The sequence below is a fragment of the Caballeronia sp. EK genome, from assembly GCF_014384845.1.
In the GTDB taxonomy this organism is placed as follows: Bacteria; Pseudomonadota; Gammaproteobacteria; order Burkholderiales; family Burkholderiaceae; genus Caballeronia; species Caballeronia jiangsuensis.
Window position 1 is genome coordinate 1 of the sequence record NZ_JACSUE010000008.1, and the last position, 54,891, is coordinate 54,891.

The window sequence follows — 54,891 nt, forward strand, 5'->3', positions numbered from 1 at the left end:
TGCGCGATGGCACAGCCTGGAATCCCCCAAAACCTTGATTCTTTGCTCCCCACCGCTTGACTCTCAATACAGTTGCTTTCTTTGCAGCAGCAAAGAAAGTGACTGCCGCCCCGCACAGGGGCAACGCTAATAAACCAAAAAGAACACAGGCCACCCATAGAAGCCCAGGCAAACAAAACCGCAACCACACCCTAGGCGCTGCGCCGCGCCGCCTTCTCCAGATAGTTCGAAAGCAACCCGGGCAGCGCCGGATCCCCACAATTGGCGACGTTGAATCGCATCCACGTAGTCGGCGACTGATGCGGCGAAAACAGGCTGCCAGGCGTCAGCAGAAACCCCGCCTCGTGACCCGCCGCCGCGAGACCATCAGAATCGACACCCGCGTCGGCCCACAGAAACATCCCCGCCGCCGGCGTCGCGAACAGCCGCAAACCGGTTTTTTCGAGCATGCGCGCGGTCTTGTCGCGCACCCCGTCGAGCCGCGCGCGCAGCCGTTCGACGTGCCGCCGATAGTGCCCTTCAGTCAGCACCTTATAAACCACGCGTTCGTTGATTTCCGGACTCGTCATGCCGACGAGCATCTTCTGATCAGCGAGCGCCTTTGCCACGTCCGGCGCCGCCGCGATATAGCCGACGCGCAGATTGGCCGCGAGCGTCTTCGAAAAGCTGCCGAGGAAGATCACGCGCTTCAACTGATCGAGCGATGCGAGGCGCGTCGCGGGAAAGCCCGCCGGACACAGATCGCCGTACACATCGTCCTCGACGACGATGAAATCGTATTCCTGCGCGAGCTGAAGAATCCGGAACGCCTGCGCCGCCGTGAGCGACGTGCCGGTCGGATTCTGCAGCACCGAATTGATGATCAGCATCTTCGGCCGCCATGTCGCGACGAGCGTTTCGAGCGCATCGAGATCGGGACCATCGGGCGTATACGGCATGCCGACGAGCCGCGCGCCCTGCGACGCGAAGCGCCCGAACATCTGGAACCACGCCGGATCGCCGACGATCACCGCATCGCCCGGCTTCACGTACAGACGCGAGATCAGGTCGATCGCCTGCGTGATGCCCGACACGAGCACGATCTGCCGCGCCGCCGACGCGCCGATCTCCAGTTCTTCCAGCCGCGTCTGCAACTGCTGGCGCAGCGGCAGGAAACCCTGCGGCGTGCCGAAGCCGAGCATTTGCGCCCCGCTCTGGCGCGACAGCGATCGCAGCGCGTTGGTGATCAGTTCGCCGTCGAGCCAGCGACCCGGCAGATAGCCGAGACCCGGCCCCTTCTCCGGACTCGACGTATGCAGCATGTTGCGCAGCAGCCAGACCACGTCGATGGTGTTCTGCACCGGCTCGCGCTCCGCCGCGACCGCGGGCGCCTCGCCTTTCGCGACGAGCGCCGGCGCGACACGCTCGCGCACGTAGAAGCCCGAGCCGCGTCGCGAGTCGAGATAGCCGTGCGCGACGAGCCGCTCGTACGCCTCGACGACTGTGAAGCGCGACACGCCCTTGTCGAGCGCGAGCTTGCGGATCGACGGCATGCGCATGCCGGGCCGAAACACGCGCTCGTCGATGCGGCGGCGGCCCCATTGCACCAGTTGATCGACGAGCGTGAGTTGCGCGGCGTCGTGCGGCGCGGGAATCTGATCGAGCGGAACGGACATGCGGGCCTCCGGTGTACCGTAAGCGCGGCTGTGCGCCAGGAAAACTGTACCGAATAGTATTGGGCCGATTGTACCGTTACTGTTATGGTGATAGCGGCTACATTTTGCTTTCGGGCGCTCCGGTGCGCGAAACGGAAGCGTTATGCTATCGGCCCCTGTTTATCGCATCGCCCCGTCATGACCGATCATCGACTCAAACTCGATCACCTCGTGATCGCCGCCCGCACGCTGGAAGAAGGCGCGCAGTTCGTCGCCGCGAAATTCGGCGTCGGGACAGTGGCCGGCGGCGCGCATCCGCTAATGCGCACGCACAACCGGCTGCTGAATCTGTGGGGCGGCGCGTATCTGGAAGTGATCGCGATTGATCCGTCGGCGGCGGGCGTCGAGTCGCCCCGGCCGCGCCTTTTCGCGCTCGACGACCCGGCGATGCAGCGTCGTCTCGCAGACGACGGCCCGCAGCTCGTGCACTGGGTCGCGCGCGTCGAGCGTCCGAAGTCGCTCGCGCGTTGGCGTGAGCAGTATCCGGCGCGCATCGCGCCTGTCGCGGCTATGTCGCGCGCTGGCAATACGTGGGGCCTCACCGTGCCCGACGACGGCGCGTTTCCGGCGTGGCAAGGCGCCGGCGACGGCGTGCTGCCGTCGCTGATCCAGTGGGACACGCCGCGTCATCCGAGCGACGCGCTCCCGGAAACGGGCATCGCGCTGCGCACGCTGACCGGATTCCATCCGGCCGCGGATGCGGTGTCGGAGCAGCTCGCGTGGCTCGGCGCGGAACATCTGATGCGCGTCGAGCGGACGGCGGGCGCGCCAGTGCTCGTCGCGCAATTCGATCTGCCGGACGGATCGACGCTGACGCTCGGTGAATCGGCGGAAGAGGCAGTGGCGCGCGAGGAAGACGCGCGGCAGGCGTCCAAACGCCGTCGCGTGAAGAAAACGGATACGCAAGACGACCCGAAAACACCGCCGCAGCCCGACTGAGCCTGCGCATCGAACAAACAAGGAGACATCGCACGATGAAAACCCGCGAAACCGAAGGCATGTTGCTCGGCCTGATCGGCGTCGTCATTTTCAGCCTGACGCTGCCGATGACGCGCATCGTGGTCGCGGAGGTGCATCCGCTGCTGAACGGCCTCGGGCGCGCGCTCGTCGCGGCGATTCCGGCCGCCGCCCTGCTCGTGTGGCGTCGCGAAAAGCTGCCGACGTGGCCGCAGGTCAAGAGTCTCGCGGTGGTCGCGCTCGGCGTGATCATCGCGTTTCCGGTGTTTTCGGCCTGGGCGATGAAAACCGTGCCCGCGTCGCACGGCGCGGTCGTGAACGGCCTGCAACCGCTGTGCGTCGCCATCTATGCCGCGTGGCTCTCGCACGAACGACCGTCGAAGGCGTTCTGGGCGAGCGCGGTGGCGGGCAGCGCGATCGTCGTCGCGTTCGCGTTGCAGGCGGGCGGCGGCGGCTTGCAGGCCGGCGATCTGCTGATGCTCGTCGCGGTTGGCATCGGCGCGCTCGGTTACGCGGAAGGCGCGCGGCTCGCGCGTCAGATGGGCGGCTGGCAGGTGATCTGCTGGGCGCTCGTGCTCTCCGCGCCGTTCCTTTTGCTGCCGGTCGGCTGGCTCGCGTGGGCGCAGTTGTTCGGAAGTCACGCGACGCATCCCGAACCGCTCGCGCTCAAGACCTGGCTCGCGTTCGGCTATGTCACGCTGTTTTCGCAATTCATCGGTTTCTTCGCGTGGTATGCCGGTCTCGCGATGGGCGGCATCGCGCGCGTCGGGCAGGTGCAACTGCTGCAGATCTTCTTCACGATGGCGTTTTCCGCGCTCTTCTTCGGCGAACACGTGAGCGCATCGACGTGGCTGTATGCGGCCGCCGTCATCGCGACCGTCGTGCTCGGCCGCAAGACCGCCGTGCGTCCCGCGCCGCAAGCCGCGGTCGTCGCAGCGGGCACGACGCACGCAAGATGACGCACTCGCGCGATAATTGAGGTTTGCCGTTCCTCGTCAGCCCAGACTCAAAAACTCGCGGCCCGCGCCGCGAGAGACATCATCCCCGAGACAACCGAGGCATTTCATGAATCAAGCCGATCTCCGCGCCACGCCGTGGCAACTCTCCGAACGCGCACGCAAGCTCACCAGTTCGGCGATTCGCGAAATCCTGAAGGTCACGGAGCGGCCCGAGGTCATTTCCTTCGCGGGCGGCCTGCCCTCGCCCGCGACGTTTCCCGTCGAGGAAATGCGCCACGCGTCGGAACGCATCCTGCGCGATCAGCCCGCGGCCGCGCTCCAGTACAGCGCGACCGAAGGTTACATGCCGCTGCGCGAATGGGTCGCGGCGCGTTACTCGGTGAACGGCGCACATATCCGTCCGACGCAGGTGCTCATCACGACCGGTTCGCAACAGGCGCTCGATCTGCTCGGCAAGACGCTCGTCGATCCGGGCAGCCGCGTGCTTGTCGAAACGCCGACGTATCTCGGCGCGCTGCAGTCGTTCTCGCTCTTCGAGCCGCACTACGTGCAGGTGCCGACCGATGAATCCGGCCTGATCCCCGAAGCGCTCGACGCCGCGCTCACCGCCAACGCGCGCCTGCTCTACGCGCAGCCGAACTTCCAGAACCCGACGGGCCGCCGCCTGCCGCTCGAGCGCCGCCGCGCGCTCGCCGCGTTCGCGCAGAAGGCGCCGTTCCCGGTGATCGAAGACGATCCCTACGGCGCGCTCGACTACGCCGGCGCGCCGCTGCCGACCCTGCTCTCGATGGCGCCCGAGCACATCGTGCATCTCGGCTCGTTCTCGAAGGTGCTGGCGCCGGGCCTGCGCGTGGGCTACATCATCGCGCCCGAGGAATTGCACTTCAAACTGGTGCAGGCGAAGCAGGCAACCGACCTGCACACGCCGAGCCTCACGCAGCGCATCGTCTACGAAGTGGTCAAGGACGGCTTCCTCGACCGGCACGTGCCGACCATCCGCGCGCTCTATCGCGATCAGTGCGAGGCGATGCTCCACGCGTTGGAACGTCACATGCCCGCGGGCGTCGAATGGAACCGGCCGGAAGGCGGCATGTTCGTGTGGGTGAAGCTGCCGCAGCACATCAACTCGATGAAGCTGCTCGAGCAGGCGATCGCGCAAAATGTGGCCTTCGTGCCGGGCGGCCCGTTCTTCGCGAACGAAGCCGAGCACAATACGATGCGTCTTTCGTTCGTGACGGTTCCGCCCGCGACGATCGACGAAGGCGTGGCGAAACTCGGCGCGCTGATTCGCGCGAGCATCTGATTTCAACGTTTAGAGGAGCAACCGATGGCATCGAACGTGTATGACAAGCTGAAGGAACTCGGCATCGAACTGCCCGTCGCGGGCGCGCCCGCCGCCGCTTATGTGATGAGCGCGCAGAGCGGCAACACCGTGTATCTCTCCGGGCACATCGCGAAGAAGGCTGGCCAGGTGCATGTCGGCAAGCTCGGCGACAACATCACGACCGAAGAAGGCAAGGCCGCGGCGCGCAGCGTCGCCATCGATTTGATCGCGACGCTGCATGCGCACGTCGGCGATCTGAACAAGGTGAAGCGCATCGTCAAGGTGATGAGCCTCGTGAACTCGACGTTCGACTTCACCGAGCAGCACATCGTCACGAACGGCGCATCGGAGCTGATCGCGGAAGTGTTTGGCGATGCGGGCAAGCATGCGCGCTCGGCGTTCGGCGTCGCGCAGATTCCGCTCGGCGCGTGTGTCGAGATCGAGTTGATCGCGGAAGTCGCATAAGGCGCGTCTCCCGTCGCTCGTCAGCGAAACCCGACGCGCTCAGGCCGTCGGGTTTTTTTGTGTCCTGATCCAACCGATGACATTCATGCCTACACGCACTGTCCAGTTCAAGCAGGTCGACGTCTTCACGCCGGTTCCGTTCAAGGGCAACCCGCTCGCGGTGATCTTCGACGCCGAAGGCCTTTCGACGCAACGCATGCAGGAAATCGCGCGCTGGACCAATCTGTCCGAGACGGCGTTCCTGATGCCGCCGACCGATCCGCGCGCCGACTATCGCGTGCGCATTTTCACGACTGCGGTCGAACTGCCTTTCGCCGGACATCCGACGCTCGGCAGCGCGCACGCGCTCATCGATAGCGGCTATACGCCGAAGACGCCTGGCCGGCTCGTGCAGGAATGCGGCGTCGGGCTCGTCACGCTCGCCGAGCGCGACAACGGCGAGTGGGCGTTCGCCGCGCCGCCCGCCACCATCGCGCCGCTGAGCGCCGCGCAGAACCAGCGCCTCGCCGATGCGCTCTCCCCCGCGGTAATCGATTTCAGCGCGCCGCCCGCTGCCGTCAACAATGGTGCGCCGTGGCTCGTCGTGCGCGTGAACGACGCGGCGCAGTGTCTCGCGCTGTCGCTGCGCGGCCAGGCGCGCGAGACGCTGCAGGCGCTCGTCGCGGAAGTGGATACGCACGGCATCGCCGTGTACGGACCGCATGACGCCGATGGACCCGCGACCTTCGAGCTGCGCGTGATCCTGCTCGGCGCGGAGAACATCGAAGATCCGGTGACGGGCAGCGCGAACGCGGCGCTCGCGACGCTCCTCACGCAACAGGGCAGACGGCCCGGCGCTTCGTACACCGTGCGCCAGGGCACCGCGCTCGACCGCGACGGCCGCGTGAGCATCGAGTACGACGATGAGGCCCACGGTGCACCGATCTGGATCGGCGGCTCGTCGGTAACTGTGATCGACGGGACATTTTGCATCTGAAACAATGACCTACGCGCGTTCGCGAGGGCGCGCGTATACCCCCAAGCGCCGCCCCTTTCTTAATCTTCGAGGCTTCGCTAATATCTGAACAATCGGGGATCAGAACGCAAACGCGGTTTCACATCGGCGGACAATGGGCGTCGCGAGATTGAGCCGCTTGCGCCGCAGCGCAAACGTATGCTCTTGACGACATCGAATACTGGCCGTCTCACTCATGCCGGGCTTCGGGCGCTGCCGCAAAAAATCGCTCGCCGAACGGCCGTTGTGCTGCTTCATGACGTGAATCCGGACGTGGATCGGGTCTCGGAGAAACAAGCCGCCGATCATCCGCTGCGCGCCGCGCACGGTATATTCACCCGTTTCGGCTGAACGCCTCAAAACATGCATCGCTTCATCCACCTCGCGCAGTTCGCAACACGCCACGCGCTACGCGACACAGCGCCCACGGATGCGCCATGAAGCGCACGCGCTCCCACGCCTCATCCGACACCCTCTTCGGCGCGCCGTCGGCGCGGCGTCGGCGCGCGCTCCTCGCGATTCCCGTGCTCGGCACCTTCGTGCTAGTGCTGCTGTGGGCGGTGATATTCGCCCGCCTCTCAGTCGAGCGTGAAGCGACGACACATGAATCGATGGCCTCCGCCGCGATCCTCTCGTCTGCACTCGAACAGCACACCATCAAGGCGATCCATCAGGTCGACCAGATCACCCGCTTCGTCAAATACGAGTATGAGAAGTCGCCCGACAATTTCGATCTGATCGCCACGGTCGAGAAAGGCGTCGTGCAAAGCGACACCCTCGTGCAGGTTTCGCTGATCGACGAATACGGCACGCTGATCGGCAATACGTCCGATCCGCATCCGAAGCCGATCGACCTGTCCGATCGCGAGCACTACAAGGTGCACGCCCATTCGAACGACGACCTGCTCTACATCAGCCGCCCGGTGCGCGGCCGCGTGTCGGGCCTGTGGACCTTGCAGATCACGCGGCGCCTCAATCATGCGGACGGCTCGTTTGCGGGCGTCGTGGTCGTGTCGGAAGATCCGGCCTATTTCACGAGCGATTTCTACAACGTCGCGTCGATCGGGCGCGAAGGCGTGATCGCGGTCGTATCGGACAACGGCTCAGTGCTCGCGCGCAGCACGGGCGGCAGCCTCGCCGAGAGCGCGGCGGCCAGCTCCGCCACGAAGGGCGCCACGCACAGCGGTCCGGCCGACCGCGCGCATGCGGCCTTCAGCGCGAGCGGCGTCTATCCGACGACGGACCACGCGTCGGGCATCTATGTCGATCCGATCGATCACGTGAAGCGCATCGTCTCGTACCGGCATATCGACGGCTATCCACTCGGCGTGCTCGTCGGTCTCTCCGAGCGCGAGGAGATGATCGACTACAACCACACGCGCAATGTCTATCTCCTGATGGCGAGCTTCATCTCGCTCGCGATGCTCGGCTTCTTCGCGGTGGCGACGGGGCTCATCGGCAAGCTGCTCGGGCGCGAGCGCGAGATGACGCATCTCGTCGAATTCGACCTGCTGACCGGTCTGCGCAACCGCTACTCGACGCTGCGCGCGCTGAGGCACGACGTGGCGCAGCCGGAGAACATCGGGCGGCTCGCGCTGCTCTTCATCGACCTCGACAACTTCAAGACGGTCAACGACACGCTCGGCCACAACGCCGGCGATATCGTCTTGCAGATGACCGCGTCGCGGCTCGCGGAGACGGTGGGGCAAAGCGGCACGCTCTCGCGCATCGGCGGCGACGAGTTCGTGGTCGTCGTGAAGGGCGACGACGTCGAACAGCGCGCCGTCACGCTCGCCGACGACATCGCGACGATGTTCGCCACGCCGTTCGACGTGCGCGGCAGCGCGTTCGTGCTGCATGCGAGCATCGGCATCGCGCTCTTTTCGGTATCGAACGAAAGCGAGATCGATCTGCTGAAGAAGGCCGATCTCGCGATGTACAGCGCGAAGGACGCGGGCCGGAACTGCTATCAGTTCTATTCGCCGCAGTTGTCGCATCGCGCGGACCATCTGATGAAGTGGGAGCAGCAACTGCGCGTCGCGCTGACGGAGCAGCAGCTCTTCCTCGTCTATCAGCCGAAGATCGATCTCACGCGCCGCTGCATCACCGGCTTCGAGGCGCTGGTGCGCTGGAATCATCCGCAGCACGGGCTCATTCCGGCGAACGAGTTCATTCCGGTGGCGGAATCGACGGGGCTCATCGTCGCGGTCGGCGATTTCGTGATTTACACGGCGTGCATGCAGCTCGCGCAATGGCAGCGCGATGGTTATAACGGGCTGTCGCTTGCCGTGAACATTTCGGCCGTGCAGTTCTGGCGCGGCGACTTGCTCGAGACGGTCGCGCGCGCGATCGAGGCGAGCGGCATTCCGCCCGACAAGCTCGAACTCGAAATCACCGAGACGGTGATGGTTGAATATCCGGAGCTCGTGCAGGAGAAGATCGTCGCGTTGAAGCGTTTGGGCGTGCGCATCGCGCTCGACGACTTCGGCACGGGCTATTCGTCGCTGTCGTATCTGAACCGCTTCTCGGTCGATACGCTCAAGGTGGATCGCTCGTTCGTCCAGGCGATTCCCGAGGACCGCAGCGTGTGCGTGATGGTGTCGGCGATCATTAATCTGGCGCGTTCGCTGGGGCTGACGGTGGTCGTCGAAGGCACCGAGCGGGAAGAGCAGATTACGTGGCTTGCGGCGCTCGGGCCGGTGGAAGCGCAAGGCTTCCTGTTTTCACGTCCCGTGCCGGCGGATGGCGTGCAGGCGCTGCTCGATCGCTTCGGCGTGTGCGGATGGCCGCGCGGACAGTCGCCGCGCTCGCGCAACGATGCGGGCCGCGAATCGAACACCGCGCTCAGTGACGAGCGCGGCGGCTGACGGCTGACTCAGAACCCGCGCGACAGCACCGCCGTGCCGATCGTCACGACGCCCAGCACGAGATTGATCACGACGAGCCGTCTCACGGTCCCAACCGCCCTCGCCCCATCGGGCCAGTTCTGCGCCTGCACCGCGCGACGGATGCGCGGGAACACCGCGAAGCGGATATGACCGAAGATCAGCATCATCACGATGCCGAGACCGGCCATCGCATGTAACGGCCATGCCGCGTGACCGCCGCCGAACTCCACGAGCAGGAAGCCGCCGGTGAGCAGAATCACGATCACCGCGACGCCCACCCAGTTGAAGAACCGTGCGAAGACCGACTCCCAGAGCGGCAGACGCAGTTGCGGCGTGAGATCGCCGAGCGCGGGACGCAGGCAGAAATGCGCGAAGATCATGCCGCCGATCCAAACGGCTACGCCGAGCAGATGCAGAAAGAGCGCCGCTTCGATGGCTTTGTTCATTGGGGATTCCGGATGCAGTTCAAGACTTGATAGACGGGTTGCCGTGTGAAAGCCGTGGGCAGACACCGCCGGACTTACGCCGAAGATTGGATGTTGCGGCAGCAAAATGACGAGACGAGCCGGTCGAACCCAGAACACTAAGAATGCGAGTCGCGTAGGGAGTTCCCGCGATTTCGGATATTCATGATGGGACGTGTAATCACCGCCATGACGCTCACCACCGTCACCGTATCGCTCGCAAACCTGAATTCCCGGTCACGCGGCGAAAACAACTTCGACTCGCCCTGCCTTCGCCGAGCGCCGCGGCGGACCGACGACGATCTGTACGTTGCGGCCAAGACGGGCCAGCAACTCCAGCATCTTCGCCTCGCTGATGCCCCGGAACTGGCCGCGCAGCAGTTGCGATAGTTTGGGCTGACTGATGCCCAGCACCTCCGACGCCCGCTGTTGTGTCCAGCGACGTGCCTTGATGATCTCGCCTATCTTGCTGGCGAGTTGCGCCTTGACTCGCATTTCGTCGGCATCGGCCGTTCCCAGATCGGCATAGACGTTGCCGCTGCCCTTTTCAATCTCGATCATTGCGTTCTCCTGCGGCATGGTCCTGCGCGGCTTTCAACCTCGCCCGAACGATGTCGATGTCCGGCTTCGGCGTCGCGATGCTGTCTGTCGACTTTTTCTGGAAACAGTGCAATACATAGACTGCGTGCACGAACTTCACCGTGTAGACGGCGCGGTAGGTGCCATCCCGCGACGACTCCACCACCTCCAGCACTGCAGCGGACCCGAAGCCCTTCAGCGGCTTGGCCTGTCCGTGCTTCCTGCCAGCTTGCGCCTGATGCAGCGCGAAGCCGAACGTGTCCTGCACGTCCGTCGGCATTGCCTTGAGATCGCGCCTCGCGGACGCAACCCAGTAGAGCGGCTTGACTTCTCGTTCTTCCATCACACAACGGCAGATTATACCAATATGGGAATATCGTCTCTGCGTCTCTTTCCAGCCTCGCCTGAGACCTCGCGACTCCAAAGGCAAAGTCTGTTCGTTTGGATCGAGCGTGGGAATGGTGAATATCTGAATGTCGCGGGCTGATTGTCGGATGCAAAAAAAAAGCCCGCACGAAGCGGGCTTCTCAGCTAACAGGCGGACGTCAGCAACGCCCCCTTCACACGTCACCCCTCGAACACCGGCCTCAACTCCGTCACCTTCAACGACGAATCCGGCGCGCGCCCCTTCCTCGCCCGCTTGCCGAGATGCAATTGCAACTGCGACCCGCTGAGCTTCTCGTCCTTCGCCTTCCCGCCGCGCCCGGTGCCGATCATCATCACGCCACGCGCATCGAACGCGAGCGCCTGCCGCAGCGTTTCCTTCGCGTCGAGGCCCATCAGAATGACGCCGCGACCGCCGCCCGACAGCGTCTTCATCTCGTCCATGCCGAAGACGAGCAGCTTGCCCACACTCGACAGGCACGCGACGTATGTCGCGCCGTGAACGACAGGCATAGGCGCAAGCGGAGCCGCGCCTTCGTCGATCGTCATGAACGCCTTGCCCGCCTTCTGACGGCTCACCATGTCGCCGAGCTTCGCGAGGAAGCCGAAACCATTGCTCGATGCCAGCAGCAACTGCTGCTCCGCATTCGCCGCGAAATAGTGCAGCAGATGCGTGCCCGATTCGAGCTCGATCAATGAGGTAACGGGCACGCCGTCACCCCGCCCGCCCGGCAACGCCGATACCGGCACCGAATACACACGCCCCTTGCTGCCCCACGCGACCAGCGAATCCGGCGTGCGCGCCAGGAACGCCGCATAGAGTCCATCGCCCTGCTTGAACGTGAAGCCCGCCGGATCGAGTCCATGACCCTTTAGCGCGCGCACCCAGCCCTTTTGCGACACGACGACCGTCACCGGCTCATCGACGACACGCGCCTCGAATGTCGCGCGCTTTTCCTGCTGAATGAGCGTGCGACGATCGTCGCCGTATTGCTTCGCGTCGGCTTCGATCTCCCTGATGAGCACGCGCTTCATCGCGGCATCGCTGTTGAGCAGTTCTTCGAGCTTGGTCTTCTCGTCGCGCAAGTCGGACAGCTCCTGTTCGATCTTGATCGCTTCCAGCCGCGCCAGTTGCCGCAGCCGGATTTCGAGGATGTCTTCGGCCTGCCGGTCGGTGAGATTGAAGCGTGCGATCAGCGCCTGCTTCGGCTCCTCCGATTCGCGGATGATGCGAATGACTTCATCGATATTCAGGAAGACGATCATCCGCCCTTCGAGAATATGGATGCGGTCGTTGACCTTGCCGAGGCGATGCTGCGTGCGCCGCGTCACGGTCACGAAACGGAAGCCGATCCACTCGTGCAGAATTTCGACGATGCCCTTCTGACGCGGCCGGCCATCCGCGCCGATCATCACGAGGTTGATCGTCGCGTTCGATTCGAGGCTCGTATGCGCGAGCAGCGAATTGACGAACTCGGTCTGATCGATGCGGCTCGACTTCGGCTCGAACACGAGACGCACGGGCGCGTCCTTGCCGGACTCGTCGCGCACGGCGTCGAGCAGGCCGAGCAAGGTCTGCTTGGTTTGAACCTGCTCGGGCGTGAGCGTCTTTTTGCCGAGCTTGATCTTCGGGTTGGTCAGTTCCTCGATTTCCTCGAGCACCTTCTGGCTCGATACGCCCGGCGGCAATTCCGTGATGACGACCTGCCACTGGCCGCGCGCGAGTTCTTCGATCTTCCAGCGCGCGCGCACCTTGAGGCTGCCGCGGCCGGTCTCGTAAGCCGCCGAGATTTCCGCGGGCGACGAGATGATCTGCCCGCCGCCGGGGAAATCGGGTCCGGGCACTTTCTCCATCAAACCCGCGTGGCCGAGCTTCGGATCGCGGATCATCGCGACGGCGGCCTGCGCGACTTCGCGCAGATTGTGCGACGGGATTTCCGTCGCGAGACCCACGGCGATGCCCGATGCGCCGTTCAGCAACAGGAACGGCAGGCGCGCGGGCAAAAGCTTCGGCTCTTCGAACGAGCCGTCGTAGTTCGGCATGAAATCGACCGTGCCCTGATCGATTTCATCGAGCAGCAAACGCGCGATGGGCGTGAGGCGCGCTTCCGTGTACCGCATGGCCGCCGCGCCGTCGCCGTCGCGCGAGCCGAAGTTGCCCTGACCGTCGATGAGCGGATAGCGCATCGAAAAATCCTGCGCGAGACGCACGAGCGCGTCGTACGCCGATTGATCGCCGTGCGGGTGATACTTGCCCAGCACGTCGCCGACCACGCGCGCCGACTTCACGGGCTTCGCGCCGGACGCGAGGCCCATCTCGCTCATCGCATAGAGAATGCGGCGCTGCACGGGCTTTTGTCCGTCGCAGACATCGGGCAGCGCGCGGCCCTTCACCACGCTCACCGCGTAGTCGAGATAAGCGCGCTCGGCGTAATCGCCGAGCGTCAGTTGTTCGCCGTCCGGTGCGGTCTGTTCGGCGAAGAGATCGTCTGTGATTCCCATCGAATATCAATATCCGTTGTGTGTTGCCTGAGTCGAGCTCAGATGTCCGCTTCGACTTCGTTGCCCTTCTCTTCGAGCCAGCTACGGCGCGAGGCCGCTTCGCCCTTGCCCATCAGCATCGTCATGCGCGAGACGGTGAGATCGAAGCCGAGATCGCCGAGGCCAACGGGCAGAAGACGGCGCGTGTCGGGATTCATCGTCGTGTCCCAGAGCTGCTCCGCGCTCATTTCGCCGAGACCCTTGAAGCGGCTGATGGTCCACGCGGTTTCCCGCACGCCGTCCTTGCGCAGCTTGTCGAGGATGGCTTCGAGCTCGCCTTCGTCGAGCGCGTAGAGCTTCTGCGCGGGCTTCTTGCCGCGCGCGGGCGCATCGACGCGAAAGAGCGGCGGACGCGCGACGCATACATGGCCGCGTTCGATCAGTTGCGGGAAGTGCTTGAAGAAGAGCGTGAGCAGCAGCACCTGAATGTGCGCGCCGTCGACGTCCGCGTCCGACAGGATGCAGATCTTGCCGTAGCGCAGATTCGTGAGATCGATCTGATCGTCGGGACCGTGAGGATCCACGCCGATCGCCACCGCGATGTCATGCACTTCGTTGTTCGCGAAGAGGCGGTCGCGCTCCGTTTCCCACGTGTTCAGCACCTTGCCGCGCAACGGCAGAATCGCCTGAAACTCCTTGTCGCGGCCCATCTTCGCGGAGCCGCCCGCCGAATCGCCCTCGACGAGGAAAAGCTCGTTGCGCGCGATGTCCGTCGATTCGCAATCGGTCAGCTTGCCCGGCAACACGGCGACGCCCGAGCTCTTCTTCTTCTCGATCTTCTGGCCGGCGCGCGTGCGGGCCTGCGCCTGACGGATCACGAGTTCCGCGAGCTTCTTGCCGTACTCGACGTGCTGATTCAGCCACAACTCAAGCGCGGGCCGCGAGAACGACGACACGAGCTTCACCGCATCGCGGCTATTGAGACGTTCCTTGATCTGCCCTTGGAATTGCGGATCGAGCACCTTCGCCGACAGCACGAACGACACGCGCGCGAACACGTCTTCCGCGAGCAGCTTCACGCCCTTGGGCTGCAGGTTATGAATCTCGACGAAGTTCTTCACCGCCTGAAAAAGACCGTCGCGCAGGCCGGATTCGTGCGTGCCGCCCGCCGGCGTCGGAATCAGGTTCACATACGACTCGCGCAAGAGCGGCCCTTCCTCGCTCCACGCGACGACCCACGACGCACCCTCGCCTTCCGCGAAGGTTTCCTCGGTGTTCTTCGAGCTTTCCGCATAGCGCTCGCCTTCGAACAGCGGAATCAGCAGATCGCTGCCGCCCATGCCTTCGAGCAGATAGCCGCGCAGGCCGTCTTCATACTTCCACGTCTGACGCTCGCCCGTCTTCTCGATGACGAGCGCCACTTCGACGCCCGGCAGCAGCACGGCCTTCGAGCGCAGGAGACGCTGCAATTCGCCGAGCGGCAGATTGGCGGAATCGAAGTATTTCGGATTCGGCCATGCACGCACGCGCGTGCCGCTTTTCTTGGCGCCGCGCTCGGCTGCGCGCGTCGTGAGTGCTTCGATGACGTCGCCGTTGGAAAACGCGAGTTGCGCGACCTTGTTGTCGCGCCAGACCGTTACTTCGAGGCGCGTCGCGAGCGCGTTCGTCACCGAGACGCCGACGCCGTGCAGACCGCCGGAGAACGTATAGGCGCCGCCCGCCGCTTTATCGAATTTGCCGCCCGCATGCAGCCGCGTGAACACGATTTCGACGACCGGCACGCCTTCTTCCGGATGCAGGCCGAACGGAATGCCGCGGCCATCGTCTTCGACGGACACGGAGTTGTCGTTGTGCAGCGTGACGATGATCTGCTTGCCGAAGCCGCCGAGCGCTTCGTCGGAGGCGTTGTCGATCACTTCCTGAATGATGTGCAGCGGATTCTCGGTCCGCGTGTACATGCCGGGCCGCTGCTTGACCGGCTCCAGGCCTTTGAGCACCTTGATCGATGCTTCGCTGTAGCCGGCTGCCTTGGCGTTCATGACGAGGCGTTTGCCTCGTTCAGTGCCTGTCGCCATTGCGCTGGATTTTTTCGTGGACATAGTTGAACGTTGATCCGGCTCTCGGGCGTTCTCGCGGAAAATGCCACAACGTGACGCCCGATCTGCCGGCGAATGCGTGATGAAAATGCCTGGCCGGATGCCGGTGCGGGAGACGGAAAACCGCCCGCCGATCCGAGCCGCGCTAGGAGAATAGCGGTTTTCGCCCGCCGCGCCCACCTCGGACCGATAAAACGCGCCTACTTGCGTTTCGCTTCCAGCTCTTCCCAGCGTTCGAGCGCGACGAGCAATTCTTCTTCAATCGCCGCGTGGCGCTCCGACAGACGCGCACCTTCCTTCGCGTCCTTCGCGAAGATCGAACCGTCTTCGAGTTGCGCGCCGATCGCCTTCTGCTCTTCCTCCAGCTCGGCGATACGCCCCGGCAGCGCTTCCAGTTCGCGCTGTTCCTTGAACGACAGCTTGACCGTGCGCTGTGCGTTGCGGCCCGCGGCGCTTTCTTTCGGTGTGTCGTCCTTCGGCGCTTCCTTCGCGGTCTGACGCGCCGCGTCTTCCGCGATGCGCTCCGAACGTTCGCGCTGAATCTGCCAGTCGGAGAAGCCGCCGACATACTCGCGCCACATGCCGCCGCCCTCCGCGGCGAACACGGACGTCACCACGTTGTCGAGAAACGCGCGGTCGTGGCTCACGAGCAACACGGTGCCGTCGTAATCCGCGAGCAGTTCTTCGAGCAGTTCGAGCGTGGGAATGTCGAGGTCGTTGGTCGGCTCGTCGAGCACGAGCACGTTCGCGGGACGCGCGAACAGTCGCGCGAGCAACAGGCGATTGCGCTCACCGCCCGAGAGCGAGCGCACCGGCGAACGCGCGCGTTCCGGTGCGAACAGGAAGTCGCCGAGATAACTCATCACGTGCTTCTTCACGCCGTTCACTTCGACCCATTCGCTGCCAGGGCTGATGGTGTCAGCGAGCGATTTGTCGAGATCGAGTTGCGCGCGCATCTGATCGAAGTACGCGACCTGAATGTTGGTGCCGATACGCACGCGGCCTTCGTCGGGCTGCAGTTCGCCGAGAATGAGTTTCAGCAAGGTCGTCTTGCCCGCGCCGTTCGGGCCGACGAGACCGATCTTGTCGCCGCGCATCACGGTGGCCGTGAAGCGATCGACGATCGTGCGCTCGCCGTAGCGCTTCGTCACATCGGTCAGTTCCGCGACGATCTTGCCCGACTTCTCGCCCTGCCCGACATCGAGCTTCACGTTGCCCTGCACATTGCGGCGTTCGGCGCGCTCGTTGCGCATTTCCACGAGCCGCGCGATGCGCCCGACGCTGCGCGTGCGCCGCGCCTCGACGCCCTTGCGAATCCACACTTCCTCTTGCGCGAGCAGCTTGTCGAACTTGTCCTGCTCGATCTTTTCGACTTCGAGCTGCTGCGCCTTTCTCGTCTGATACGCGCTGAAGTTGCCCGGATACGAGAGCAGACGTCCGCGATCCAGTTCGACGATGCGCGTCGCCACGCGATCGAGAAACGCGCGATCGTGCGTGATGAAGAGCAAACCGGTGCGCAACGTGACGAGCAGGTCTTCGAGCCAGCGAATGCCGTCGAAGTCGAGATGGTTGGTCGGCTCGTCGAGCAGCAGCACGTCGGGCTGCACGACGAGCGCGCGCGCCAGCGCCACGCGCTTTTTCATGCCGCCGGACAGGTCGCCCGCGCGCGCGTCGCCGTCGAGGCCGATTTGCGCGAGCGTCGTTGCGACACGCGTGCGCCAGTTCCACGCATCGCGCAAATCGAGCGCCGATTGCAACGCGTTCATGCGCGCGAGCAACGCGTCATGCTGCGCGCCTTCGGGCGTATCGGCGAGGGCGTGCGCAACGGCGTCGTACTCGTCGAGCAGTGCGCGCGCATCGGTCAGCCCGGACGCGACGACATCGAATACGGAGGCGTCGAGATCGAACTCGGGCTCCTGCGGCACATAGACGGTCGTGAGCTCGCTCTGGCGCGTGACGAGGCCGTCATCGGGCGCGGCGAGCCCCGCGACGATCTTGAGGAGCGACGACTTGCCCGCGCCGTTGCGGCCGATCAGCCCGACACGCTCGCCCGCTTCGAGCGAGAAGTCGGCGTGGTCGAGCAATGCGACGTGGCCGAACGCGAGCTGCGCGTCCGAAATGGAATAAAGCGACATGGGAAAACCGGATGAATGGCGAAGAATCGGCGACGAACACGACGACCGATGGAAGCGGCCATTGTACCGGGCGCCGCGCCCGACAACGCACGACGCACGCGGCTTAGGCCGATCGGATGAGGCTTTGCAGCCCAAAAAACAGCAAGGCCGCCCGGATTCGATCCGTGGCGGCCTTCCCTTGTCTCGTGCCGGAAAAACGCGTTACTTCACATGCACCTTGATGGTCTGGCTCATTTCCGGCCCGTATGAGCGATGCGCGCCGTCGCCAAACTGCATCGTCAGCGTGTGATCGCCGGGCGGGAGCTTCACATCGGCTTCGGTCTGGCCCTTGCCGAAGTGCAGCGACGTGTCGTTCGCCGGAATCACGGTGCCCTTCGGCAGCGCCTTGCCATCGATCAGCAGATGGTGATGGCCGGTGCCATCGGTCATCGTCCCCGCCGGCGCGATCGACATGCCGTCGACGCCGAACTTCACGTGCACGGGGCTCGTGACGGTTGCGCCATCCTTCGGCTCGATGAAATAGACGCGCGCCTGCGCATGCGCCGCACCGGCGTATTGCGCGAGCAGGATCGCGCCCGTCAGCATCGCACCCAAGACCTTTTTGTTCATCGTTTTCTCCATGTTGTGAAACCGGTCGCTGGCGCGAATGCGGCGCCGGAGACCCAAAAAGCATACACCGGGCTTACGGTTCGGCGGAATCGGGACCATCCTGCGGACGGTGCTACCGGGGACGATCGCGCCGATTCCTGTAAGATGCCGGGTCGCCGCGCCGCGCATCGTCTTCGAGCGCACGCGGTCCGTTTATTTCTTTCGAATCAAGAGTCTGTCGTGAGCGAAGTCATCGAATTCAAGAGCTGGGTCTGCCTGATTTGCGGCTGGATCTATAACGAGGAAGAAGGTCTGCCGGACGAAGGCATTCCCGCCGGCACCCGTTTCGGCGACATCCCCGGCGACTGGCGCTGCCCGCTGTGCGACGTGGGCAAGGCGGATTTCGTCGTCGTCGAGTTCTGATACTCACTGCTGTTTCACCGCGCCACCGCGATCAGCTCACGGCTCGTTTCGTCCACCGGCGCGCGATCCCAGTCTCCATACCAGTCGATACGCGCGAAACCCGCATCGGTCAGCAGGCTCGCGAGCGCGTCGAGCGGGCGGAAGCGTAGTTCGCTCGTGGCGCTCAGCGTATCTTCGGGCGCCGACGTGAAGCGATAGTACGTCGTGAACGCGGCGTGGCCTGTCGTCGAAGGATCGGGTTGCGCGTGCAGTTCCTGCCACACTTCCACCGTTCGTCCGTCCTGCGCTTCGACGCATCTCGATGAGCGCTCGCGCGTCCAGTTTTCCCACGCCCGCGCCGCCGGATTGCGGCTTTCGAACGCGATCGCGCCGCCCGGCCGGATCGCGCGACGCGCAGCCTTAAGCGTCGCGAGCAACGCCGCGTCGTCGAGAAATATCTGTGCGACGTGGCCCGTCATCACGAGCAGATCCGCCATGCCGACGAACGGCAGCGCGCTCGCATCGCCTTCGATCCACGTCACCTTGTCGCCTTCGGGACGCGCCCGCGCGACACGCAGCATCTGCGGCGACGGATCGATGCCCGTCACGCGATGCCCGCGCTTCGCCAGTTCGCAGGCGAGCAGGCCTGTGCCGCAGCCCAGATCGACGACATGTTCCGCCGACTCGGCCAGCGCGAGATAGAACGTCGTATCGGACGCGAACGGATTGAGGACGTCGTATAGCGCGACGAGGCGCGGATCGTCGTAGAGCATCAGCGGCTCTGGTACGCGAGGGCGTCGCGCATCGGCTGGCTGCCGACCATGATCGGGCCGGTGAATGGCGTATCGAGATCGAGGATCACGAGCACCGCCGATGCGATCGACAGCGCGCCGAGCATGATCGTCACCAGCGAGAGCGCGTTGCGCGGCGCGATCAGCCCGAAGCACAGGAAGATGATGAGCAGCCAGCAGACGAGTATCCGGTCGAACGGATACGAAATCGATCCGTGCGCCTCCTCCACCAGCTTCCAGCGCAGCGCGATGAGCTGCTCGAAGCGCGCGGCGGCTTCGGCGGCAAGCTGGCGATGATAGTCATCGTGCGGACGGAGCAGGCGCACTTCGCGCTGAGCCTTGCTCAAGATTGCGCCGAGCGTGTTGTTCGCGAGGCTGTCGGTGTTCTTTGACGGCTCGACGTTCGGATATTCGCCAAGCGGGCGCGGCTCGTTCGGCCACGTGCTCGCGAGCGCGCCCGCCGTGTACGAGCGCAGGAGTTCGCGTGCGTGATCGAGATCGGCGCCGTAATCGCGCATGGCGCGATCGAGTTCGATGATCGAGGTTGCGTAGCTGCGCATGTCGTTGTTCGTGGTGTCGAAGATGGTTTTCGCCGACGCCGTCAAAAGGCCGAGCACGAGCGCCGCGAACGTCACCAGCATGCCGACGAGCAATTGCACGAGTTGCACCGTCTCCTGCGCCTTGTGCTCTTCGGGCAGCAGCGGCCGCACGATCGCGCCCAGGCCCGTGCTGGCCAGCAGAAGAATGAAGACGAGCACCGCGGACTGGATTTCCGTCATGAGCGCGCGAGCCGAGATGGCATGAGCCGGAGTGGTCGCATTATCGGCGGGAAAGCGCTCGCGGTCCAATGTGAACCGGATGAAGAAGAAGCGCGGCGGCAGCGGCAAGAAGGCCGCGAGGGCGGCATGTGGGATCGTGGTCCCCCCGGCAGGAATCGAACCTGCATCTAGCGCTTAGGAGGCACTCGTTCTATCCATTGAACTACGGGGAGTGGACCGCGCGTCGCCGACAGCGTCGGCAAGCGAGCGCAGAGTATAGCAAACGCTATCGGCGGCATCGGGGTCGGTGCGAAGAAATTCGAAAGCGGCGGCGCGCGTCGGAAAAAACCGTCCGGCTAGGGTTTGCACCTATCAAGTTTCGCTGAGCCGCGCCGCCATCGGAGTAATGGACCCATTCCCCGATACCAAGCCGCAGGGCGCGTTCTCGGCGTTGCTGGCCGACCAGGACCTGACGCACCTCGAAATGGTGCTGCGTCGTTCATTGTCGTGCGATCTAGGCGGGCCGTTGCTGCCGCCTTCGTACTGGCGCGAGCGGCTCGCATCCATCACGCGTCAGTCACATCTCTCTCACACGCAGATTCAGACCGTGCATCGGCTGTATCTGCATATCGACGCATTCGAGGCAACGGAGCGCGAACACGAGCAGCCGCCCGCCGTCGCGGCCGGCGGCGGAAAAGCTCAAAGCGCCTGAACGCGCTTCAATGCCGATGCCTCAGCCACCACTCGCGCAACGGATGCCGTTGCGCGTGGTCTCGCGCCGCCGCGCGCCTGCGATGTTCATCGCGCCAGTCCTGCGCGAGCAGCACGATGACGATCGTCGCCAGGCACGCGAGCCCGACGAAAATGCTCGAAAAATCCCACATGACGTCCTCCTGCTTTTCCCTGGCGCCATGTATCGATTTTAGGTCACGCTTAGCCCCGCTTCACGCCGCCTGACGCGCGCGCTGCTGCTGTTGCGCGTGCGCCGCGAGCCGCACCGCCGCGTTGGCCGCGCCGTAGCCGTCGTAGCCGCCGCGCCGCTCGATCACTTCGAGGAAGAAGCGCTGATCGAGCTGCTCCGTATAGGCGTGGAAGAACTCGCCGCCGCGCTCGTCGCGGTCGTAGAGGATGTTGTGCTCGCGCATCTGGTCGATCTGATCGTCGGGCAGACCGAAGCGCGCGACGAGATCGTCGTAATAGTTGCCCGGAATGCGCAGGAATTTGACGCCGTCGGCTTCGAGGCGCGGGATCGCATCGAAGATATCCGGCGTGCTGAACGCGACATGGTTCAGGCCCGAGCCGCGATACGTCGATAACGACTCCGACACCGCCGTATACCGATCGACCGACGCATTCAGCGCGATGCGCACCGAGCCGTCGCGGCTTCGCACCGCGCGGCTGCGCACGAGGCCGTACGGATCGGGCACGAGCACGGCGGCCTCGGTCTCGAAGCCGAACGCGCTTCTGAAGAACAGCACCCATGTGTCGAGCGCGTCGGCGGGCAGCGACAGGCACACGTGATCGATGCGCGAAAGCGGTCCCACTTCGTACGGTCCGTCGATGTCCGTCAGGATGAAGTCGGACTCCCACAGCGTCGGGCCGCCGGGCGATTCGTCGACGAAATAGTCGAGGCTGCCGTCGGGCGACTGCACGCCCGGCACCACGCGCTCGTTCGGGCCGACTTGCCCCGAGAACGGCGCCGAGCCGTACGCGGCGGCGCGCTCGAACGCCTGCTTCGCGTCGTCGACGTGAAAGGCCGACGCGCACAGCGACAAGCCGTGCTTCTGAAAGAACGCGCTCGCGAACGAATCGGCTTCGGCGTTGAGCACGATCGACCCCGCGCCGTGCCGATACAACGCGACATCCTTCGAACGATGCTTGCCCGCGAGCCTGAAGCCGAGCCGGCCGAGCCATTGCGAAAGCTGCTCGCGCGTGGAGTCGTCGACGGCGAATTCGAGGAACTGAAAGCCGATGTGCTCGGGCGGCGCGGGCGGATTGAAGAGTTCGGGCGGCACGTCCTTGCCCGTCGAGACCATCAGTTCGCGCGTCTGCTCTTCCAGGAAACGCAGCGATCGATAGCCATCCGCCGCGGTGATCGCGGTCGGCGCGGCGCGAAAGCCATCGTTGAAGATTTCGAGCGACAGCGGACCCTTGTAGCCCGCTTCGAGCACGCGCGCCGTGAAGCCGGCGACATCGAACGCGCCCTGCCCCGGAAAGCAGCGATAGTGACGGCTCCATTCGAGCACGTCCATCGCGAGCACGGGCGCGTCGGCGATCTGCACGAACGCGATGCGATCGCCCGGAATCGATGCGATCTCTTCCACCGAATCGCGGATCGACAGCGTGTGGAACGTATCGAGCGCGAGGCCCAGATTCGGATGATTCACCGCGTCGACGAGCTTCCACGCGTGCTTGTACGAGTTCACATAGCGGCCCCACGCGAGCGCTTCGTACGCGACGATCACGCCGGCGTCCGCCGCGATCTTCGCGAGCACGCCGAGCTGATCGACGAGCAACGCGTCGTCGCGGATCGTATCGGGCGACACGTTGCTGCACACGAGAATGCGGTCCGTGCCGAGTTCGTGCATCAGTTCGAACTTGCGCTTCGCGCGCTCGACGTTTTTCGCGAGCCGCTCGGGGCTCACGCCGTCGAAATCGCGGAACGGCTGAAACAGGTAGATCTCGAGGCCGAGATCGGCGCACATGCGGCGCACATCGGCGGGCGTGCCGTCGAAATACAGCAGATCGTTCTCGAAGATCTCGACGCCATCGAAACCGGCCGCCTTGATGGCCCGCAACTTCTCGGGAAGCGTGCCGCTGATGGATACCGTTGCGATGGAAGTCCGGATTGAACGCAGCATCGCTGCCTCCTCGTTGCAATTCATTGAACGCGGGATGGATCGAAAGCGGTGCCTTCCAGTGTAGGCCGTCCGCATGACGGACGCGCGCAATCCATGTCATTCTGCGAGATAATAACAAACTAACTAGACCGTACAAATTAGTGAAAACACGAACCGACAAGCCTCGCGCGTGCGTTCACACTGCGGCCTATTCAATCTCGCACTGCAGCATGCAGTGCTCATCCATGCCGGAGCGCGCTCGCATGACCAACAAGACTTCGTATCTCATCGGCCTGATCGGTTCCGGCATCGCCGGCTCGCTCACGCCCGCCATGCACGAAAAGGAAGGCGGCAACCTCGGGCTCAGCTATGTGTATCGGCGCATCGACCTTCAGGCGCTCGCGCTGGAGCCGTCCGCCCTGCCCGATCTGCTCGTCGCCGCCGAGCGCATGGGCTACGACGGCCTGAACATCACGTATCCCTGCAAGCAAAGCGTGATCCCGTTGCTCGATGAGCTCGACCCCGACGCCCGCGCGCTCGGCGCCGTGAACACGGTGGTGCTGAAGGACGGCAAGCGCATCGGCTACAACACCGACGGCTCGGGCTTCGCCCGCGCGTTCCAGCGCGGCCTTCCCGGCGCGCCGCTCGAACGCGTGGTGCAGCTCGGTGCGGGCGGCGCGGGCGCGGCCGTTGCGCATGCCGCCCTGTCGATGGGCGCGCGCGAGCTCACGCTGTTCGATTCCGACGCGGCACGCGCCGCCTCGCTCGCCGCCGAACTCGCGGCGCGTTTCCCGGATCGCGTCGTGAAAAGCGGCGGCGACCTGCGCGAAACGCTCGCCAGCGCCAGCGGCCTCATCCACGCGACGCCGACGGGCATGGCGAAGCTGCCCGGCCTGCCGCTGCCGGCGGAGTATCTGCACAAGGAATTGTGGGTCGCGGAGATCGTCTATTTCCCGCTCGAAACCGAGCTGCTGAAAGCGGCGAAGACGCTCGGCTGCCGCACGGTGAGCGGCGGCGGCATGGCGGTGTGCCAGGCGGTCGATGCGCTGCGCATCTTCACCGGCCGCGAGCCGGATGCCGAGCGCATGTTCGCGCATTTCCAGACCTTGCTGGAAAGCTGAAACGCCGATAGCCACGAAAAAACGGCGGCCTCGCGAGAGTGCCGCCGTTTTGCCATGCGCGCAAGGAAAAGCTCAGCCGTCGCGCCGCATGTAGCGCGACACCGCATCGACGATCATCTCGCGATGACGCGCCCGCGAACGCGTGCCCGACGGGTCGCGCCCGAACGCGGCGCCCCACGTATGACGGTTCGCCACGCGGTGAAAGCAGAACGAGCTGATCATCAGATGCAGGTCGATCGGATCGACGTCGTCGCGAAACTTGCCCGCCTCGACGCCGCGTGCGATGAGATCCTCGATGGTCTTAACAACCGTCGAATTGCGCGCCTTGAAGGTCTTCGATTGTTCGATGTACTTCGCGCCGTGAATGTTTTCGATCGTCACGAGGCGCACGAAATCGCGATGCTTGTCGTGATAGTCGAACGTGAAACCGACGAATTCGCGCAGCGCTTCTTCCGGCTCCATTTCCGCGAGCTGCAATTCCTGTTCGAGCGCGCGGATATCGCCGTAGACCTGCTCCAATACCGCTTCGTACAAGCCTTCCTTGCTGCCGAAGTAGTAGTACAGCATGCGCTTCGTGGTGTTGGTGCGCTCCGCGATGGCGTCGACGCGCGCGCCCGCGAGGCCCATCGCCGAAAACTCCTGTGTGGCGATGTCGAGAATGTTCCGCTTGGTCTCCTCAGGGTCGTACTTGCGCCGCCCTTGCTCCGTAGTCGACGAGGGCGCAGCAGTCGCGGCCTTGCTTCCTTTTTTCATTTTTCTGTCTGAGAACGGCATTGAAAATCGATTCTAGCACGCGCTTTCGACGCATCCTCGCCATAACAGGCGCTCAATACGGAGGGCTTCACCTATAATTTTTTCACCCCGCAGACAAACCGAAAATCATATGCGCATCAAGCGTTCGCTCTTTCTGGCCCCCGCCATTCTGGCCACCTGGTGTCTCTGCGCGACGGCGCAGACCGCGATGCCGCCGGGCCATCCGTCGTCGAAACAACTGATGGCCGCGGAAGGCGTGATGACGAGCGCGAACATCGCGCGCGGCGCGGCGGATGTCTGTCATATCGATGCCGCGAAGGTCGCGCGCTTTAAAGACGTCGTCCATACGAGCTACCCCGACGCACCCGATTTCGACGGCGAATGGAAGCTCGGTCTCGCGCAGGCGCAACCGACCGTCGATCGCTTCGAGAAGCTCAAGACGAGCAATCCGTCGGAGTATCAGAAGCAGATCGGCGAGGCGTGCCCGGCGCTCAATCGCGGCATCGACGAAGTCACGCAGCAGTAATCACGCGCTCTTGCCGTCGTAGTGCGCGCGTTTTTCCGCGTACATCGCGGCGTCGGCGCGTTGCAGCATCGGTTCGAGCCGCTCGCCCTCGTGCGCGGTGGCCGCGCCCATCGCGAAAGAAAGCGGATTGCCCGAATAGAACTGGTTGTTCACTTCGAGCAACTGGCGAATGCTCTCGATCACCGCGTCGCCGCCGCGTTCGTCGGTGCCCGGCAGAAGAATCATGAATTCGTCGCCGCCGATGCGCGCCGCCTGGAACGGCTTCTCCACCGCCTTGGCGAGCACTTCGCCCGCGCGGCGCAACAGCGCGTCGCCGGCGGCGTGGCCGAGCTGGTCGTTGACGCCCTTGAGCCCGTTCACATCGACGGCGATCGCCGTCACCGGGAACGGACCCTTGCGTTCGAGCCGATTGATCTCGTCGATATAGAACGAGCGGTTCTTGAGCTTCGTGAGCACGTCATGCTTGCCGAGGAATTCCAGATACGCTTCGGCCTTCTTGCGCGCGGTGATGTCCGTCAGCGCGACGAGCACGAGATCCCAGCGCGCCTCATGTCCCGGAAACACCGAGAACTGCAGATGCACGTGCACCTCGTTGCCTTCGAGCGAATAGTTGAGCACCTCGCGCTGATGGAAGAGCTTGCCGTCCCACAGATCGATCAACTGTTCCTGGAAGTGCTGCTGCATGTCGTCGCGAAACACGTCGGACAGGCGCGTGAGCAGCGTCGCCTTGGTCGGCGCGGCGAACATGCGCAGCGTGTGCTGATTCACGTCGAGCACGTGAATCTCCTGCATGCAGCGCTCGACGAACTCCGGATGTACGTTGGTGAACGTGCGAAAGTCGACGATGCCGCGCTCGCGCACATCGTCCAGCAGCGACTTCACGGAACTGAAGTCTTCCACCCACAGCGACACCGGCGAATGCTCGAAGAGCCCGCGCGCATAGAGCTCGCTCGCGGCGGCCGTGCGGCGCATCGCTTCGAGTTCGGTGATGTCCTCGATGGTGACGAGCACGCGCGTCCACGTGTCCTCGTGGCCCGGCAGAACAACCGCCTTGAGCAGCACGTCGAGGCGCTTGCCGTCGAGCGTGTAGTTGACCGTCTGGCTCACGAAGCGCGACTTGCCGGACCATAACTGCTCCAGTTCGTCGATGTGCGTGGTGAGCATGTCGTCGCGGAACACGCGATCGAGGTTCTGCACGAGATCATCGACATCGCTCGCCTTGAAGAGCGAGAGCGTGCGCTGATTGACCTTCACGACGCGAATGCGCGACGAGCATTCGGCGATGCGTTCGGGATTCTCGGCGAGAAACGCGCGCAGGTCCGCGACGCCCGCCGCGCGCCAGCGCTCGAACTGCTCGCGTACGGCGCTGAAATCCTCGAGCCAGAGCGACACGGGCGCGAGGTCGAACATGTCGGCATCGTCCTCCGGCACGCTCGCCGGCGTGAATTGACCGGCAGCGCGGCGCGGGTCGTTTGGCATGGTCATCCTTTCGGCTCGCGCCGGCTCAAAATGGTCCCTGGTTGATGCCTGAATTCATCTCATTATTGTAGCGCGCGCCGTATTTCCGGGGCCGAATCGCCCGTTTTGCGCATGCGCGCCGTGGCGTTCGCGCTCATGCCGGATATCAGGGGCGGATGCTACACTCGATTGGCCATGCCCTTGCCGCGCGCGCGTTCCACGCGTGTTCCATGCCGCGCAGTCTCGGGCACGTTTGCTGCACCGCTCGGATGTGCGCGCGACATCGCGCGGTCCGATGCGCTGTGCCGCATCCATCCACATCGCTATAAGAAGGAGGCACGACTCTCATGGCTGATTTCCGCATCTGGTCCGACGAATTTCCGGCGAACGGTTTCATGACGCACGCGCAGGAATTCGACCAGCAAGCCTTCGGCGGTTCGGGCGAGAACATTTCCCCGGCGCTGCAATGGGAAGATCCGCCCGCCGATACGCGCAGTCTCGCACTCACCGTCTTCGATCCCGACGCGCCCACCGGCAGCGGCTTCTGGCACTGGATCGTCGTCAACATTCCGGCCGATGCGCGCTCGCTGCCGCGCAATGCCGGCAAGGCCGACGGCAGTCTGCTGCCGCAAGGCGCGCTACAGCTTCGCAACGACTACGGCACGGTCGGTTTCGGCGGCGCGGCGCCGCCGCGTGGCGACAAGCCGCATCGCTACATCTTCCGCATCCATGCGCTGTCCGCTGAAAGCCTGCCGCTCGACGGGAACGTGACTAACGCGGTGGCGCGCTTCATGACTCACCTCAACGAGATCGATTCGGCGACCTACACCGGCCTTTACGAGCTGAAGTAAGCATCAGGACGTGGCGCGGACCCGTGCGGCCGCGCCGGCGTACAAGCCATTTGAAAACGGCGCGTCTTACAATGCGCCGCTCGCCACTGCCCGCCCATCGATGGATTCCGACCAAGGTCTGCCGCTGCCCCAGCGATACTGGGCCATTGCCGTCGTCGCGCTCGGCATCACGCTCGCGGTGCTCGACGGCGCCATCGCCAATGTCGCGCTGCCGACCATCGCGCGCAATCTGAACGCCTCTCCCGCCGACTCCATCTGGGTCGTCAACGCCTATCAGCTCACGATTACCATCTCGCTCCTGCCGCTCGCCTCGCTCGGCGACCGCATCGGCTACCGGCGCGTGTATATGGCGGGGCTCGCGCTCTTCACGGTGTCGTCGTTCGCGTGCGCGCTGTCGGGCTCGCTCGTCGCGCTCACCATCGCGCGCGTCGTGCAGGGCTTCGGCGCGGCGGGGATCATGAGCGTGAACACGGCGCTCGTGCGCATCATCTATCCGCACGATCAGCTGGGGCGCGGCGTGTCCATCAATGCGACGGTCGTCGCGATCTCGTCGGTGATCGGGCCGACGGTCGCCTCGGGCGTGCTCTCCGTTGCGACCTGGCCGTGGCTCTTCGCGATCAACGTGCCGATCGGCGTCGTGGCGTTCGCGATCGGCTGGAAGTCGATGCCGCGCACGCCCGGACATCGGCAGCCGTACGACTACATCAGCGCGATCATGAACGCGCTGTTCTTCGGCCTCGCGATCGTAGCGGTCGATGGCTTCGGGCACGGCGAGCATCGTCCCTATGTGATCGGCGAGATCATCGTGACGGCGGTCATCGGCTATTTCTTCGTCAAGCGGCAACTGACCCAAAGCGCGCCGCTTCTGCCCGTCGATCTGATGCGCATTCCGGTGTTTGCATTGTCGGTCGGCGCGTCGGTGTGTTCGTTCTGCGCGCAGATGCTCGCGTTCGTTTCGTTGCCGTTCCTGCTGCAGAACAATTTCGGCATGAGTCAGGTCGAGACGGGCTTTCTGATGACGCCGTGGCCGCTCGTCATCGTGTTCGTCGCGCCGCTCGCGGGCGTACTCGCGGATCGTTATCCGGCGGGGCTGCTTGGCGGCATCGGGCTCGCGATCCTGACCGTCGGGCTGGTGCTGCTCGCGAGCGTCGGCGCGCATCCGGTCGCGTTCGATATCGCGTGGCGCATGGCCGTCTGCGGGCTGGGCTTCGGCCTCTTCCAGTCGCCCAACAATCGACAGATGCTCGCCGCCGCGCCGCGTCATCGCAGCGGTGGCGCAAGCGGGATGCTCGGCACCGCGCGCCTCACCGGGCAGACGCTGGGCGCGGCGCTCGTCGCGCTGATCTTCGGCGTCGCGCCGAAGCAGGGTCCGGTGATCGCGATTGCGGTCGCGGCGGCGTTCGCGGCCGCCGCCGCCGTGGTCAGCGTGCTGCGCCTCACCGGCAAGCGCAGCATCGAGCCCGCCTGATTCGCCCTTTCTCTCGCGGCATCGACAGCTCGCTGGGCACAGCCTTTGCTGAATCTTCGAAAATGGATTTCGCCCACGCGGAATCTTCGAAAACAGCAACTAAGGAGTGTGTTCATGGGCAATTCCCTCAACGGTTGCAAGGTCGCGATTCTTGCCGTCGACGGCTTCGAGCAGGCCGAACTCGTCGAGCCGCAACGCGCGCTCAAGGAAGCCGGCGCGCAGGTGGATGTCGTGTCGCAGAAGCCCGGCCAGATCCAGGGTTTCAAACATGTCGACAAGGGCGACAAAGTGAATGTCGATGTCACTTTCGACGCCGCCAACGCCGCCGACTACGACGCGCTCGTGCTGCCCGGCGGCGTCGTCAACAGCGACGCGATCCGTCTCGATGCGAAAGCGCAAAGCTTCGTGAAGGAAGCCGATCAGGCGAAGAAACCGATCGCCGTGATCTGTCACGGCGGCTGGCTGCCGATTTCGGCGGGCATCATCGCGGGCCGCACGATGACGAGCTGGCCGAGCCTTCAGGACGATGTTCGCAACGCGGGCGGTACGTGGGTCGATCAGGAAGTGCAGATCGACGGCAATCTCATCACGAGCCGCAAGCCCGACGATCTGCCCGCATTCAACAAGGCGCTGATCGAAGCGCTGGGAAAGGCGCGCGCCTGAACCATCGCACCGGAGCCAAGCCGATGTCGAGACTATTGATCTCACTAACTTTGTCACTGGCCGCAATTTCGATGTCTGCGCCGGTTGCGCAGGCGCAAAGCGAAAAGCTCTCGCCGATTGATCAGCAGTTTCTTCAGGACGCGGGTCAGGCGGGCGCGACCGAGCTTGCCGCGAGCAAGCTCGCGCTCACGCACGCGAGCGACCGGCAGGTACGGGAATTCGCACAGCGAATGATCGTCGATCACACGAAACTCGCGCGCAATCTGGACGTACTCGCGAAACGTCACGGGATCACCGCGCCGGCCGCGGCGGATTCATCGCTGATCGGCAGTCTGCAAAATCTTCAGGGCGCGGAGTTCGACAAGGCCTATATTGAAAAGGTAGCCATGGACGGACATCAGAAGGCCGTCGCGCTCTTCAGGAAGGAGAGCGAAAGCGGCAACGACACCGCGCTGAAGGCGGCGGCAGCCAAGGCGTTGCCAGTCATCAGCCATCACTACGAGATGGCGCAGCATCTCGCGACAGCGAAGGCGGCGTCATGAGCGTCGCGTATGTCGCCCAACGCGCGGCCGCTCTCCGTTCCGCTTCCCGTCCCGCCTATGAGGACTCGACCATGCACATCACGTTTGCAGACGAAGCCCCCGTTTTCGACGGCGACGATCTCGCCATTCATTTTGCCGCGCTCATCGACGGCGAGCCGGTCGTATGTTCGATCACCGCCGAAGCGCTCGAAGATCATTTCGGCGCGAAGTCGGCTCGCGAGGAAGATCTGCTCGATGCATACGCGCGCGGCACGGCGCGCATTCGCGCGGTGTGCGCCGAAGTGCTCGACGACAACGGCGGCCAGCCCGCCGTGCTGAGAAGCGGTTTGTTCCGCGTCGCCGGCATGGAGCCGGACTGAGCCGCTCACGCAGCGCAACGCATTCAATCACCCAAGCCAACAAGGAGGGAACATGTCACTGATCATTGCGGGCCGATTTCAGACCTTTCGCGCGGCCGAATCGGCAGCCCAGAAGCTCTTCGCGAAAGGCTTCGTGGAAGAAGACGTGACGCTCTTCTTCGTCAATCCGAGCGGCCAGCACGCGCGCTATCCCGTCGGCGGCGATGTCGGCACCGATGCGGGCGCGAGCGCGGCGCCCAAAGGCGCCGGCAAGGGCGTGACGATCGGTGCGGTCGCCGGTGCGGTGGTGGGTGCGGCGATCTTCGCGGTATTTCATGCGCCGCTGCTCGTCTCGGTGATCGCGGCGGGCGTCGGTGCTTATGTGGGATCGCTCGTCGGCGCGATGTCGCATACGAAGAAGCCGAAGGACGCCGCGCACGCCGAGGAGCCCGCGCGACATGCGGGTGTGCTCGTCGCGGTGCATGTATCGCCGGAATCGCAGGATCAGGCGGCCGCGGCGCTGCGTGAGGCGGGCGGTATCGATATCGAGCGTGCGTCGGGACGATGGAAACAAGGTCGCTGGAGCGATTTCGATCCGCTGCAGCCGCCGCATCCGGTGGGTGAGTTCGCGCACACGCGCGCGTGATTTCTCGCTGTGCCCAATGACGACGCCCGCTTCTCGCGGGCGTTTGTTTGTCGGCGTGTTAGACCCAGGGCGTGTGCGTTCGATTCGCCGGCAGATTCGCGCGCAGACGGCATTCGGCGGGCAGCACACGCGCCTTGCTTTCGCTTGCGGCGGGCGCTTCGCAGATACGCCCATAATCCGCGTGCGATGCCTGCACGGGTTGCTCTTCGATGACGTGTTGACGCACATGCAAGGTCAGCGCGGACGCCGCCATCGCCACAAGGATCAGAAACTCGCGATGCGCGAGCCGGTTCAAGAATTTCACTGCGTTCTCCTGTCGCCGTGTTCTGCGCGCGTCTCGAATCGGATGCGCGCTGTAATGCCGTGTCGGCAGCAAATCACATGCCCCGCCGCGAATGATGCGGGCACGCCGCGTGCGTACTGAATCGGCGAGCCGCATCCCGCAGGGAGGCTGCGCAGCGGCAATGTCGAAACCAATGGGAGGTGTTATATGAGCACGAACGTCGTATCGGTACTCAACGATCTCGTCGAAACCTCGAAGGACGGGGAAAAGGGTTTTCTCAAGGCCGCCGAGGATACGCGTGATCCAAGCCTCAAGCTGCTATTCCAGAATCGCGCGCAGAAGTGCGCGGAAGGCGCGCGCGAGCTACAGGACGTGGTCGCGCGGCTGGGCGGAAAGCCCGAAACCGGCGGATCGGTGGCCGGCGCGCTGCATCGCGGCTGGGTCGACGTGAAGTCGGCCGTGAGCGGCCACAGCGATCACGCGATTCTCGCCGAGTGCGAGCGTGGCGAGGATGCCGCGAAGAAGAACTATCGTCAGGCGCTGGACAAGGATCTGCCTGCCGATGTCCGCGCGATCGTCGAACGCCAGTATCAGGGCGTGCTGGAAAATCACGATCGTATCCGCGATCTGCGCGATCAGTACGCGGCCGCGAAGTCCTGAAGCGGTTGATGCAAAAGCGGCCCGATGACGATCGGGCCGCATGAACGCAAACGGCCGCGCGATGCGGCCGTTTGTTTGTCGAGCGTCAGGTTACTGCGGCTGACCCTTGTCGTTCGTGCCGAGCGCCGAAGCCGCCGCCGCTGCCGACGCGCCCTTCAGCTTGTGCGCCTTGTCCTGCTGATGCAGATAGGTGCCCTTCTGCTTCTTCGCATGCGCGCCAGCATCCGCGCCTGCCGTGGCCGCATCGGACGCTGCCTGCGCAAACGCCGCCGTCGAGAATGCCAGCGCGAGCGCGCCGATCAATGCCATCTTTTTCGTCTTCATGAAGAGCTCCTGTTTTGCCGGGGCCTCTGAACGCCGGGCTACTGCGCATTCGTGAGCCACCTGTGTGAGTGCCGTCCTAAACGGTCGTACTCGTTTTTAAGTTTCGAAGTGCTGCGAGGTGATGCGCACTGCGTGAAGCGTCATGCGTGAATGTGCGACTGAAGCATCGGGCCATGCGACGCGAACCCTGGCCTCCATGCGAGAACCCGCGCTTCGTCCGATTCATCGCCGCTGATGGCGAATCGTCGAACCCCGCGCGGGTTCCGTACTGCTGGCACTCAACCGCGGCCCGCCGTGGCGAAGCCGGGCATACGAACTATGCCATTACTTGGCGGCAATTTTAAGATGGTTCTTCACGGAAGCAACACCCGACACGTTCGAGACGACTTCTTCGGCGGCGGTCTTGTCCTCTGCCGAAGGCACCGTGCCCGTCAGCGATACCACGCCCGAATGCGTCTTCACGTGGATGTGCGTGGACTTGACGTTCTTGGCGCCGAGCAACTCGGCCTTGACCTTCGTGGTGACGGCGCTGTCGTCGACCTTCTGGCCCATCGACGTGCCGGAACCGCTCGTCGACGACGCCGCAGTGGTTTGCGCGCCGACGTTGAGCGCGAACACGACACACGCGATACCACCGGCTGCCTTCAGGAATTGAGTCGTCTTCATGGCAATACTCCCATTTTTTCGATTTTGGTCTGGCGCCCCGTTCGCCTTTTTCGTGCGCGAGGCGGCTCTGCGATCACGTCCGCGCCGTAGCACGCGGATCGTGAACTCCGTACCGCAACTTGCGTGCCGGATCGACCTCACACGCTAAGCAGGCGCCGCGAGAACACGTGGAAAACGCCGCGCGGCAAGGCATTCGTGCGTCTGCGAACAAATCTTCGACGGTTGCAAAATCGTCCGCCGCAGCGCGCGCGACGCCGCCCGAAACGCGCGTCGCTTTTGTCTGAGCGCGTGTAAAAACTGCGTGAAAGCCGCGCGGAGAACCGTCCGGAAACGCCGGGCAGACTGCAAAAAACGTAGACGCGGCGCGAGCTTATCGAACGATGGCACGGCTGTTGCTTTACTGATCCGCAAACCAGCCCACTACGTCTAGAACAATCGAGGATTAGCAAGCAATGCCGCCTACACTCGAACTCCGCGCGAAACAAACCCTCGCGCTTACGCCGCGTCTGCAGCAGTCCGTGCGTCTCCTGCAACTCTCGTCCCTGGAGTTCCAGCAAGAACTGCGCAACGCGCTCGACACGAATCCCTTTCTCGAATACGACGAGTCGCAGACCGACGACAACGCCCTCGGCGCCGATAACGGCAGCTCGATGGGCGAATCGGCCTCGTCGACCACGGACAGCAACACCGCCGAAGCCCCGCTCGCGTCCGAATCGAACATGGAAAGCGAGCAAAGGGCCGATTCGGAATCGCGCGACGACTCCATGAACGAGTTCTCGTCCGATCCGTTCGGACGCGGTTCGTCGCGCAACAACGGCGACGGGGAAGGCTCCGATCCGGCGGACTGGGTGCGCATCGAGCCGTCGCTGCACGAAACGCTCCACGATGCATTGCGGCTCTATCAGTTGAACGAGCGCGACCGCGCGATTGCGCAGCTCATCATCGAAGCGCTCGATGACGACGGCTATCTGCGCCAGGAATTGAGCGAGCTCGCGAATGTCGTCGAGATCGAACCCGCGCTGCATGAGGACGAACTCAACATCGCGCTCAAGCTCGTGCAGTCGCTCGACAAGCCGGGCGTCGGCGCGCGCAATCTCTCCGAATGTCTGACATTGCAGCTCGAAGCGCTCGAAGAGGACACGCCGGGCCGCGCGGTTGCGCTCGAGATCGTCGGGCATCATCTGGAGCGTCTTGCTCGACGCGAACAGGCCGAATTGCAGAAGAAGATCGGCTGCAGCGCGGATGAACTGCGCGTCGCGTGCGCGCTCGTGCGTCGCCTCGATCCGAAGCCGGGCGAGAACTACGGTCAGAGCGAGGACAACTACGTGGTGCCCGACGTCATCGTGCGTCCGGTGAAGAAGCAATGGGTCGTGACGATCAACCCGGCCGTGCTGCCGCGTGCGCGTATCCATCGCATGTACGCGGAGCTTTTCGCGCAATCGGCCGGCGCGAGCCGCTCGCCGCTCGCGCAGCAGTTGCAGGAAGCGCGCTGGCTGATCCGCAACGCGCAGCAGCGCTTCACGACGATCCAGCGCGTTGCCGAATGCATCGTCTCGCATCAGAAGGCGTTCTTCGATTACGGCGAGATCGCGCTGAAGCCGCTCGTCCTGCGTGATGTCGCCGATGAGCTCGGCCTGCACGAATCGACCATCTCGCGCGCCACGGGCAACAAGTACATGTCCACGCCGCGCGGCATCTTCGAGTTCAAGCACTTCTTCCCGCGCGAACTGAGCACGGAAAGCGGTGGCACATGTTCGGCCGCGGCGGTGCGCGCGCTGCTCAAGGAAATGATCTCGAAGGAGAACACGCGCGATCCGCTGTCCGATGTGAGTCTCGCGAAGATGCTCGCGGATCAGGGCGTGATCGTCGCCAGGCGCACGGTGGCGAAGTATCGGCATCTCATGAAAGTGCCGCCCGCGGAACTGCGCCGTCAGGCATGATGGTTTCACGCTCTCAAGCGCTCGGCGACGACCCGGTCAAGCGAGGCGCCTGAGCGACAGGAGCGTAATCGACAGGCCGTCCGTTCGCGGACGGCCTTTTTTTGTCCGTGATCAGCGCCAGCCCGACGCCCGATGCGTGCGCTTTCTCGCGGCCGTCGCCGAAAGCTCCGCGCCGAGCAGAAACACCGCCGCCGAGTAATAAAGCCACATGAGGATGATCGCAAGCGACCCCGCTGCGCCGAACATGTTCGCCGTGCCCGCGTGCGCGAGATAGAACGCGAAGAGCCGCTTGCCGCCTTCGAAAAGCAGCGCGGCGGCGGTCGCGCCGAGCGCGGCATCGCCCCAGCGCATGCGCGTCGTCGGCAGAAACTTGAGCAGCACGGTGAACGCGACCATCAGCACGCCGATCGATATCGCGCGCCGCGTGAGGCCCGACAGCACGATGAACGGACTGCCGTCGCCGAGCACCCAATGGCCGAGTATTTCGACGAGCGCATCGAGCACGAGCAGCATCGCGACGAGCAAACCGGAGCCGACCACGAGCCCGAACGACATCAGCCTCACGCGCAGCAGCGTGACGATGCTCTCGCGCGTGCTCACGGCGGGCGTCGGCCAGATGACATTGAGCGCGCTATGCAAAGACGAAAACGTCGCCGACGCGCCGATCAGCACGCCCGCGAGCGACAGAATCGCCGTGCTGCGCGCGATGTCCGCATGCCACGCGTTCGCGACGATCGCCTCGAGCGTGTGAGCCGCGTCCACGCCCACGACACCGCTGATCTCGTCGAAGAGCCGCCCTTGTACGGCGTCGGCGCCGAAGAACACGCTCGCCACCGCGATCACGATGACGAGCGTCGGCGCGAGCGAAAACGCGGCGAAAAACGCGATCGACGCCGAGAACATCAGGCAATGATCCTGCGACCATTGCATGATCGGATCGACGATCCACGAAAACCAGCCGAACCGCGACGTGCGGCCCGAAGCGACAGGCGCGGATTGAGTGGCGGAAACGTCCTGATCCATCGGCGGAAAGCGTGAGCGCGGCTTGAAGTGTCAATCGACGATGTTAGCCCCGCGCTGCGAATCGTGTGTAAAAAACGGCGCGCTTCCGCTGGAAGCGCGCCGCGTTCATGTTGCGTTGTCCGGCTGCGTATCAGGGTCTCTGGGTCTCAGGGTCGATCGTCGGCCGGGTCGGCGTCCTCGTCGGCGAGGCCGCGGGCTTCGTCCTCGATCTCGTCGGGCAGGATATCGGCGTCGGCTTCCAGATTGTTGTCGCCGTCCGCCGACGCGGTCTCGCCGGTGCCGAAGCGGTCCGTATCGCTGTTCAGTTCGGCTTTGGACTGGCCGAGCGCGTGCGCGTCGAGTTCATCTTCGATGTCGCCCGGATAGCGCTTTTCGCCCTGCACGTCCGAGCCGCTGTCCGACGAGTCGCTCGGGCCGAGCGCCCCGGTGCCGTGCCCCTTGCCGTACTCCGCGCCGTCGTCTTCGGGCGGGTTCAATGTACTTCCGCTCATCATGACCTCCTGGGATCGTGTCGATGATGAATCCGCAAGTCCCGTTCCGCGATCTCCCGGCTTGGCGCATGAAAAAACCCCGCGCCTCTGTCGAGGCGCGGGGCTGTACGTGCAAGACGAGATTTGGCGCGGGCTCAGGCCTTCGCCGCCGGGCGCTTGGCGCCGGTCGCGCCCTGCCTCACCGTATTGACGGTTTTTTCGGTCACCGATGTCGCGGTCGCGACGCTGCGCAGGTCCGACAGGAACGAATCGCGCCACACCGAAAGATTATTCTCGCGCAACGGCGCCATCATGTCCGCGTGACGCGCCTGACGCTCGGCGAGCGGCATCGACAGCGCGCGCTCCAGTGCTTCGGACATCTGCGACAGATCGAACGGATTGACGACGAGCGCGCCCGGCAATTGATCCGCCGCGCCCGCGAACTGCGACAGCACGAGCGCGCCCGGATCGGCCGGATCCTGTGACGCGACATACTCCTTCGCGACGAGATTCATGCCGTCACGCAGCGGCGTCACATAGCCGACCTGCGAGAGACGGAACAGCGCCATCAGCAGATTGCGTTCGTATTTGCGGTTCAGATACTGGATCGGCGTCCAGTCGAGCTGGGCGAAACGCCCGTTGATGCGGCCCGCCTCGCCTTCCAGATTCTGGCGGATGCGTTGATAGGTCTGCACGTCCGAGCGCGTAGGCGGCGCGATCTGCACAAGCGACACGCGGCCATGCCAGCCCGGCGCGTTCAGCAAAAGCCGCTCGAACGCCTGAAAGCGCTCGACGAGACCCTTCGAATAGTCGAGCCGGTCGACGCTCATGATGAGCTTGCGCCCGTGCATGCTGTCGCGCAGGCTTTTCACCTGCTTGCGGTTCGCGAACTGGTCGGCGGCCTTCGCGATGGCGTCCGGATAGATGCCGATCGGATATGCGCCCACTTTCAGCATGCGGCCGAACGCCTGCAGCATGCCGTCGTCTTCGTTGAAGTGGCCGCGGCTCGTACGCTCCACGTAATCGATGAACGACTGCTTGTCGTTGTCGGTCTGGAAGCCGACGACGTCGTACTGGCACATCGCCGCGATGAGTTCCTCGTGCGGCGGCACCGTGCGCATGATTTCCGGCACCGGAAACGGAATGTGCAGAAAGAAGCCGATCGGATTCGCGACGCCGAGCTTTCGCAGCTCCTGCGCGAACGGGAGCATGTGATAGTCGTGCACCCAGATGATGTCGTCGGGCTTGAGCATCGTCTTCAGCTTCGCGGCGAGGCTCGCGTTGACGCGCATATAACCCGCGTATTCCTCGCGATCGAAGCGCGAGAGATCGTTGCGATAGTGAAAAGTCGGCCACAGCGTGGCGTTCGAGAAACCTCGGTAGTACTGGTCGTAATCGCGGCGCGTGAGTCCGACCGTCGCGTAGGTCACTTTGCCGCCTTTCTCAACGACCGGAGCGCCCGCCTCGCCGACGATCTCGCCGCTCCATCCGAACCACACGCCCCCAGTCTCCTTGAGCGCATCGAGAACGCCGATCGCGAGGCCGCCCGCGCTGGGCTTGCCTTCCTGGATCGGTGCGACGCGATTCGATACCACGATCAATCTGCTCATTACAGCATCACCTCATCAGTTGTCGTTGCATGCTCGAATTGGCGATCAAGGGTATGCAAAAGCTGTGCCTTTTTGTCGGTTTTTGTAAATGAAAGTTTGTATGAAGATGTTACGGACGAACGAAAATACGCGGCGAACGCACGCCGCGTAGAAATTTTTATTCTTGTGCCGGGTGCGTCCGCCGGCGGAATTCACGAATCCTGCTCGGAGCCCAGGTCGCGTTGATAGTCGATCCCTTCGCGGCGCACGCCGCCCTGATTGTGCTCGCCATCGGGCGGCACGCCAGGCGCGGGGCGGTTCTGGCCGGCAGGATCGTGATCGGCGGGCGGCGCCGATGCGCCCTGGGCGCCGGCTGCCTTGGCGGCTTCGGCGCGCGCTTCGCGCTTGGAAGAATGACGCGCGGAGCGTCGGAGTGCGGGATGCCTCATGATGCCTCCAGAGAAGAAGGCCGTCGCGATAGTGACGTCGGCGGCGTCGGACCGTTGCGCTTGGGCAAGCGCGGCTTCAGAAAAAGCGACCGGCGACAGGACGTGTCGCCGGTCATTGTTTCACCATCCGTTGTAATCTCTACGCTGCGGATGGAAACTTATTCAAACTTTGCACGAATTCTGGGCATTGTCCAATGTCTGCAGTCCTGCGTCCTTCTGCGTTGCTAATACACGTGCGGCGTTTCGCCCGGTCCCGGCGGCGGATCGCCGATCGGCTGCGACGGCGGCTCGGGCGGCTCGCGCGTCGGATCCGGATTCGTGTCGGGCGGAATCGGCGTGGGCGGCGGCTGATCGGGCGGCGTTACCGGCGGGTCCGGCGGCTGCGGCGTCTGTGCTTCGATACGGTGAACATCGGAAGCGCGACTGGACGGGCTGTGTGGCATGGCGGGCTCCTTGCGGTCTTGTGATCGTACTTTCGCCATCCGTCGGCGCCTGCGCGCCACGCGCGGATGTCATTCGATCGGCAGCAAGGGGCATGCCCCTCATCAGTCTCCGTTGCGCATCTCCTGTCACATTATCGGCGTAGAAAACGCGCCTGCCAATGAAAAACGCCTGCGCACTTTAAAAGCCGCAGGCGTTGTTTTCGTCTAAAGATAAGCGACGTTCAGGTATTTTCGCTATCTGCCTCGTTCATGTCGCCGCCTTCTCCGACAGCAGCCTTGTTCGCGTCCTCGCCGTACTCGACGAGCCGGTTATAAAGCGTTTTCAGGCTGATGCCGAGGATTTCGGCGGCGCGCGTCTTCACGCCGCCGCACTGGTCGAGCGTGGCGAGGATGAGCTGACGGTCGGCCTGTGCGAGCGAGGTGCCGAACGGTATGGTCACGGCCGTGCCCGCCGATGGTTTCGACAGCGAAATCTGCAGCGGCACCGTGGCCGTGCTGTCCGAATCCGTCGCCGACATGATGTACGCGCGCTGCACGTAGTTCTTCAGCTCGCGCACGTTGCCCGGCCAGTTATACGACGCCAGCATCTCGCGCACGGCCGGCGGGAAGCCTTTTTTCGTGTTGTAGCGGGAGTTCAGCTCGTCGAGGAATGCTTGTCCGAGCAGCTCGACGTCCTTGCCCCGCTCGCGCAACGGCGGCAGGTTGATCGGGAATACGTTCAGCCGGTGATAGAGGTCGAGGCGCAGCTTGCCTTCGAGCACGGCCTGCTCGGGATCGCGATTGGTCGCGGCGATGAGGCGCACGTCCGTCTCGAGTTCCTTGGTCGTGCCGACGCGCATGAACATGCCCGTCTCCAGCACGCGCAGCAACTTCACCTGAAGCTCGATCGGCATTTCGGTGATTTCGTCGAGGAACAACGTGCCGCCGTTCGCGCGCTCGAAATAGCCCTTGTGCTGCCGATCCGCGCCCGTGAACGAGCCGCGCTCGTGGCCGAACATCTCCGATTCGATCAGGTTCGGCGAGATCGCCCCGCAGTTCACCGCGATGAACGAATGCTTGCGGCGCAGGCTAAGCTCGTGCAGCGTCTGAGCGGCGACTTCCTTGCCGGTTCCCGATTCGCCGATCAGCAACACGGACGCGGCCGTCGGCGCGACCCGGCCGATCTGGTCGTACACTGTTTGCATCGCGGGCGAATTGCCGAGCATCAGACCGAAGCGGCCCATGCGGCGCAACTCGCCGCGCAAGGTGCCGATTTCCGCTTTCAGGTCGCCGGCGCGCGGCAGGCGCGAGAGGATGGCCTTCACGCGCTGCATGTTGATCGGTTTGACGAGGTAGTCCGTCGCGCCCATCTTGAGCGCGCTGACAGCGGATTCCACCGTCGCGTGGCCGGTTATCACGATCACCTCGACGCCCGAGCGCGGGTCGAGATCCTCGAAAAGATCGACGCCCGTGCCGTCGGGCAGCTTGAGATCGGTGAACACGACGTCCGGCGTTTGCCGCACGAGCTGAATGCGTGCCTCGCGCAAATCGCCGGCGGTGGCCGTCGTCAATCCGTCTTCGCCGATGATCGCGGCTAGCGCCTCGCGGGTACTGGGATCGTCATCGACAATCAATACGTGTGGCATTGCGTCTCGAATTCTTCCAAAGCGTTTTCAGGTCACACGCCATGATGTGGCATGGTCTTCTCCGTGCGGCATGGACGCCGACGGGCCGGTGCGATTCGCGATATCCGCCGATTAAAGGTAATCGACGCGACGCAAAATGCGCAAAAAATAGAATAATTTCCGATGATCCGTACGCTTGGTTCAAACCCAGCGTAAGTTTTTCCATTTAGACAACTTATGGCCGGAGTTTCACCGATTATAAGCGTTTATCACGCTAAAAAACGCACGCTGATTCAGCGCGCGTTTCTTTGGTCGCATCATTAAAAAGCGTTAGCGGGATGAAGCAGTCAGGCTCAACTCCGCGGAAAATGCCACGCATCCGGAGTTCCGCCGACGACGCCATGGCCATTTACGGCCTTCGCGCTTGCGCCGGTCGACGGGCTCAGCACTTTGCCGCCCTCGTCTTCCCAGCGGTTCAGGTCACGCGCCGCGCGCCGTCCGGCGAGATCCTGCGACTGCACCCACTTCCACGCGAGAACGCTGCCAACTGCGAACAACGCGCCGAAAATTCCGATCGAGGGCCGTGCCATTGTGTTCTCTCCCATCATCAATAAAATTCGCCGCCGCGATTAAACGACGGCTCTGCGCATTCATGTTGCATGCGCGGCGAATCAGCGGGAAACCAGAAGCCCCACCAGAAAGCCGACGCCCGCCGCAATGCCGAGCGACTGCCACGGATTGTCCTTCACGTATTTCTCGGTGCAATCGACGCCCGCGCGATAACGGCTTTGCGCATTCGCCTGCGCATCTTCCAGCGCGCCACGCGCCGAATCGACGTGATCGCGCAAACGCGCACGCAGCGCTTCGACGCCCTCGCCGGGCAGCGTCGCCGATAAACGCAGCAATTCCTCCGAATCGTTCAGCAGCACCTTGATGTCTTCGATGATCTTTTGCTTGCCCAACGCAAGCTGGACAGTCGTTTGACTCATAAGATGTAGTCCTCGCCTAATTGGGTTTGTCTGAGCGCGCCGACGCGACAATCAGCGCGTTTCGGCGACAGGAAGGCGGGGCACGGCAAGGCGCCCGCCTGCTTCGAGACGTGCGCGCAGGCTGCGCACGACGCCGCTTGCCATCAGCGCGCCGCCCATCGCGCCGAACACGAGACTCGTCACGTTCGCGGCGCGTGCGAGCGCGGGCGTGCCCGCCGCATAGCCTAGCACCGCGCACATCAGCGCGGTGACGAGCGCGACGGCGGCCCAGTGATAGATGTCGATCGGCTCGCCCGTCACGAGTTCCTGGCGCTCACCGCCCGAACCGTTCGCGCGTCGCGTGCGAAGCGGCCGTGTGGGCGTGGTGCGCTCGTGTGCGGGCCCGTCGAAAATAAAGAAGTCTTCCATGATGCTTTTGCCTCTCTCGCCCATTCTCGTGTGTGCGCCTCAGGGCGATGCTCGTCGGCGACTTTCGAACAAGTATCACGATGACCGAGCTTATGCAGCTTTCGTGCCAGTGACGGGGAACCGGAGCCTGCCGCTCGGCCGCTACGTCCCGCCGCCAATGATCGGGTAACAATTACGCTGTGCCTTTGTAAATTCTCGGTGCGTAAAGGAGAACCTTTCCGGAAGTACGCGGCACTCACCGCGCGGTTCAGACAAAATGCGCCCCCGGCCGGCCAGCGCATTGCCGCAATGTCGTTGCGAATGGTTAAATAGCGTTTATGAGATAGGCTCGTCTGTAAACAATCGGCGCTGCGAAATATCCGATGCAGACGTTCCTGGACCGACGCACTACGAGGAAGAGCGGCTCACGGCTAGCGTGAGCACGACGGGCAACGCGCACGGGCGCGTCATATGCCGATGCGCGCGGTCACCCACGGTTGCGCCGCTCGCGCGCGCCGAACCGCGCCCCGCCGGCTGCACGACCGGGGGCGCCCGCGCAGGCCGCCGCCCGCCCACGACATACGCAGAACTGGAACGATCAGGACACATGGCGTCAACCGATCTGGATCCGCCGCCCACCGCGGTCGGAGATACACCCGCGCAAAGAAAGCGCAACACGGGAGAAGTGCCGGGCCTGAAGTCCTATGGACTGCTCTACGGCTCGTCGCCCGTGATGCTGGAGTTGTATGCGCAAATCGAGCGCGTCGCCGCCACCGATGCGACAGCGCTCATCATCGGCGAGTCGGGCACCGGCAAGGAGCTCGTCGCCCGGACGATCCACGACCACAGCGCGCGCAAGGACGCGCCGTTCATTGCGGTGAACTGCGGCGCGATCCCCGACAACCTCATCGAGGCCGAACTCTTCGGTCACGAGAAAGGCAGCTTCACGGGCGCGGTGCAGGGGCGTATCGGCTATTTCGAGCACGCGAACGGCGGCACGCTCTTTCTCGACGAAGTCACGGAGATGTCGCCCGTGCGGCAGGTGAAGCTGCTGCGCGCGCTGGAAACAGGCACGTTCTTTCGCGTCGGCGGCAACGATCTCATCAGCTCGGATGTGCGCGTGATCGCGGCGACCAATCGCGATCCCGTCACGGCCGTGAAGGAAAACGGCTTGCGCGAGGATCTGATGTATCGGCTCGCGGTGTTCCCGTTGCGCGCGCCGCCGCTGCGCGAGCGCGATTCGGACCGCGAACTGCTCGCGCAGCATTTCCTTTCGGAGATGAACGCGCAGGAAGGCACGAGCAAGGTCTTCAGCAAACGCGCGCTCGACGTGCTGCGCACGTACTCATGGCCGGGGAACGTGCGCGAACTGAAGAACACGGTCTATCGCGCGTTCATCCTCGCGGAGAAGACGGTGGAGATCGCGCATCCGCATCTCGCGTCGCGCGTGAAGAAGCCCGTCACGCAGGGCGACGCGATGAACGTCTGGGTCGGCACCCCGCTCGCCGATGCGCAGAAGCAGATCATCCTCGGCACGCTCAAGCATTGCGGCGGCGACAAGCGGCGCGCGGCAAAGGCGCTCGGCGTGAGCCTCAAGACCTTGTATAACCGCCTCGGCGCATACGAAAACGAGGATACCGAAGGCGGCGACGCGGCGTCGGGCAGCGAGAACTGAATCGCCTGCCGGCTTTCATCGACATGACTCAAGAAGCGAGCGCGCACAGCCGCGCTCGCTTTTTTTTTGTCCGCGACGAAACGCGGATGAAGGCACACTTCGTGCGCTTGCAATTTCTTGCAATTTTCCCGAACCGGTAATTAGAAGCATGCTTCAAAATGCGCGAAGCCCGCGCACCGTGCCGACTTTGCGTTGCCGGGCAGCGACTTGAGGGCGATACCTCAAGCAGATTCGAGCCCTCGAACCCCGATTGGCAAGCGTCGGGATACGGTAGACGAAGGAACGCAACATGCAGATCAGGGTCCATCGGCGCAGCCCGCGCGCCGCCGCGCTCGCCGCGGTCATTTCAGGCGTCATCGCTTGCATGAGCCTCAGTGGATGTAACTCGCTCTATAGCGAAGGCGCGACAGCAGGCGCCGGTATCGCGGGCGCGGCGGTGGCAAACAGCGTCACCAGCAACGCCGCGGTGGCGACAGGCATCGGACTTGGCGCGGTCGCCGCGGCCCGCGCGGGCGTGCAGTACACGCAGCGCGTCGCTCATACCAACACGCAGGATCAGATCGCGTCGGCCGCCGGTCCGCTCGCGGTCGGTGCGGTTGCGCCGTGGAAGGCGGTGCATTCGGTGCCGATCGAAGAAGACGAGAAAGGCCGCGTGACGGTGAGCCGCACGATCAGCAGCGGCGTGCTCGAGTGCAAGGAGATCGTGTTCTCCGTCGATCGCGACGCAACCAAGGACCGCGCGGCCGACAGCGCGTTCTACGTCGCGTCGGTATGCCGTGACGGCGACAAGTGGAAGTGGGCCTCGGCCGAGCCCGCTACGCCGCGCTGGGGTTCGCTGCAATGACGCTGTCGCTCGACGTCACTCTGGCGCTGCGTCTCGGCATCGTCGCGGCGGGCGCGGCCGTGTGCATGTCGATGAGCGGCTGCGCTTCGATCGGCGCCGCGGCCGGCGCGACGGCCGGCATCGCGACGGGCGCGTTCACGACGAATCCGGCCATCGGGTTGGGCGTGGGTATCGCCGTGCAGGCCGCCACGGATGAGGCCGTCAAGCGCGTCACCAAATCGCTGCATCAGGATCAGCAGGTCATGATCGCGGTGACGGCGGGCATCTCTCAGGTCGGCGAAACCAGGCCGTGGAAGGTCAAGCACACCTTGCCGGTCGAGAACGGTCACGGTGAAGTGCGCGTGCTGCGCGAGTTCGGCAGCGCGCTCGCGACGTGCAAGGAATTCGCGTTCTCGGTCGTCGATGGCGACGATGCGAAAGCGCCCGCCGAGTGGTTCGTCGCAACGGCTTGCCAGCAGCCGAGCGGATGGAAATGGGCGTCGGCGGAGCCCGCGGTCGAGCGGTGGGGGAATTTGCAGTAGTTTCCCGGCTGGTCTTCCGAAGAGCGCGGTTTCCTCACGGACACCGCGCTTTTTTCATGACTTCAGCCGTTGGCGATCGCTTCCAGCGCGACGCGCGCGAGGAACCCGCTGCGGGTCTCGTGGCGCGCTTCGACATAGCTGTCGATCTTGTGCAGCACGAATCGCGGCAGGCTGATGTTGATGCGCTCCGGGCGGGAATCGAGCTTGGAGAGGTCCACTTCGACGAAGGCCCAGATGGCCGTGGCGAAATCCGGATCGACGATCAACTCCTCAATGCTTCGCGACGTAATCGAGACTTCCGCGCCGTCCTCGATGATCGTCTCGATGTGGAAAAAAATGGCTTCCTTCGCATTTTTGATCGCTTCGTGGATCGTATCTCCGGCTGAAAAAACGCCCGGAACGTTGGGCACGGTCACTCCGTAGCTGCTTTCAGGATCTTTATGAATGGCGAGGGCAAATTCCATTGTCCGGCTCCGTTACGACGAATACAGACGGTTGAGCAATCCGGCGCCTTTGAGGACCGATCTGGCCGTTCCGATCGCTACGTCTTTCTTTGGATGAACCACGGTTACGCGACCGATTTTGGTTGCGTGTCTGAAGTGGTGATGACTGCCTCGAGTGCGCACGAGCTCCCAGCCGTCATCCATCAGCATTCGAATCAAGCGCGATGAATCCATCTCGTCTCCGAATGCTGCGTGTGTAGCTTTACACACGCAGCAGTGATCTTCAAGACGAAAACGTTACGATTCAACGCGCCGCACGAACATTCAGCCAAACGGCCAACGCCAATGAAAAAGCGCGGTCCCGTCACCGGCAACCGCGCTTTCGATTCAATCCAACCCGAAGCCGCTCAAGCCTCCACATCCTCCAGACTCAGCATCTCCGTCTGGTCGTTATACGAGAAAATCTCCCCATAACGTCCCCAGTCGATGACCGCATCGAGCGTCTCCTGCGCGGCCTTGTCGGAGAGAAAGTCCTCCAGTTCCTGCTCGAAGCGCACGCGCGGCGCACGATGTCCCGGCCGCTCGTTCAGGACCTTCTTGATCCGCGCGGCCAGCGGCACGTGACGCAGCAGATGCTCCGCGAACATCATCTTGCGCTCCTGCGTGCCGAACTCGGCGAACACACGCGCTTGCGGCGTGAGGAAAATGTCGCCTTCGCGCACATCGGCGAAACCGAGGTGCTGCAGCACTTCCGCGATCGGAAAGAGATCATCGACTTCGAGATGCAGCGTGCGCGCGATCTCGGGCATGTCCGCGCGGCCGTGGTACGGTTCGGCCGCGAGCGTTTCGATGAGACCCGCCATCAGGTTGGTCGAGACCGACGGCAGCCAGCTTCCCAACTCGAGCCCCTTCTTCTTCGCTTCGTCCATCTGGCGCGCGGTCATTTTCGCGTAGATATCATCGACGAGACGCCTGAACGCCGGGTCCAGACGATTGCGCGGATGCTTGAACGGCACCTTGATCTCGGCCATCACGCGACCGGGATTCGACGACAGCACCAGAATGCGGTCGCACATGAACACCGCTTCCTCGATGTTGTGCGTGACGATCAGCACCGACTTGATCGGCATGCGCCCCTGTGTCCAGAGATCGAGCAAATCGGTGCGCAGGTTTTCGGCGGTCAGCACATCGAGCGCGGAGAACGGCTCGTCCATGAGCAGAAGCGTCGGATCGACGACGAGCGCCCGCGCGAAGCCCACGCGCTGGCGCATGCCGCCCGACAGTTCGCGCGGATACGCGTTTTCGAAGCCGTCGAGACCGATCAGGTCGATCGCGGCCAGCGCGCGTTCACGGCGCTCGCGCGCGCCCACGCCCTGCGCTTCCAGACCGGCTTCCACGTTCTGAAGCACGGTCAGCCACGGAAACAGCGCGAACGTCTGGAACACCATCGCGACGCCCTTCGCGGGTCCGCTCAGGGGCTTGTCCAGATAGGTCACTTCGCCGGCCGTCGGCTCGATCAGCCCGGCGATGATGCGCAACAGCGTCGACTTGCCCGAGCCCGAACGCCCGAGCAATCCGACGATCTCGCCTTCGCGCAGCGAGAGGTTGGCATCGTCGAGCACGAGCAGTTCGCCCTGCGTCTTGTTGAAGCCGCGGCTGACGTTCGCCACGCGCAGGATCTCCGCGCCGAGTCGCGGCGGCGTGCCTTGCGGGCGCTGGAAGCCCTGCGCCGCCGACGTATTTTTCAGGTTCTGCATCGGAACTCGTCCTCAATCCAGCCGAAGCCTTGCTTCGGCATAGGCGTATAGCGGGCGCCACAACAGTCGGTTGAACAGCGTGACGAACAGCGACATCACGGCGATGCCGAGAATGATTTTCGGGTAGTCGCCCGCGGCGGTCGTCTGGGCGATGTAGGCGCCGAGGCCGTGCGCGACGACCTCCGTCTTCCCCCACGACACGGCTTCCGCGACGATGCTGGCGTTCCACGCGCCACCCGAGGCGGTGATCGCGCCGGTGATGTAGTAAGGGAAGATGCCCGGCAACATGCACTTCTTCCACCACTGCCAGCCGCGGATCTGGAAGTTGCTTGCGGCCTCGCGATAGTCGTTCGGATAGGAGGACGCGCCCGCGACCACGTTGAAGAGGATATACCACTGCGTGCCGAGCACGATGAGCGGCGACAGCCAGATATCCGGGTTCAGATGAAAGCGCACGATCACCACGACGAACACCGGAAACAGCAGATTCGCCGGGAACGCGGCGAGGAACTGCGCGAGCGGCTGGATTTTCTCCGCGAGCGCCGGGCGCAGGCCAATCAACACGCCGATCGGCACCCACACCACCGATGCGAGCGCGATCAGCACCACCACGCGCAAGAGCGTGATGAACCCGAGCACGAACACGTGGCCGACTTCGCCCCAGCTCACGCCGGTCGCGACGAACGACGCGACCTTCCACACGACGAACACCGTGATCAGCACCACGACCGTGCCCCACGCGATATCGCCCGCGCGCGTGGACGGCACTTTCGCGCGCAGCGGCAAGCCCACGTTTTCCAGCGCGCCCTGCAGGGACGGCAGCTTGATCGGCACGCGCGCCGCCTTCGCGAGAATCCAGCCCGCCGGCACGAGCAGACGGTGAATCAGGCGCGTGCGGCGGATCAGGTCGAGCAGCCACGAAGACGGCTCGTCGCCCGAGCTCGTGTTCTCCATGCGGAACTTGTCGGCCCATGCGACGAGCGGGCGGAACATCAACTGGTCGTAGGCCAGGATGACGACGGTCATCGCGAGGATCACCCAGCCGATCGCGCTCAGGTTGCGCTCGCCGATGGCCGCGGCCAGATACGCGCCTACGCCCGGCAGCACGATCGTGCGATTGCCGACCGTGATCGCCTCGGAAGCGACGACGAAGAACCATCCGCCCGACATCGACATCATCATGTTCCAGATGAGGCCCGGCATCGAGAACGGCACTTCGAGCTTCCAGAAGCGCTGCCAGTTGGTGAGATGAAAGCCGCGCGACACTTCATCCAGATCGCGTGGCACCGTGCGCAGCGACTGGTAGAAGCTGAACGTCATGTTCCAGGCCTGGCTCGTGAAGATCGCAAAGATCGCCGCGCATTCGGCGCCGATCACGCGTCCCGGGAACATCGCGAGGAAGAACGTCACCGTAAACGAGATATAGCCCAGCACCGGCACCGACTGGAGGATGTCGAGGATCGGCACGAGCACGATCGACGCACGCCTGCTCTTCGCCGCGAGCGTGCCGTAGACCAGCGTGAAGATGAGCGAGGCGACCATCGCCAGCAGCATGCGCAAGGTCGTGCGCAACGCGTATTCGGGAAGGTTCGCGGGGTCGAGCGAGATCGCCTGGGTCTGCAATGTCGAGATCGGCGCCAGGGTCTCGTGGAATCCGACGGCGGCGAGCGCGATGATGCAGATGATCATCGGGAACGCGATGAAGTCCCAGCGGTTGGGCAGGATCCGCCAGGCCGACGCATTCGCCGTGCGATTCAGATTGAAACCAAATTCCATGCAAGGCCCTCCCCGTAAGGCTTTGTTCCGACCGCGCGTGCGCGGGATGTTGCTTGAGACGGCGAACGAACCGTCCGGCGGGCAAGAAGCCTTTGCCCGGGACAGCCTTATGCTCAACGCACGCGGCCGTCGATACGACGACAAGTTCAGCACGAATGACGGCGCCGGGCAGTCGCCGCGTCAGACGTTTCCCCGCGCTGAACCGAGCGACACTACACCAACCCGTGTGACAGGCACAACCTTCATGCGGTCCGGCGCGCCATTCCTGCGATGTTTCTGTTGCTCTTCGGCACGGCATGGGCAAAATGAAGGGGCTGTCAGCGTCGAATGCGCCGCGCGCCCGCGTGCTTTCGCTTCCTTTCAGTCTGGCTGCGGCGTGCCCAGGTCGGATTGCCCGGCGAATGGCGCTTTCGCGCGACGCGCATCCGTTATGTTGGACGCACGTCGCCCGCCTTCAGAAGGCACTTGATAGGCGGCGGAAAACATCGTCCAATCTTGGCTTATCACGAACAATAATTTGAGCGCCGATGCGATGCGAGACGCCCGATCCGAGCCGGAAAACCGCCTGAGCCACACTCGCCGCCCCGTTGCGAGCGAAACCCGGAAAGCGGTTGACATGATGCGCCGTAATCCGCGCACCCGCCTTGCCCGCTTCGCGCAGACCGGACCGCTCGGGCGGCACGGCGCGTTCAGCCTGCGAACGGCGTGAACTTCCATTGCGCCCGAGATCGATGAACAAGCTCATCCTGCACCGTGTGATCGCGACGCTCGGCCTCGCGGCGCTGGCATTCGCGTGCTGGATTGCCGCCGGCTTGTTGTCGGACCGAATGGTACAACAGGAGATGACGGCGACGGTGCGCACCGAACGCCAGATGGCGGCGTCCATCGTCGACAACATGGCGCAGATCATCGCGAGCGATCTGGCGATGTCGCGCGCCATTCCCGCGACGCTCGCCCAGATGGACCTCACGCAGAGCGCGCTCGCGGAGTCGCGGAATTATGCCTCGAACCCGGCCGGGACGGAACTCGAACGCCGCAAGGACTGGACCGCGCGCCCCGCTCTCGCGAAGGTCAATCACTTCCTGCACGACGCGCAGGGCTTCTCCGGCCTCGACTCCATCTGGCTCGTCAACGAAAAGGGTTTCTGCATTGCATCGAGCAACGCGGGCGACGACGACAGCTTCATCGGCTACGACATGAGCGCTCGCGGCTATGTGGCGCGCGCGCTGCTCGGCGGCTTCGTCGAGATGTATGGCGTGGGGCGTCTGTCCGGCGAGCCGGGCATCTTCATCGCGGCGCCGGCTTACGAGGACGGCATTCTGGTCGGCGCGGTGATCGCGAAGGTGAGCATCGACCGGCTGCGGCACTGGGTCTCGCGCGCCGGCACCTTCGTGACCGACGAGAACGGCGTCGTCGTGATGGCGCACGACGGCAGGCTCGAATACCAGGCGATGCCCAGTGCGCCCATCGCGCGCATGACCGAGCGCGAGCGCATCGAGCACTATCGGCGCGAGTCGTTTCCGGAGCTGCGCGTGTCGCATATCGGCGAGCAGATGCGCGCGTCCGAGCACTGGCTCGCGCCCGCGCTCGCGCAAACCTTCTACGCCGCGAACGGCAGCAACGTGCCCTCGCTCTACGACGAACGCACGGGGCTCAACTCGGGCCTTTCGGCGCATATCGTCCATCCGCTCACGAGCTGGCCGGAGATCAGCCGCAACCACAGCCGCGACCGCTTCCTCGTGTTTCTGACGATGCTCGGCGTCGTGACGCTCGCGATCGTGATCGCCACTTCGTACTCGCGCGAGCGGCGCCTGCACCGCGCGACGCGCGATCTCGCCGAGCAGTTGCAGTCGGCCAATACGCTTCTTTCGGCCGAAGCGCGCCATGACGCGCTCACGGGCGCGCTCTCCCGGCGATACTTCCTCGACACGCTGCGGCACGAAGTCGAGCTCGCGCGCTCGGTCGGCACGCCGCTTTCGGTCGCGATCGCCGATCTGGACCACTTCAAGCAGATCAACGATCGCTTCGGCCACGCGTCGGGCGACCGGGCGCTCGAACATTTCGTCGAAGTGTGCCGCGCGCAGCTTCGTCCGAGCGACGCGATCGGCCGGCTCGGCGGCGAGGAATTCGGCATTCTGCTGCCGCAAACCTCGCTCGCCGATGCGCAAGCCGTGCTCGAACGTCTGAGAAAGCGCTTCCATCATGAGCACTGCGCGCATCTGCCGGACGATGCGGTGCTGTCGGTGTCCATCGGCATCACGGAGCTCGCGCTCGACGATGCCCTCGAATGGATTCTCTCCCGCGCGGACCTCGCGCTCTACGAGGCGAAGTCTCGTGGGCGCGACCGCAGCGAAGTGCGCCCCGCCGATCCCGGCCCGTCCGCGCGGCACACGGAAGACACGCTCGCGGGCAAATGAGCGTCGTGGCATCGCACGGTCATGCGCATGTCGCGACGCGCACGCATCCCGCAGGTATCATCGATATTCGAAATCGAATGCCGCTGGCGTGAATCGGGAGGTTTGCATGAAGGGAAATCTGGTCATCGTGTGCCGGGATCAGGACGCAGAAACGTTCGACCACCTGCTCGCCGAGTACGGCTCGTTTCAGACGCGGCTTTCGTCGACAGCGTGGTTTCTGAAGATCGATCTCGCGCCCGAAGTGATTCAGGATGAGATCCTCTCGCGCCTCGGCAAATACACGACGCACTACATCTTCGAGGCGTCGACGGTGACGTACAACACGGTGGACAGCGAAGCAGCGTCGGCGCTCGAAACCCTGTTCGACTGACGCCGCGCCGCTTCTGCCACTCAGCGCGCCGTTACGACACGCGCTCTTCGTGCTGCGGGCCGGCGCGGCGCTCTTCTACCGGCCGCGTGGCGATGTCGAACGGAAAGGTCATCGCGACCTGCAATCCGCCATCGGCACGATTGCCGATCTCGCACTCACCGCCCACGCGACGCGCAAGCCGCTCGACGATGGCGAGTCCGAGCCCGCTATGCCCGCTGCCGCCACGCGCCGGATCGAGCCGCACGAACGGCCGGCTCGCCTTGATGAGATCGTCCGGCGCGATGCCCTTGCCGTGATCGGACACCGACAACACCCATCCCTTGGCTTCCCGCCGCGTCTCGATGACGACCGGCGGCGCGCCGTACGCATGCGCGTTGTCGAGCAAATTCGAAAGCAGCCGGTCGAGCGTGGCCGCCGGCAGCGCGAAAGCGAGCCCTGCTTCGAGTTTCAGGCGAATCGGCTGCGCGCCCGGCGACACGGCGCGATACGCCCGTGCGATTCGCTCACACTGTTCGTCGACGGGAACGGGCTCGCTGCCGTCCGGGCGGTCGTGCGCGAACACGAGAAACTGGTCGACGATATGCGCCATCGAATCGACGTCGCGCACGACGCCGTCGCGCATCTTTTCGTCGTCCATCATTTCGGCGCGCAGACGCAGACGCGCGAGCGGCGTCTTCAGATCGTGCGCAACGCCCGCGAGCATCACGGCGCGGTCGCTCTCGGTCTGCGAGACTTCGCGGACCATTTGATTGAAACCGTGCGTCAGCTGCCGCAACTCACGCGGGCCGCGCTCGGGCACCGGCGGCGTCGGCTGGCCGCGCCCGAAGCGCCCGACCGCCTGCGCGAGCGAGCGCAGCGGATATTGCAGTTGCCACGCGCCGAATAGCGCGGCAAGCACGGCAGTCGAGAAAATCAGCGCGAGCCACACGAGCATGCGGTCGCGCGAGCGCGGCGGGCGCAGCGGCTGCACCGGCACGACGACCCATCCCGTGTCCTTCACGCCATGCACCCACACGCTCGGCGGCCCGCCTGGCTCGCTCAGGCGCACATCGGTGCCTTCGGGCAGACGGTCTTTCAGGTCCTCGACGAAACGCTGCAGCGGCGGCGGCATGTTCTCGTCGGGCTGCCTGGGCACGTCGGGACTCGCGAGCGGGACCACGCGCACGCGCGGCGGCAAAGGCTGATCCGGCGTGTTGGCGATGTGCTGACGGACCGCCTCGACGAGGAAAACGGCTTCCTCCACGGCGAAGCGCGTCTGCACGTTGTCCCGCTCGAAGCGGATGATCGCGAACCACGCGACATGCGACAGCACCAGCATGCCGATGACGATGACGACCAGCCGGCCGAAGAGCGTGTCAATTGCCCGGCGCATTTTGCTCGCCGTCCGGCACGAACACGTAGCCGCGCCCCCGCACCGTCTGGATGAAGCGCGGCGCCGAAGGATCGGACTCGAGGATGCGGCGCAGGCGCCACACCTGCACGTCGATGCCGCGATCGGTGCCGTCGTATTCCGGGCCGTGCAGCAGTTCGAGCAGGCGCTCGCGCGTGAGCGTGCGCATCGGGTTGTTCACGAAGATCTTGAGCAGCGCGAATTCGCTGCCGGACAGCGTGAGCGGCTTGTCGTCCTGTTGCAGCGTGCGCGACTGGAAATCCAGCCGGAACCGGCCGAACGAAAACGGCTCGCGCTGCTCGGGCGCGGCGGACGGAATCGTGCGGCGGCGGCGCAGCACGGCCTGCACGCGCGCGAGCAGTTCGCGCGGATTGAACGGCTTGCCGAGGTAATCGTCCGCGCCCAGCTCGAGGCCGACGATCCGGTCCACGTCGTCCGCGCGCGCGGTCAGCATGATGACCGGGATGTCGTCGCCGGATGCGCGCAACTGCTTGAGCGCGGTCAGGCCGTCGACGCCCGGCATCATCAGATCGAGCACGATGAGATCGGGCCGCTCGCGTTCGATGCGGCGTTCGAGTCCACCGGCGTCATGCAGCACCGATACCTCGATGCCCTGCCGGACCAGATAGTCGCGCAGAAGGTCGCGCAGTTCGGCGTCGTCGTCGACGACAAGTATTTGCGTAGTCATGGGATGGAGTTTAGCGCGTGAGTCGGACCTCGATTGATGACAGCCCTGCCATAAGGGTTACGGGGTGTTACGACGAAAGCGGGGCGTAAACCCGCGTAACAAGCCTGAACCATGCCGTAACACGCGCCCTGCCGCGAACCCCTACGCTGTGTTTCACCGACAAGCGCAAGACCTCGACACACCAACCGACACGTCGATCAAGGCCTCGTGGCTTCGGCATCGAAAACAATCAAGGGAGTATCAAGATGGCCAAGCAATATCGCATCCTCACCGCCGCCGCTGCTGCAATCGCGCTGACGTTCGGCACGGCCTACGCGGCCACCAGCGACGCGCCGACTGCGCCGCCCCCCGGCGGCCCGGCCATGATGGGCGGCCACGGCGGTCCCGGCGGCCACCGCATGGAAATGCGCATGCAGAAGCAACTGGACGAACTGCACGGCCAGCTCAAGCTGAACGCGGATCAGGAAAAGCTGTGGCAGACCGCGCTCACGACGATGAAGCAGAATCATCAGGCCATGCGCGAAAGCCACAAGCAGATGCGCGATCAGTTCAAGTCGATGGAAAGCCAGCCGATCCTCGACCTGAATGCGATGCACGCGGCGCACCAGAAGATCGAGGCGCAGAACGCGCAACTGCGCGAACAGACCACGACCGCGTGGCTGAACTTCTACAACGCGCTGAACGACCAGCAGAAGACCACCGTCAGCACGGCGCTCAAGAAGCACTTCGCGAAGATGCACGAGCACGAGCACAAGATGCATGAGCGCTGGGGCAAGCGCGGCGGCCCGGACGGCGCGCCGGGTGCGGCGGCGGGCGCATCGGCTACCGCGAAACCGTAAGCGGCGTGCGGCAAAACAAAAGCCGCGGAGCATGACGCTCCGCGGCTTTTTTGCATCGGCGAACCGGAACTTACGCGAGGTCGAACAACAGCACTTCGGCGTTATCGCCCTTTTCGAGCGTGACCTTCGACACATCCTCGAGCTTCGCGGCGTCGCCTGCGCCGAGCGTCTCGCCATTC

General features: G+C 64.2%; 59 protein-coding genes and 1 tRNA gene (1 of these 60 only partly in view). 24 read left to right on the forward strand and 36 right to left on the reverse strand.

Annotated features, from left to right (window positions below):
* Window positions 1–191: 191 nt before the first annotated feature.
* Window positions 192–1,655 (reverse strand): aminotransferase-like domain-containing protein, encoded by a 1,464-nt coding sequence (locus tag IAG25_RS24265; RefSeq protein ID WP_187607146.1) that lies wholly within the window; start codon window positions 1,653–1,655, stop codon window positions 192–194.
* Window positions 1,656–1,832: 177 nt separating this feature from the next.
* On the opposite strand from IAG25_RS24265, the gene IAG25_RS24270 reads away from it, so the two are divergent.
* The 5 genes from IAG25_RS24270 to IAG25_RS24290 all read left to right on the forward strand — a co-directional run bounded on the left by IAG25_RS24270 (window position 1,833) and on the right by IAG25_RS24290 (window position 6,375).
* Window positions 1,833–2,633 carry a VOC family protein gene (locus tag IAG25_RS24270; protein ID WP_187607147.1) on the forward strand — a complete coding sequence of 267 codons (801 nt, stop codon included), beginning with the start codon at window positions 1,833–1,835 and terminating at the stop codon, window positions 2,631–2,633.
* 35 nt (window positions 2,634–2,668) lie between these two features.
* Window positions 2,669–3,610: a DMT family transporter gene (locus tag IAG25_RS24275; protein ID WP_035506300.1), complete on the forward strand. Its 942-nt coding sequence runs from the start codon at window positions 2,669–2,671 to the stop codon at window positions 3,608–3,610.
* A 106-nt stretch (window positions 3,611–3,716) separates the two neighbouring features.
* Entirely contained in the window at window positions 3,717–4,913 is a 1,197-nt protein-coding gene (locus IAG25_RS24280; RefSeq protein WP_187607148.1) for an aminotransferase-like domain-containing protein, read from the forward strand.
* A 24-nt stretch (window positions 4,914–4,937) separates the two neighbouring features.
* Entirely contained in the window at window positions 4,938–5,399 is a 462-nt protein-coding gene (locus IAG25_RS24285; protein WP_035506296.1) for a RidA family protein, read from the forward strand.
* Window positions 5,400–5,484: 85 nt separating this feature from the next.
* Window positions 5,485–6,375 (forward strand): PhzF family phenazine biosynthesis protein, encoded by an 891-nt coding sequence (locus IAG25_RS24290; RefSeq protein ID WP_187607149.1) that lies wholly within the window; start codon window positions 5,485–5,487, stop codon window positions 6,373–6,375.
* Window positions 6,376–6,474: 99 nt separating this feature from the next.
* On the opposite strand, the gene IAG25_RS24295 is transcribed toward IAG25_RS24290, so the two are convergent.
* A complete protein-coding gene (locus IAG25_RS24295) occupies window positions 6,475–6,774 on the reverse strand; it encodes a hypothetical protein (RefSeq protein ID WP_187607150.1) in 300 nt (99 codons plus the stop codon).
* A gap of 56 nt (window positions 6,775–6,830) precedes the next feature.
* Between IAG25_RS24295 and IAG25_RS24300 the strand changes: the two genes are divergently transcribed.
* Entirely contained in the window at window positions 6,831–9,260 is a 2,430-nt protein-coding gene (locus IAG25_RS24300) for an EAL domain-containing protein (protein ID WP_187607151.1), read from the forward strand.
* Window positions 9,261–9,268: 8 nt separating this feature from the next.
* Here the strand turns inward: IAG25_RS24300 and IAG25_RS24305 are convergent, their stop codons facing one another.
* From IAG25_RS24305 to IAG25_RS24335, 7 genes are all read right to left on the reverse strand, one after another.
* Complete coding sequence (locus IAG25_RS24305) at window positions 9,269–9,727, reverse strand: CopD family protein (protein WP_035506289.1); 459 nt, start codon at window positions 9,725–9,727, stop codon at window positions 9,269–9,271.
* 255 nt (window positions 9,728–9,982) lie between these two features.
* Window positions 9,983–10,306, reverse strand: a complete 324-nt coding sequence (locus IAG25_RS24310; RefSeq protein ID WP_187607152.1) for a helix-turn-helix domain-containing protein — start codon at window positions 10,304–10,306, stop codon at window positions 9,983–9,985.
* Window positions 10,293–10,604: a type II toxin-antitoxin system RelE/ParE family toxin gene (locus IAG25_RS24315; protein ID WP_375336537.1), complete on the reverse strand. Its 312-nt coding sequence runs from the start codon at window positions 10,602–10,604 to the stop codon at window positions 10,293–10,295. The genes IAG25_RS24310 and IAG25_RS24315 overlap by 14 nt, the downstream gene beginning before the upstream one ends.
* A 287-nt stretch (window positions 10,605–10,891) precedes the next feature.
* Window positions 10,892–13,210, reverse strand: coding sequence for a DNA topoisomerase IV subunit A (gene parC / locus IAG25_RS24320; RefSeq protein ID WP_187607154.1), 2,319 nt, complete (start codon window positions 13,208–13,210; stop codon window positions 10,892–10,894).
* Between the two features lie 38 nt (window positions 13,211–13,248).
* On the reverse strand, window positions 13,249–15,228 hold the full coding sequence (locus IAG25_RS24325) for a DNA topoisomerase IV subunit B (protein ID WP_035506368.1): 1,980 nt from the start codon (window positions 15,226–15,228) through the stop codon (window positions 13,249–13,251).
* A 257-nt stretch (window positions 15,229–15,485) separates the two neighbouring features.
* Window positions 15,486–17,420 (reverse strand): ATP-binding cassette domain-containing protein, encoded by a 1,935-nt coding sequence (locus IAG25_RS24330; protein WP_187607155.1) that lies wholly within the window; start codon window positions 17,418–17,420, stop codon window positions 15,486–15,488.
* A 201-nt stretch (window positions 17,421–17,621) separates the two neighbouring features.
* A complete protein-coding gene (locus tag IAG25_RS24335; RefSeq protein WP_371881110.1) occupies window positions 17,622–18,005 on the reverse strand; it encodes a DUF4399 domain-containing protein in 384 nt (127 codons plus the stop codon).
* A 243-nt stretch (window positions 18,006–18,248) separates the two neighbouring features.
* Between IAG25_RS24335 and IAG25_RS41520 the strand changes: the two genes are divergently transcribed.
* Window positions 18,249–18,431, forward strand: coding sequence for a rubredoxin (locus tag IAG25_RS41520; protein WP_187607156.1), 183 nt, complete (start codon window positions 18,249–18,251; stop codon window positions 18,429–18,431).
* 14 nt (window positions 18,432–18,445) lie between these two features.
* Here the strand turns inward: IAG25_RS41520 and IAG25_RS24345 are convergent, their stop codons facing one another.
* The 3 genes from IAG25_RS24345 to IAG25_RS24355 form a co-directional block, all read right to left on the reverse strand.
* Window positions 18,446–19,183: a class I SAM-dependent methyltransferase gene (locus tag IAG25_RS24345; protein WP_187607157.1), complete on the reverse strand. Its 738-nt coding sequence runs from the start codon at window positions 19,181–19,183 to the stop codon at window positions 18,446–18,448.
* Window positions 19,183–19,980 (reverse strand): bestrophin-like domain, encoded by a 798-nt coding sequence (locus IAG25_RS24350; protein WP_187607158.1) that lies wholly within the window; start codon window positions 19,978–19,980, stop codon window positions 19,183–19,185. The genes IAG25_RS24345 and IAG25_RS24350 overlap by 1 nt, the downstream gene beginning before the upstream one ends.
* 137 nt (window positions 19,981–20,117) lie before the next feature.
* Window positions 20,118–20,192: transfer RNA gene (locus tag IAG25_RS24355), tRNA-Arg, on the reverse strand.
* A 173-nt stretch (window positions 20,193–20,365) separates the two neighbouring features.
* Between IAG25_RS24355 and IAG25_RS24360 the strand changes: the two genes are divergently transcribed.
* Complete coding sequence (locus IAG25_RS24360) at window positions 20,366–20,671, forward strand: hypothetical protein (protein WP_238210160.1); 306 nt, start codon at window positions 20,366–20,368, stop codon at window positions 20,669–20,671.
* A 7-nt stretch (window positions 20,672–20,678) separates the two neighbouring features.
* On the opposite strand, the gene IAG25_RS24365 is transcribed toward IAG25_RS24360, so the two are convergent.
* Entirely contained in the window at window positions 20,679–20,843 is a 165-nt protein-coding gene (locus tag IAG25_RS24365) for a hypothetical protein (RefSeq protein ID WP_187607159.1), read from the reverse strand.
* A gap of 60 nt (window positions 20,844–20,903) precedes the next feature.
* A complete protein-coding gene (locus IAG25_RS24370; RefSeq protein WP_187607378.1) occupies window positions 20,904–22,808 on the reverse strand; it encodes a bifunctional sugar phosphate isomerase/epimerase/4-hydroxyphenylpyruvate dioxygenase family protein in 1,905 nt (634 codons plus the stop codon).
* Window positions 22,809–23,062: 254 nt separating this feature from the next.
* Between IAG25_RS24370 and IAG25_RS24375 the strand changes: the two genes are divergently transcribed.
* The gene (locus tag IAG25_RS24375; RefSeq protein WP_187607160.1) at window positions 23,063–23,920 is read left to right on the forward strand and encodes a shikimate dehydrogenase; all 858 of its coding nucleotides are present in this window, start codon (window positions 23,063–23,065) and stop codon (window positions 23,918–23,920) included.
* 72 nt (window positions 23,921–23,992) lie between these two features.
* On the opposite strand, the gene IAG25_RS24380 is transcribed toward IAG25_RS24375, so the two are convergent.
* Window positions 23,993–24,694, reverse strand: a complete 702-nt coding sequence (locus IAG25_RS24380) for a TetR/AcrR family transcriptional regulator (protein ID WP_375336538.1) — start codon at window positions 24,692–24,694, stop codon at window positions 23,993–23,995.
* Window positions 24,695–24,803: 109 nt separating this feature from the next.
* On the opposite strand from IAG25_RS24380, the gene IAG25_RS24385 reads away from it, so the two are divergent.
* Window positions 24,804–25,199 carry a hypothetical protein gene (locus IAG25_RS24385; protein WP_238210153.1) on the forward strand — a complete coding sequence of 132 codons (396 nt, stop codon included), beginning with the start codon at window positions 24,804–24,806 and terminating at the stop codon, window positions 25,197–25,199.
* Here the strand turns inward: IAG25_RS24385 and IAG25_RS24390 are convergent, their stop codons facing one another.
* Entirely contained in the window at window positions 25,200–26,678 is a 1,479-nt protein-coding gene (locus tag IAG25_RS24390; protein WP_187607162.1) for a sensor domain-containing diguanylate cyclase, read from the reverse strand. It lies immediately after the preceding gene.
* A 326-nt stretch (window positions 26,679–27,004) separates the two neighbouring features.
* On the opposite strand from IAG25_RS24390, the gene IAG25_RS24395 reads away from it, so the two are divergent.
* From IAG25_RS24395 to IAG25_RS24420, 6 genes are all read left to right on the forward strand, one after another.
* The gene (locus tag IAG25_RS24395; protein WP_187607163.1) at window positions 27,005–27,508 is read left to right on the forward strand and encodes a YbhB/YbcL family Raf kinase inhibitor-like protein; all 504 of its coding nucleotides are present in this window, start codon (window positions 27,005–27,007) and stop codon (window positions 27,506–27,508) included.
* Between the two features lie 100 nt (window positions 27,509–27,608).
* The gene (locus IAG25_RS24400; protein ID WP_187607164.1) at window positions 27,609–28,976 is read left to right on the forward strand and encodes an MFS transporter; all 1,368 of its coding nucleotides are present in this window, start codon (window positions 27,609–27,611) and stop codon (window positions 28,974–28,976) included.
* 114 nt (window positions 28,977–29,090) lie between these two features.
* On the forward strand, window positions 29,091–29,639 hold the full coding sequence (locus tag IAG25_RS24405) for a type 1 glutamine amidotransferase domain-containing protein (RefSeq protein ID WP_187607165.1): 549 nt from the start codon (window positions 29,091–29,093) through the stop codon (window positions 29,637–29,639).
* Window positions 29,640–29,710: 71 nt separating this feature from the next.
* Complete coding sequence (locus IAG25_RS24410; RefSeq protein WP_255503907.1) at window positions 29,711–30,181, forward strand: DUF4142 domain-containing protein; 471 nt, start codon at window positions 29,711–29,713, stop codon at window positions 30,179–30,181.
* A gap of 71 nt (window positions 30,182–30,252) precedes the next feature.
* On the forward strand, window positions 30,253–30,540 hold the full coding sequence (locus IAG25_RS24415; protein ID WP_238288245.1) for a DUF1488 domain-containing protein: 288 nt from the start codon (window positions 30,253–30,255) through the stop codon (window positions 30,538–30,540).
* A gap of 52 nt (window positions 30,541–30,592) precedes the next feature.
* The gene (locus tag IAG25_RS24420) at window positions 30,593–31,165 is read left to right on the forward strand and encodes a glycine zipper domain-containing protein (RefSeq protein ID WP_035506258.1); all 573 of its coding nucleotides are present in this window, start codon (window positions 30,593–30,595) and stop codon (window positions 31,163–31,165) included.
* Between the two features lie 58 nt (window positions 31,166–31,223).
* On the opposite strand, the gene IAG25_RS24425 is transcribed toward IAG25_RS24420, so the two are convergent.
* A complete protein-coding gene (locus IAG25_RS24425) occupies window positions 31,224–31,469 on the reverse strand; it encodes a hypothetical protein (protein ID WP_187607168.1) in 246 nt (81 codons plus the stop codon).
* A 186-nt stretch (window positions 31,470–31,655) separates the two neighbouring features.
* Between IAG25_RS24425 and IAG25_RS24430 the strand changes: the two genes are divergently transcribed.
* Window positions 31,656–32,108 (forward strand): PA2169 family four-helix-bundle protein, encoded by a 453-nt coding sequence (locus IAG25_RS24430; protein WP_035506253.1) that lies wholly within the window; start codon window positions 31,656–31,658, stop codon window positions 32,106–32,108.
* 90 nt (window positions 32,109–32,198) lie between these two features.
* Here IAG25_RS24430 and IAG25_RS24435 read toward each other — a convergent pair whose 3' ends face one another.
* The gene (locus IAG25_RS24435; RefSeq protein WP_035506251.1) at window positions 32,199–32,432 is read right to left on the reverse strand and encodes a hypothetical protein; all 234 of its coding nucleotides are present in this window, start codon (window positions 32,430–32,432) and stop codon (window positions 32,199–32,201) included.
* Between the two features lie 324 nt (window positions 32,433–32,756).
* Complete coding sequence (locus IAG25_RS24440) at window positions 32,757–33,098, reverse strand: BON domain-containing protein (RefSeq protein WP_187607169.1); 342 nt, start codon at window positions 33,096–33,098, stop codon at window positions 32,757–32,759.
* A 452-nt stretch (window positions 33,099–33,550) separates the two neighbouring features.
* On the opposite strand from IAG25_RS24440, the gene IAG25_RS24445 reads away from it, so the two are divergent.
* Window positions 33,551–35,038, forward strand: coding sequence for an RNA polymerase factor sigma-54 (locus IAG25_RS24445; protein WP_187607170.1), 1,488 nt, complete (start codon window positions 33,551–33,553; stop codon window positions 35,036–35,038).
* A gap of 111 nt (window positions 35,039–35,149) precedes the next feature.
* On the opposite strand, the gene IAG25_RS24450 is transcribed toward IAG25_RS24445, so the two are convergent.
* The 9 genes from IAG25_RS24450 to IAG25_RS24490 form a co-directional block, all read right to left on the reverse strand.
* On the reverse strand, window positions 35,150–36,061 hold the full coding sequence (locus IAG25_RS24450; protein WP_187607171.1) for a YihY/virulence factor BrkB family protein: 912 nt from the start codon (window positions 36,059–36,061) through the stop codon (window positions 35,150–35,152).
* A gap of 146 nt (window positions 36,062–36,207) precedes the next feature.
* Window positions 36,208–36,555: a chemotaxis protein gene (locus tag IAG25_RS24455; RefSeq protein ID WP_187607172.1), complete on the reverse strand. Its 348-nt coding sequence runs from the start codon at window positions 36,553–36,555 to the stop codon at window positions 36,208–36,210.
* Window positions 36,556–36,686: 131 nt separating this feature from the next.
* Window positions 36,687–38,141, reverse strand: coding sequence for an alpha,alpha-trehalose-phosphate synthase (UDP-forming) (gene otsA / locus IAG25_RS24460; protein WP_035506239.1), 1,455 nt, complete (start codon window positions 38,139–38,141; stop codon window positions 36,687–36,689).
* Between the two features lie 191 nt (window positions 38,142–38,332).
* The gene (locus IAG25_RS24465) at window positions 38,333–38,569 is read right to left on the reverse strand and encodes a hypothetical protein (protein ID WP_035506237.1); all 237 of its coding nucleotides are present in this window, start codon (window positions 38,567–38,569) and stop codon (window positions 38,333–38,335) included.
* A gap of 224 nt (window positions 38,570–38,793) precedes the next feature.
* Window positions 38,794–39,012 carry a hypothetical protein gene (locus IAG25_RS24470; protein WP_187607173.1) on the reverse strand — a complete coding sequence of 73 codons (219 nt, stop codon included), beginning with the start codon at window positions 39,010–39,012 and terminating at the stop codon, window positions 38,794–38,796.
* Between the two features lie 221 nt (window positions 39,013–39,233).
* On the reverse strand, window positions 39,234–40,637 hold the full coding sequence (locus tag IAG25_RS24475) for a sigma-54-dependent transcriptional regulator (RefSeq protein ID WP_035506232.1): 1,404 nt from the start codon (window positions 40,635–40,637) through the stop codon (window positions 39,234–39,236).
* A gap of 332 nt (window positions 40,638–40,969) precedes the next feature.
* Window positions 40,970–41,206 carry a hypothetical protein gene (locus IAG25_RS24480; RefSeq protein WP_035506230.1) on the reverse strand — a complete coding sequence of 79 codons (237 nt, stop codon included), beginning with the start codon at window positions 41,204–41,206 and terminating at the stop codon, window positions 40,970–40,972.
* Window positions 41,207–41,287: 81 nt separating this feature from the next.
* On the reverse strand, window positions 41,288–41,605 hold the full coding sequence (locus IAG25_RS24485; protein WP_187607174.1) for a DUF883 family protein: 318 nt from the start codon (window positions 41,603–41,605) through the stop codon (window positions 41,288–41,290).
* Between the two features lie 51 nt (window positions 41,606–41,656).
* Entirely contained in the window at window positions 41,657–42,013 is a 357-nt protein-coding gene (locus IAG25_RS24490; RefSeq protein ID WP_187607175.1) for a hypothetical protein, read from the reverse strand.
* A 586-nt stretch (window positions 42,014–42,599) separates the two neighbouring features.
* Between IAG25_RS24490 and IAG25_RS24495 the strand changes: the two genes are divergently transcribed.
* The 3 genes from IAG25_RS24495 (at window position 42,600) to IAG25_RS24505 (ending at window position 45,032) form a co-directional block, all read left to right on the forward strand.
* Window positions 42,600–43,667: a sigma-54 interaction domain-containing protein gene (locus tag IAG25_RS24495; RefSeq protein ID WP_187607176.1), complete on the forward strand. Its 1,068-nt coding sequence runs from the start codon at window positions 42,600–42,602 to the stop codon at window positions 43,665–43,667.
* Window positions 43,668–43,956: 289 nt separating this feature from the next.
* Window positions 43,957–44,511, forward strand: a complete 555-nt coding sequence (locus IAG25_RS24500) for a hypothetical protein (protein WP_035506224.1) — start codon at window positions 43,957–43,959, stop codon at window positions 44,509–44,511.
* Window positions 44,508–45,032, forward strand: coding sequence for a hypothetical protein (locus IAG25_RS24505; RefSeq protein WP_187607177.1), 525 nt, complete (start codon window positions 44,508–44,510; stop codon window positions 45,030–45,032). Before IAG25_RS24500 ends, IAG25_RS24505 begins: the two co-directional genes overlap by 4 nt.
* Before the next feature lie 62 nt (window positions 45,033–45,094).
* Here IAG25_RS24505 and IAG25_RS24510 read toward each other — a convergent pair whose 3' ends face one another.
* The 5 genes from IAG25_RS24510 to IAG25_RS24530 form a co-directional block, all read right to left on the reverse strand.
* Window positions 45,095–45,496: a type II toxin-antitoxin system HicB family antitoxin gene (locus IAG25_RS24510; protein WP_187607178.1), complete on the reverse strand. Its 402-nt coding sequence runs from the start codon at window positions 45,494–45,496 to the stop codon at window positions 45,095–45,097.
* 12 nt (window positions 45,497–45,508) lie between these two features.
* The gene (locus tag IAG25_RS24515; protein WP_187607179.1) at window positions 45,509–45,709 is read right to left on the reverse strand and encodes a type II toxin-antitoxin system HicA family toxin; all 201 of its coding nucleotides are present in this window, start codon (window positions 45,707–45,709) and stop codon (window positions 45,509–45,511) included.
* A gap of 173 nt (window positions 45,710–45,882) precedes the next feature.
* Window positions 45,883–47,232: an ABC transporter ATP-binding protein gene (locus IAG25_RS24520; RefSeq protein ID WP_035506214.1), complete on the reverse strand. Its 1,350-nt coding sequence runs from the start codon at window positions 47,230–47,232 to the stop codon at window positions 45,883–45,885.
* Between the two features lie 12 nt (window positions 47,233–47,244).
* A complete protein-coding gene (locus IAG25_RS24525; RefSeq protein WP_187607180.1) occupies window positions 47,245–49,008 on the reverse strand; it encodes an ABC transporter permease in 1,764 nt (587 codons plus the stop codon).
* A gap of 454 nt (window positions 49,009–49,462) precedes the next feature.
* The gene (locus IAG25_RS24530; protein WP_187607181.1) at window positions 49,463–49,747 is read right to left on the reverse strand and encodes a hypothetical protein; all 285 of its coding nucleotides are present in this window, start codon (window positions 49,745–49,747) and stop codon (window positions 49,463–49,465) included.
* Here IAG25_RS24530 and IAG25_RS24535 point away from each other — a divergent pair.
* Both IAG25_RS24535 and IAG25_RS24540 read left to right on the forward strand, forming a co-directional pair.
* Entirely contained in the window at window positions 49,740–51,425 is a 1,686-nt protein-coding gene (locus IAG25_RS24535) for a GGDEF domain-containing protein (RefSeq protein ID WP_187607182.1), read from the forward strand. The genes IAG25_RS24530 and IAG25_RS24535 overlap by 8 nt on opposite strands.
* Window positions 51,426–51,531: 106 nt before the next feature.
* Window positions 51,532–51,795: a hypothetical protein gene (locus tag IAG25_RS24540; protein WP_050328642.1), complete on the forward strand. Its 264-nt coding sequence runs from the start codon at window positions 51,532–51,534 to the stop codon at window positions 51,793–51,795.
* A 31-nt stretch (window positions 51,796–51,826) separates the two neighbouring features.
* On the opposite strand, the gene IAG25_RS24545 is transcribed toward IAG25_RS24540, so the two are convergent.
* A complete protein-coding gene (locus tag IAG25_RS24545; RefSeq protein WP_187607183.1) occupies window positions 51,827–53,167 on the reverse strand; it encodes an ATP-binding protein in 1,341 nt (446 codons plus the stop codon).
* Window positions 53,151–53,873, reverse strand: coding sequence for a response regulator (locus IAG25_RS24550; RefSeq protein ID WP_187607184.1), 723 nt, complete (start codon window positions 53,871–53,873; stop codon window positions 53,151–53,153). Before IAG25_RS24550 ends, IAG25_RS24545 begins: the two co-directional genes overlap by 17 nt.
* 245 nt (window positions 53,874–54,118) lie before the next feature.
* Here IAG25_RS24550 and IAG25_RS24555 point away from each other — a divergent pair, with 245 nt between their 5' ends.
* Window positions 54,119–54,712: a periplasmic heavy metal sensor gene (locus IAG25_RS24555; RefSeq protein ID WP_187607185.1), complete on the forward strand. Its 594-nt coding sequence runs from the start codon at window positions 54,119–54,121 to the stop codon at window positions 54,710–54,712.
* Between the two features lie 70 nt (window positions 54,713–54,782).
* On the opposite strand, the gene IAG25_RS24560 is transcribed toward IAG25_RS24555, so the two are convergent.
* Window positions 54,783–54,891, reverse strand: the final stretch of a protein-coding gene (locus IAG25_RS24560; protein ID WP_187607186.1) for a pirin family protein. It continues 590 nt past the right edge of the window; only the last 109 of its 699 coding nucleotides appear in the window; its start codon lies beyond the right edge, outside the window; its stop codon occupies window positions 54,783–54,785.

Coding starts and splice junctions, on each gene's coding strand:
- IAG25_RS24540 (WP_050328642.1), top strand. CDS start 51,532: ATGAAGGGAAATCTGGTCATCGTGTGCCGGGATCAGGACGCAGAAACG.
- IAG25_RS24415 (WP_238288245.1), top strand. CDS start 30,253: ATGCACATCACGTTTGCAGACGAAGCCCCCGTTTTCGACGGCGACGAT.
- IAG25_RS24435 (WP_035506251.1), bottom strand. CDS start 32,432: ATGAAGACGAAAAAGATGGCATTGATCGGCGCGCTCGCGCTGGCATTC.
- IAG25_RS24290 (WP_187607149.1), top strand. CDS start 5,485: ATGCCTACACGCACTGTCCAGTTCAAGCAGGTCGACGTCTTCACGCCG.
- IAG25_RS24375 (WP_187607160.1), top strand. CDS start 23,063: ATGACCAACAAGACTTCGTATCTCATCGGCCTGATCGGTTCCGGCATC.
- IAG25_RS24285 (WP_035506296.1), top strand. CDS start 4,938: ATGGCATCGAACGTGTATGACAAGCTGAAGGAACTCGGCATCGAACTG.
- IAG25_RS24365 (WP_187607159.1), bottom strand. CDS start 20,843: ATGTGGGATTTTTCGAGCATTTTCGTCGGGCTCGCGTGCCTGGCGACG.
- IAG25_RS24520 (WP_035506214.1), bottom strand. CDS start 47,232: ATGCAGAACCTGAAAAATACGTCGGCGGCGCAGGGCTTCCAGCGCCCG.
- IAG25_RS24495 (WP_187607176.1), top strand. CDS start 42,600: ATGGCGTCAACCGATCTGGATCCGCCGCCCACCGCGGTCGGAGATACA.
- IAG25_RS24380 (WP_375336538.1), bottom strand. CDS start 24,694: ATGCCGTTCTCAGACAGAAAAATGAAAAAAGGAAGCAAGGCCGCGACT.
- IAG25_RS24400 (WP_187607164.1), top strand. CDS start 27,609: ATGGATTCCGACCAAGGTCTGCCGCTGCCCCAGCGATACTGGGCCATT.
- IAG25_RS24390 (WP_187607162.1), bottom strand. CDS start 26,678: ATGCCAAACGACCCGCGCCGCGCTGCCGGTCAATTCACGCCGGCGAGC.
- IAG25_RS24385 (WP_238210153.1), top strand. CDS start 24,804: ATGCGCATCAAGCGTTCGCTCTTTCTGGCCCCCGCCATTCTGGCCACC.
- IAG25_RS24305 (WP_035506289.1), bottom strand. CDS start 9,727: ATGAACAAAGCCATCGAAGCGGCGCTCTTTCTGCATCTGCTCGGCGTA.
- IAG25_RS24545 (WP_187607183.1), bottom strand. CDS start 53,167: ATGCGCCGGGCAATTGACACGCTCTTCGGCCGGCTGGTCGTCATCGTC.
- IAG25_RS24275 (WP_035506300.1), top strand. CDS start 2,669: ATGAAAACCCGCGAAACCGAAGGCATGTTGCTCGGCCTGATCGGCGTC.
- IAG25_RS24480 (WP_035506230.1), bottom strand. CDS start 41,206: ATGGCACGGCCCTCGATCGGAATTTTCGGCGCGTTGTTCGCAGTTGGC.
- IAG25_RS24450 (WP_187607171.1), bottom strand. CDS start 36,061: ATGGATCAGGACGTTTCCGCCACTCAATCCGCGCCTGTCGCTTCGGGC.
- IAG25_RS24475 (WP_035506232.1), bottom strand. CDS start 40,637: ATGCCACACGTATTGATTGTCGATGACGATCCCAGTACCCGCGAGGCG.
- IAG25_RS24315 (WP_375336537.1), bottom strand. CDS start 10,604: ATGCCGACGGACGTGCAGGACACGTTCGGCTTCGCGCTGCATCAGGCG.
- IAG25_RS24500 (WP_035506224.1), top strand. CDS start 43,957: ATGCAGATCAGGGTCCATCGGCGCAGCCCGCGCGCCGCCGCGCTCGCC.
- IAG25_RS24265 (WP_187607146.1), bottom strand. CDS start 1,655: ATGTCCGTTCCGCTCGATCAGATTCCCGCGCCGCACGACGCCGCGCAA.
- IAG25_RS24440 (WP_187607169.1), bottom strand. CDS start 33,098: ATGAAGACGACTCAATTCCTGAAGGCAGCCGGTGGTATCGCGTGTGTC.
- IAG25_RS24335 (WP_371881110.1), bottom strand. CDS start 18,005: ATGCTGACGGGCGCGATCCTGCTCGCGCAATACGCCGGTGCGGCGCAT.
- IAG25_RS24270 (WP_187607147.1), top strand. CDS start 1,833: ATGACCGATCATCGACTCAAACTCGATCACCTCGTGATCGCCGCCCGC.
- IAG25_RS24490 (WP_187607175.1), bottom strand. CDS start 42,013: ATGGAAGACTTCTTTATTTTCGACGGGCCCGCACACGAGCGCACCACG.
- IAG25_RS24445 (WP_187607170.1), top strand. CDS start 33,551: ATGCCGCCTACACTCGAACTCCGCGCGAAACAAACCCTCGCGCTTACG.
- IAG25_RS24430 (WP_035506253.1), top strand. CDS start 31,656: ATGAGCACGAACGTCGTATCGGTACTCAACGATCTCGTCGAAACCTCG.
- IAG25_RS24515 (WP_187607179.1), bottom strand. CDS start 45,709: ATGGATTCATCGCGCTTGATTCGAATGCTGATGGATGACGGCTGGGAG.
- IAG25_RS24395 (WP_187607163.1), top strand. CDS start 27,005: ATGGCTGATTTCCGCATCTGGTCCGACGAATTTCCGGCGAACGGTTTC.
- IAG25_RS24455 (WP_187607172.1), bottom strand. CDS start 36,555: ATGATGAGCGGAAGTACATTGAACCCGCCCGAAGACGACGGCGCGGAG.
- IAG25_RS24535 (WP_187607182.1), top strand. CDS start 49,740: ATGAACAAGCTCATCCTGCACCGTGTGATCGCGACGCTCGGCCTCGCG.
- IAG25_RS24310 (WP_187607152.1), bottom strand. CDS start 10,306: ATGATCGAGATTGAAAAGGGCAGCGGCAACGTCTATGCCGATCTGGGA.
- IAG25_RS24465 (WP_035506237.1), bottom strand. CDS start 38,569: ATGAGGCATCCCGCACTCCGACGCTCCGCGCGTCATTCTTCCAAGCGC.
- IAG25_RS24405 (WP_187607165.1), top strand. CDS start 29,091: ATGGGCAATTCCCTCAACGGTTGCAAGGTCGCGATTCTTGCCGTCGAC.
- IAG25_RS24525 (WP_187607180.1), bottom strand. CDS start 49,008: ATGGAATTTGGTTTCAATCTGAATCGCACGGCGAATGCGTCGGCCTGG.
- parC (WP_187607154.1), bottom strand. CDS start 13,210: ATGGGAATCACAGACGATCTCTTCGCCGAACAGACCGCACCGGACGGC.
- IAG25_RS24360 (WP_238210160.1), top strand. CDS start 20,366: ATGGACCCATTCCCCGATACCAAGCCGCAGGGCGCGTTCTCGGCGTTG.
- IAG25_RS24345 (WP_187607157.1), bottom strand. CDS start 19,183: ATGCTCTACGACGATCCGCGCCTCGTCGCGCTATACGACGTCCTCAAT.
- IAG25_RS24280 (WP_187607148.1), top strand. CDS start 3,717: ATGAATCAAGCCGATCTCCGCGCCACGCCGTGGCAACTCTCCGAACGC.
- otsA (WP_035506239.1), bottom strand. CDS start 38,141: ATGAGCAGATTGATCGTGGTATCGAATCGCGTCGCACCGATCCAGGAA.
- IAG25_RS24555 (WP_187607185.1), top strand. CDS start 54,119: ATGGCCAAGCAATATCGCATCCTCACCGCCGCCGCTGCTGCAATCGCG.
- IAG25_RS24325 (WP_035506368.1), bottom strand. CDS start 15,228: ATGAACGCCAAGGCAGCCGGCTACAGCGAAGCATCGATCAAGGTGCTC.
- IAG25_RS24470 (WP_187607173.1), bottom strand. CDS start 39,012: ATGCCACACAGCCCGTCCAGTCGCGCTTCCGATGTTCACCGTATCGAA.
- IAG25_RS24420 (WP_035506258.1), top strand. CDS start 30,593: ATGTCACTGATCATTGCGGGCCGATTTCAGACCTTTCGCGCGGCCGAA.
- IAG25_RS24330 (WP_187607155.1), bottom strand. CDS start 17,420: ATGTCGCTTTATTCCATTTCGGACGCGCAGCTCGCGTTCGGCCACGTC.
- IAG25_RS24550 (WP_187607184.1), bottom strand. CDS start 53,873: ATGACTACGCAAATACTTGTCGTCGACGACGACGCCGAACTGCGCGAC.
- IAG25_RS24505 (WP_187607177.1), top strand. CDS start 44,508: ATGACGCTGTCGCTCGACGTCACTCTGGCGCTGCGTCTCGGCATCGTC.
- IAG25_RS24485 (WP_187607174.1), bottom strand. CDS start 41,605: ATGAGTCAAACGACTGTCCAGCTTGCGTTGGGCAAGCAAAAGATCATC.
- IAG25_RS24300 (WP_187607151.1), top strand. CDS start 6,831: ATGAAGCGCACGCGCTCCCACGCCTCATCCGACACCCTCTTCGGCGCG.
- IAG25_RS24410 (WP_255503907.1), top strand. CDS start 29,711: ATGTCTGCGCCGGTTGCGCAGGCGCAAAGCGAAAAGCTCTCGCCGATT.
- IAG25_RS24350 (WP_187607158.1), bottom strand. CDS start 19,980: ATGACGGAAATCCAGTCCGCGGTGCTCGTCTTCATTCTTCTGCTGGCC.
- IAG25_RS24510 (WP_187607178.1), bottom strand. CDS start 45,496: ATGGAATTTGCCCTCGCCATTCATAAAGATCCTGAAAGCAGCTACGGA.